Annotated in this window: 53 protein-coding genes; 18 read left to right on the forward strand and 35 right to left on the reverse strand. The window is 72.4% G+C overall.

The window, feature by feature from the left end; translation table 11 throughout:
• Positions 1-358 precede the first annotated feature (358 nt).
• Positions 359-913: a peroxiredoxin gene (locus tag QSK22_RS12215; RefSeq protein WP_285494212.1), complete on the forward strand. Its 555-nt coding sequence runs from the start codon at positions 359-361 to the stop codon at positions 911-913.
• Between the two features lie 114 nt (positions 914-1027).
• The gene (gene ahpD, locus QSK22_RS12220; RefSeq protein ID WP_285494213.1) at positions 1028-1570 is read left to right on the forward strand and encodes an alkylhydroperoxidase, AhpD family; all 543 of its coding nucleotides are present in this window, start codon (positions 1028-1030) and stop codon (positions 1568-1570) included.
• A 79-nt stretch (positions 1571-1649) separates the two neighbouring features.
• Here the strand turns inward: ahpD and guaA are convergent, their stop codons facing one another.
• Positions 1650-3221, reverse strand: coding sequence for a glutamine-hydrolyzing GMP synthase (gene guaA / locus QSK22_RS12225; protein WP_285494214.1), 1572 nt, complete (start codon positions 3219-3221; stop codon positions 1650-1652).
• Between the two features lie 218 nt (positions 3222-3439).
• Here guaA and QSK22_RS12230 point away from each other — a divergent pair, with 218 nt between their 5' ends.
• On the forward strand, positions 3440-4363 hold the full coding sequence (locus QSK22_RS12230) for a zinc metalloprotease (RefSeq protein WP_285494215.1): 924 nt from the start codon (positions 3440-3442) through the stop codon (positions 4361-4363).
• Here the strand turns inward: QSK22_RS12230 and QSK22_RS12235 are convergent.
• Both QSK22_RS12235 and QSK22_RS12240 read right to left on the reverse strand, forming a co-directional pair.
• Positions 4356-6110 (reverse strand): GMC oxidoreductase, encoded by a 1755-nt coding sequence (locus QSK22_RS12235; protein ID WP_285494216.1) that lies wholly within the window; start codon positions 6108-6110, stop codon positions 4356-4358. The two genes, QSK22_RS12230 and QSK22_RS12235, sit on opposite strands and share 8 nt — an antisense overlap.
• Before the next feature lie 14 nt (positions 6111-6124).
• Positions 6125-7708: a succinic semialdehyde dehydrogenase gene (locus QSK22_RS12240; protein WP_285494217.1), complete on the reverse strand. Its 1584-nt coding sequence runs from the start codon at positions 7706-7708 to the stop codon at positions 6125-6127.
• Between the two features lie 277 nt (positions 7709-7985).
• Here QSK22_RS12240 and QSK22_RS12245 point away from each other — a divergent pair, with 277 nt between their 5' ends.
• On the forward strand, positions 7986-8645 hold the full coding sequence (locus QSK22_RS12245; RefSeq protein WP_285494218.1) for a TetR/AcrR family transcriptional regulator: 660 nt from the start codon (positions 7986-7988) through the stop codon (positions 8643-8645).
• 54 nt (positions 8646-8699) lie between these two features.
• Here QSK22_RS12245 and QSK22_RS12250 read toward each other — a convergent pair whose 3' ends face one another.
• The 4 genes from QSK22_RS12250 to guaB all read right to left on the reverse strand — a co-directional run bounded on the left by QSK22_RS12250 (position 8700) and on the right by guaB (position 14769).
• Complete coding sequence (locus QSK22_RS12250; protein ID WP_285494219.1) at positions 8700-10043, reverse strand: phospholipase D-like domain-containing protein; 1344 nt, start codon at positions 10041-10043, stop codon at positions 8700-8702.
• A 195-nt stretch (positions 10044-10238) separates the two neighbouring features.
• A complete protein-coding gene (locus tag QSK22_RS12255) occupies positions 10239-11978 on the reverse strand; it encodes a glycerol-3-phosphate dehydrogenase/oxidase (RefSeq protein WP_285494220.1) in 1740 nt (579 codons plus the stop codon).
• A 93-nt stretch (positions 11979-12071) separates the two neighbouring features.
• Positions 12072-13184 (reverse strand): GuaB3 family IMP dehydrogenase-related protein, encoded by a 1113-nt coding sequence (locus QSK22_RS12260; RefSeq protein ID WP_285494358.1) that lies wholly within the window; start codon positions 13182-13184, stop codon positions 12072-12074.
• A gap of 67 nt (positions 13185-13251) precedes the next feature.
• Positions 13252-14769 carry an IMP dehydrogenase gene (guaB, locus tag QSK22_RS12265; RefSeq protein WP_285494221.1) on the reverse strand — a complete coding sequence of 506 codons (1518 nt, stop codon included), beginning with the start codon at positions 14767-14769 and terminating at the stop codon, positions 13252-13254.
• 373 nt (positions 14770-15142) lie between these two features.
• On the opposite strand from guaB, the gene QSK22_RS12270 reads away from it, so the two are divergent.
• Positions 15143-15532 (forward strand): DUF5319 domain-containing protein, encoded by a 390-nt coding sequence (locus tag QSK22_RS12270; protein ID WP_285494222.1) that lies wholly within the window; start codon positions 15143-15145, stop codon positions 15530-15532.
• A 420-nt stretch (positions 15533-15952) separates the two neighbouring features.
• On the opposite strand, the gene QSK22_RS12275 is transcribed toward QSK22_RS12270, so the two are convergent.
• The 4 genes from QSK22_RS12275 to groES form a co-directional block, all read right to left on the reverse strand.
• Positions 15953-16933 carry a hypothetical protein gene (locus tag QSK22_RS12275; protein ID WP_285494223.1) on the reverse strand — a complete coding sequence of 327 codons (981 nt, stop codon included), beginning with the start codon at positions 16931-16933 and terminating at the stop codon, positions 15953-15955.
• Entirely contained in the window at positions 16930-17664 is a 735-nt protein-coding gene (locus QSK22_RS12280; protein WP_285494224.1) for a sigma-70 family RNA polymerase sigma factor, read from the reverse strand. Before QSK22_RS12280 ends, QSK22_RS12275 begins: the two co-directional genes overlap by 4 nt.
• A 151-nt stretch (positions 17665-17815) precedes the next feature.
• Entirely contained in the window at positions 17816-19444 is a 1629-nt protein-coding gene (gene groL, locus QSK22_RS12285) for a chaperonin GroEL (protein ID WP_285494225.1), read from the reverse strand.
• Positions 19445-19532: 88 nt separating this feature from the next.
• The gene (groES, locus tag QSK22_RS12290; protein WP_067912313.1) at positions 19533-19841 is read right to left on the reverse strand and encodes a co-chaperone GroES; all 309 of its coding nucleotides are present in this window, start codon (positions 19839-19841) and stop codon (positions 19533-19535) included.
• Between the two features lie 231 nt (positions 19842-20072).
• On the opposite strand from groES, the gene QSK22_RS12295 reads away from it, so the two are divergent.
• The 3 genes from QSK22_RS12295 to QSK22_RS12305 all read left to right on the forward strand — a co-directional run bounded on the left by QSK22_RS12295 (position 20073) and on the right by QSK22_RS12305 (position 24647).
• Positions 20073-21305 carry a class I SAM-dependent methyltransferase gene (locus QSK22_RS12295; RefSeq protein ID WP_285494226.1) on the forward strand — a complete coding sequence of 411 codons (1233 nt, stop codon included), beginning with the start codon at positions 20073-20075 and terminating at the stop codon, positions 21303-21305.
• A gap of 566 nt (positions 21306-21871) precedes the next feature.
• Complete coding sequence (locus QSK22_RS12300; RefSeq protein WP_285494227.1) at positions 21872-23434, forward strand: apolipoprotein A-IV repeat region-like domain-containing protein; 1563 nt, start codon at positions 21872-21874, stop codon at positions 23432-23434.
• Positions 23435-23657: 223 nt separating this feature from the next.
• The gene (locus QSK22_RS12305; RefSeq protein ID WP_285494228.1) at positions 23658-24647 is read left to right on the forward strand and encodes a phosphotransferase family protein; all 990 of its coding nucleotides are present in this window, start codon (positions 23658-23660) and stop codon (positions 24645-24647) included.
• Positions 24648-24662: 15 nt separating this feature from the next.
• Here QSK22_RS12305 and tsaD read toward each other — a convergent pair whose 3' ends face one another.
• The 8 genes from tsaD to QSK22_RS12345 form a co-directional block, all read right to left on the reverse strand.
• Positions 24663-25700 carry a tRNA (adenosine(37)-N6)-threonylcarbamoyltransferase complex transferase subunit TsaD gene (gene tsaD / locus QSK22_RS12310; RefSeq protein ID WP_285494230.1) on the reverse strand — a complete coding sequence of 346 codons (1038 nt, stop codon included), beginning with the start codon at positions 25698-25700 and terminating at the stop codon, positions 24663-24665.
• Positions 25697-26173 carry a ribosomal protein S18-alanine N-acetyltransferase gene (gene rimI / locus QSK22_RS12315; RefSeq protein ID WP_502872305.1) on the reverse strand — a complete coding sequence of 159 codons (477 nt, stop codon included), beginning with the start codon at positions 26171-26173 and terminating at the stop codon, positions 25697-25699. Before rimI ends, tsaD begins: the two co-directional genes overlap by 4 nt.
• Positions 26174-26193: 20 nt before the next feature.
• A complete protein-coding gene (tsaB, locus tag QSK22_RS12320) occupies positions 26194-26877 on the reverse strand; it encodes a tRNA (adenosine(37)-N6)-threonylcarbamoyltransferase complex dimerization subunit type 1 TsaB (RefSeq protein ID WP_285494232.1) in 684 nt (227 codons plus the stop codon).
• Between the two features lie 54 nt (positions 26878-26931).
• Positions 26932-27684: a hypothetical protein gene (locus QSK22_RS12325; protein ID WP_285494233.1), complete on the reverse strand. Its 753-nt coding sequence runs from the start codon at positions 27682-27684 to the stop codon at positions 26932-26934.
• 135 nt (positions 27685-27819) lie between these two features.
• The gene (gene tsaE, locus QSK22_RS12330) at positions 27820-28287 is read right to left on the reverse strand and encodes a tRNA (adenosine(37)-N6)-threonylcarbamoyltransferase complex ATPase subunit type 1 TsaE (RefSeq protein WP_285494359.1); all 468 of its coding nucleotides are present in this window, start codon (positions 28285-28287) and stop codon (positions 27820-27822) included.
• 107 nt (positions 28288-28394) lie between these two features.
• Positions 28395-29495 (reverse strand): alpha/beta fold hydrolase, encoded by a 1101-nt coding sequence (locus QSK22_RS12335; RefSeq protein ID WP_285494234.1) that lies wholly within the window; start codon positions 29493-29495, stop codon positions 28395-28397.
• A complete protein-coding gene (gene alr, locus QSK22_RS12340; RefSeq protein ID WP_285494235.1) occupies positions 29488-30645 on the reverse strand; it encodes an alanine racemase in 1158 nt (385 codons plus the stop codon). Before alr ends, QSK22_RS12335 begins: the two co-directional genes overlap by 8 nt.
• A 236-nt stretch (positions 30646-30881) precedes the next feature.
• A complete protein-coding gene (locus QSK22_RS12345) occupies positions 30882-32396 on the reverse strand; it encodes an NAD(P)H-hydrate dehydratase (RefSeq protein ID WP_285494236.1) in 1515 nt (504 codons plus the stop codon).
• Positions 32397-32621: 225 nt separating this feature from the next.
• Here QSK22_RS12345 and QSK22_RS12350 point away from each other — a divergent pair, with 225 nt between their 5' ends.
• The 3 genes from QSK22_RS12350 to QSK22_RS12360 all read left to right on the forward strand — a co-directional run bounded on the left by QSK22_RS12350 (position 32622) and on the right by QSK22_RS12360 (position 34336).
• Positions 32622-33497: a helix-turn-helix domain-containing protein gene (locus QSK22_RS12350; RefSeq protein ID WP_285494237.1), complete on the forward strand. Its 876-nt coding sequence runs from the start codon at positions 32622-32624 to the stop codon at positions 33495-33497.
• A 249-nt stretch (positions 33498-33746) separates the two neighbouring features.
• Positions 33747-33974 carry a DUF397 domain-containing protein gene (locus QSK22_RS12355; RefSeq protein WP_285494238.1) on the forward strand — a complete coding sequence of 76 codons (228 nt, stop codon included), beginning with the start codon at positions 33747-33749 and terminating at the stop codon, positions 33972-33974.
• Positions 33975-34129: 155 nt separating this feature from the next.
• Entirely contained in the window at positions 34130-34336 is a 207-nt protein-coding gene (locus QSK22_RS12360; RefSeq protein ID WP_285494239.1) for a DUF397 domain-containing protein, read from the forward strand.
• 323 nt (positions 34337-34659) lie between these two features.
• Here the strand turns inward: QSK22_RS12360 and glmS are convergent, their stop codons facing one another.
• A complete protein-coding gene (glmS, locus tag QSK22_RS12365; RefSeq protein ID WP_285494240.1) occupies positions 34660-36507 on the reverse strand; it encodes a glutamine--fructose-6-phosphate transaminase (isomerizing) in 1848 nt (615 codons plus the stop codon).
• A 154-nt stretch (positions 36508-36661) separates the two neighbouring features.
• On the opposite strand from glmS, the gene coaA reads away from it, so the two are divergent.
• The gene (gene coaA / locus QSK22_RS12370; protein ID WP_285494241.1) at positions 36662-37600 is read left to right on the forward strand and encodes a type I pantothenate kinase; all 939 of its coding nucleotides are present in this window, start codon (positions 36662-36664) and stop codon (positions 37598-37600) included.
• Between the two features lie 8 nt (positions 37601-37608).
• Here the strand turns inward: coaA and QSK22_RS12375 are convergent, their stop codons facing one another.
• From QSK22_RS12375 to QSK22_RS12390, 4 genes are read right to left on the reverse strand one after another with little or no spacing between them, the layout of a single operon-like run.
• Entirely contained in the window at positions 37609-38325 is a 717-nt protein-coding gene (locus QSK22_RS12375) for an ABC transporter permease (RefSeq protein ID WP_285494243.1), read from the reverse strand.
• Positions 38322-39233, reverse strand: coding sequence for an ABC transporter ATP-binding protein (locus QSK22_RS12380; RefSeq protein ID WP_285494244.1), 912 nt, complete (start codon positions 39231-39233; stop codon positions 38322-38324). Before QSK22_RS12380 ends, QSK22_RS12375 begins: the two co-directional genes overlap by 4 nt.
• Positions 39230-40108, reverse strand: coding sequence for an ABC transporter permease (locus QSK22_RS12385; protein ID WP_285494245.1), 879 nt, complete (start codon positions 40106-40108; stop codon positions 39230-39232). Before QSK22_RS12385 ends, QSK22_RS12380 begins: the two co-directional genes overlap by 4 nt.
• On the reverse strand, positions 40105-41088 hold the full coding sequence (locus QSK22_RS12390) for an ABC transporter ATP-binding protein (RefSeq protein WP_285494246.1): 984 nt from the start codon (positions 41086-41088) through the stop codon (positions 40105-40107). The genes QSK22_RS12385 and QSK22_RS12390 overlap by 4 nt, the downstream gene beginning before the upstream one ends.
• Before the next feature lie 257 nt (positions 41089-41345).
• On the opposite strand from QSK22_RS12390, the gene QSK22_RS12395 reads away from it, so the two are divergent.
• Together QSK22_RS12395 and QSK22_RS12400 are read left to right on the forward strand one after the other, a co-directional pair.
• Positions 41346-41981, forward strand: coding sequence for an HNH endonuclease family protein (locus tag QSK22_RS12395; RefSeq protein WP_285494247.1), 636 nt, complete (start codon positions 41346-41348; stop codon positions 41979-41981).
• Positions 41982-42028: 47 nt separating this feature from the next.
• Entirely contained in the window at positions 42029-42373 is a 345-nt protein-coding gene (locus tag QSK22_RS12400; RefSeq protein ID WP_285494248.1) for a hypothetical protein, read from the forward strand.
• Positions 42374-42480: 107 nt separating this feature from the next.
• On the opposite strand, the gene glmM is transcribed toward QSK22_RS12400, so the two are convergent.
• From glmM to rplM, 3 genes are all read right to left on the reverse strand, one after another.
• Positions 42481-43824 (reverse strand): phosphoglucosamine mutase, encoded by a 1344-nt coding sequence (glmM, locus tag QSK22_RS12405; protein WP_285494249.1) that lies wholly within the window; start codon positions 43822-43824, stop codon positions 42481-42483.
• A 278-nt stretch (positions 43825-44102) separates the two neighbouring features.
• On the reverse strand, positions 44103-44624 hold the full coding sequence (gene rpsI, locus QSK22_RS12410) for a 30S ribosomal protein S9 (RefSeq protein WP_285494250.1): 522 nt from the start codon (positions 44622-44624) through the stop codon (positions 44103-44105).
• 167 nt (positions 44625-44791) lie between these two features.
• Positions 44792-45235 (reverse strand): 50S ribosomal protein L13, encoded by a 444-nt coding sequence (gene rplM, locus QSK22_RS12415; RefSeq protein ID WP_285494251.1) that lies wholly within the window; start codon positions 45233-45235, stop codon positions 44792-44794.
• Between the two features lie 479 nt (positions 45236-45714).
• Here rplM and QSK22_RS12420 point away from each other — a divergent pair, with 479 nt between their 5' ends.
• The 3 genes from QSK22_RS12420 (at position 45715) to QSK22_RS12430 (ending at position 49666) form a co-directional block, all read left to right on the forward strand.
• Complete coding sequence (locus tag QSK22_RS12420; RefSeq protein ID WP_285494252.1) at positions 45715-46683, forward strand: CAP domain-containing protein; 969 nt, start codon at positions 45715-45717, stop codon at positions 46681-46683.
• Positions 46684-46826: 143 nt separating this feature from the next.
• Complete coding sequence (locus tag QSK22_RS12425) at positions 46827-47996, forward strand: hypothetical protein (protein WP_285494253.1); 1170 nt, start codon at positions 46827-46829, stop codon at positions 47994-47996.
• Between the two features lie 14 nt (positions 47997-48010).
• Positions 48011-49666 carry a hypothetical protein gene (locus tag QSK22_RS12430; protein ID WP_285494254.1) on the forward strand — a complete coding sequence of 552 codons (1656 nt, stop codon included), beginning with the start codon at positions 48011-48013 and terminating at the stop codon, positions 49664-49666.
• Between the two features lie 15 nt (positions 49667-49681).
• Here the strand turns inward: QSK22_RS12430 and truA are convergent, their stop codons facing one another.
• The 8 genes from truA to infA form a co-directional block, all read right to left on the reverse strand.
• Positions 49682-50611, reverse strand: a complete 930-nt coding sequence (truA, locus tag QSK22_RS12435; protein ID WP_285494255.1) for a tRNA pseudouridine(38-40) synthase TruA — start codon at positions 50609-50611, stop codon at positions 49682-49684.
• Positions 50612-50795: 184 nt separating this feature from the next.
• A complete protein-coding gene (gene rplQ, locus QSK22_RS12440) occupies positions 50796-51338 on the reverse strand; it encodes a 50S ribosomal protein L17 (protein ID WP_285494256.1) in 543 nt (180 codons plus the stop codon).
• A 168-nt stretch (positions 51339-51506) separates the two neighbouring features.
• A complete protein-coding gene (locus QSK22_RS12445) occupies positions 51507-52520 on the reverse strand; it encodes a DNA-directed RNA polymerase subunit alpha (RefSeq protein ID WP_285494257.1) in 1014 nt (337 codons plus the stop codon).
• Between the two features lie 113 nt (positions 52521-52633).
• Positions 52634-53263, reverse strand: a complete 630-nt coding sequence (rpsD, locus tag QSK22_RS12450; RefSeq protein WP_285494258.1) for a 30S ribosomal protein S4 — start codon at positions 53261-53263, stop codon at positions 52634-52636.
• A 25-nt stretch (positions 53264-53288) separates the two neighbouring features.
• Positions 53289-53690 carry a 30S ribosomal protein S11 gene (gene rpsK / locus QSK22_RS12455; protein ID WP_067912217.1) on the reverse strand — a complete coding sequence of 134 codons (402 nt, stop codon included), beginning with the start codon at positions 53688-53690 and terminating at the stop codon, positions 53289-53291.
• 72 nt (positions 53691-53762) lie between these two features.
• Positions 53763-54143 (reverse strand): 30S ribosomal protein S13, encoded by a 381-nt coding sequence (rpsM, locus tag QSK22_RS12460; RefSeq protein ID WP_285494259.1) that lies wholly within the window; start codon positions 54141-54143, stop codon positions 53763-53765.
• Between the two features lie 259 nt (positions 54144-54402).
• A complete protein-coding gene (gene rpmJ / locus QSK22_RS12465) occupies positions 54403-54516 on the reverse strand; it encodes a 50S ribosomal protein L36 (RefSeq protein ID WP_167925053.1) in 114 nt (37 codons plus the stop codon).
• Between the two features lie 69 nt (positions 54517-54585).
• Positions 54586-54807, reverse strand: coding sequence for a translation initiation factor IF-1 (gene infA / locus QSK22_RS12470; RefSeq protein WP_067912209.1), 222 nt, complete (start codon positions 54805-54807; stop codon positions 54586-54588).
• A gap of 341 nt (positions 54808-55148) precedes the next feature.
• On the opposite strand from infA, the gene QSK22_RS12475 reads away from it, so the two are divergent.
• Entirely contained in the window at positions 55149-55706 is a 558-nt protein-coding gene (locus QSK22_RS12475; RefSeq protein ID WP_285494260.1) for a hypothetical protein, read from the forward strand.
• The last annotated feature ends 95 nt before the right edge of the window (positions 55707-55801 follow it).

The raw sequence follows: 55801 nt of genomic DNA on the forward strand, positions 1-55801 counted from the left end.
ATTGTCCGGCTTCACGTTATACGTCGGGATGGCCGGATTGTTTCAGGTATGTTCTCCACTAAACTTCGCGTTACGGTTCGGTGGTGACACGGTGGCGGCCGCGTGTGATCTCGGTCATGCTTTCGCCAGGACAGTGTCGACCCCAAGCCACTGAAAGGTCCTTCTATCAGGGCTTCCGTCCATTGATAGGCGACTCTTATCGCGGCAGCATGGCGGGCTGATTTCTCTTTCCCGGCGCCCCTGGGGCACGCTAAGTGACACGCGCCCCCGAGTGAGCACCAGCCTCGGCGGCGCGTTCACAGTACCCGCCCCGTCGTCTCACACGGGGCGCTGGACCCGCGCAACCAAAGGAGCATGCGTGCTTACTGTCGGTGACCAGTTCCCTGAGTACGAGCTGACCGCCTGCGTCTCGCTGGACCCTGAGAACGCCTTCGAGACGATCAACCACAAGTCGTACGAGGGCAAGTGGCGCGTGGTGTTCTTCTGGCCGAAGGACTTCACCTTCGTCTGTCCGACCGAGATCGCCGAGTTCGGCCGGCTGAACGGGGAGTTCGCCGACCGCGACGCCCAGGTGCTGGGCGCCTCGGTGGACAACGAGTACGTCCACTTCGCCTGGCGCAAGGACCACCCGGACCTGCGCGAGCTGCCCTTCCCGATGATGTCGGACGTCAAGCGCGAGCTGTGCACCGCGCTCGGCATCCTCACCGACGAGGGCGTGGCGCAGCGCGCCACCTTCATCGTCGACCCCAACAACGAGATCCAGTTCGCGATGGTCACCGCGGGCTCGGTCGGCCGCAACGTCAAGGAGGTCCTGCGGGTCCTCGACGCCCTGCAGTCCGACGAGCTGTGCCCCTGCAACTGGAACAAGGGCGAGGAGACCCTGGACGCCAAGAAGCTGATGGCGGGCGTCTGAGCGCCTCCCCCGTCGGCCGGGGGGCGGCGTCCCCCCGCGTGAAGACACGCCACACCGGGCGGCCGGGACGCGGCACCGCGCCCCGGCCGCCCGCTTGATCGAAAGGCACCCCTTGTGAGCATCGACGCGCTGAAGAACGCTCTTCCTGCCTACGCCAAGGACACCAAGCTGAACCTGGGCTCGGTGACGTCCACCTCCCAGCTGACCGAGCAGCAGCTGTGGGGCACCGTGCTGGCCTGCGCCCTGGCCACCCGCAGCTCCCGGGTCATCACCGAGGTGGCCGAGGAGGCGGCCGACTACCTGTCGGCCGAGGCGTTCGAGGCGGCCAAGGGCGCCGCCTCGATCATGGCCATGAACAACGTCTACTACCGCGCCACCCACCTGATCGGCGACGAGACCTACGCCACGCTGCCCGCCAAGCTGCGGATGTCGATCATCGGCAAGCCGGGCGTGGAGAAGGCCGACTTCGAGCTGTGGTGCCTGGCCGTGTCGGCGATCAACGGCTGCGGCCGCTGCCTGGAGTCGCACGAGAAGGTGCTGCGCGAAAGCGGCCTGTCCCGCGAGCTGATCCAGGAGGCGCTGCGCATCGCCGCCGTGGTGAACGCGACCGCCGCCACCCTGGACGCCGAGGCCGCCCTCTCCCCCGCCGCCGTCTGACACGGCGTCCGGCGACGCGAAAGGCCCGGGTGCGCACACCCGGGCCTTTCGCATGTCCCGGCGGATGCGGGCTCAGCGGTCACTCCCACTCGATGGTGCCGGGGGGCTTGCTGGTGATGTCGAGGGTGACGCGGTTGATCTCGCGGACCTCGTTGGTGATGCGGGTGGAGATCTTCTGCAGGACGTCGTAGGGCAGCCGCGCCCAATCGGCGGTCATGGCGTCCTCGCTGGTGACCGGGCGCAGGACGACCGGGTGCCCGTACGTGCGGCCGTCGCCCTGCACGCCCACCGAGCGGACGTCGGCGAGCAGCACCACGGGGAACTGCCAGATGTCGCGGTCGAGCCCCGCCCGGGACAGCTCCTCGCGGGCGATCGCGTCGGCCTCGCGCAGGATGTCCAGGCGCTCCCGGGTGACCTCGCCGATCACGCGGATGGCCAGGCCGGGGCCGGGGAACGGGTGCCGCCAGACGATCTCGGCGGGCAGGTCGAGCTGCTCGCCCAGCGCGCGCACCTCGTCCTTGAACAGGGTGCGCAGCGGCTCGACCAGGGTGAAGCGCAGATCGTCGGGCAGGCCGCCGACGTTGTGGTGCGACTTGATGTTGGCCGCGCCGGTGCCGCCGCCCGACTCCACCACGTCCGGGTAGAGGGTGCCCTGCACGAGGAACTCGACCGGGTCGGAGTCGGCGTGGCCCTCGACGATCTGCCGGGCCGCCTCCTCGAACACCCGGATGAACTCACGGCCGATGATCTTGCGCTTCTGCTCGGGGTCGGCGACCCCGGCGAGCGCGGCCAGGAACCGGTCCTGGGCGTCCACCACGTGCAGGTTCACCCCGGTGGCGGCGACGAAGTCCTTTTCGACCTGCTCGGCCTCGCCCTTGCGCAGCAGCCCGTGGTCGACGAACACGCAGGTGAGCCGGTCGCCGATGGCGCGCTGGACGAGGGCGGCGGCGACCGCCGAGTCCACGCCGCCCGACAGGGCGCACAGTGCGCGCCGGGAGCCGACCTGCGCGCGGATCTGCTCGACGGCCTCGTCGGCGATGTTGGCCATCGTCCAGTTGGGCCGGCAGCCCGCCGCCTCGTACAGGAAGCGGCGCAGCACGTCCATGCCGTGCGCGGTGTGCAGCACCTCGGGGTGGAACTGCACCCCGTACAGGCCGCGTTCGCGGTCCTCCATGCCCGCCACCGGCGTGACGTCGGTGCGGGCGGTGACGGTGAAGCCGTCGGGGGCGCGGCTGACGAAGTCGCGGTGCGACATCCAGACGGCCTGCTCGTGCGGCAGCCCCTCGAACAGCACGCCGGGGTGCGTGACGGTCACCGTGGCGCCGCCGTACTCGGCGACGTCGGAGTTCTCCACCGTTCCGCCGAGCGCCTGCGCCATCACCTGGTGGCCGTAGCAGATGCCCAGGGTCGGCACGCCGATGCCGAACAGGCCGTCGGGCGCGACCGGCGCGCCCGCCTCGTACACCGACGCGGGGCCGCCGGACAGGATGATCGCCTTGGGGTTGCGGGCGAGCATCTCCGCCGCGGGCATGGTCGACGGGACGATCTCGCTGAAGACATGGCACTCGCGCACCCGCCGCGCGATCAGCTGGGCGTACTGCGCGCCGAAGTCGACGACGAGAACGGTGTCAAAGGACTGGTCTGCGGCCACCAGGGCGCCTTTCGCGATGAGGTGGGGGCGGGCCCCTTCAGTTTAGAGGCCCCTGCCTGCGCCGATGCCCGCCCCGTCCGTCCCCCGGCCCGCGCACCGCGACCGGCCGATAAGCGCGGGCGTCCGGTTCTTGCGGATAACGCCATCCGCAAGCCCGATCACTGGTACCTGTAGGTGACGATCCGACTTCTCTTCGTGTCTTCGCCGTAAGGAGTGGTGTGAAGCTCCTCGCCGTCGCCGCGCTGGCCGCCGCGGCCATACCCCCCGTGTCCCCCGCCCCTTCTCCCCCGCGCCCGCCGGCGAGCGACTGCGGCGTCTCCGCGGCCCGCGTCCGCACCGCCGATCCGCGCGTGCGGGAGCGCAACGAGATGACGCCCGCCGAGGTCAGCGCGGTGGAACGCGACCTCGCCGCCCGGTTCTCGCGGCTGCGCAGCGCCCGAGAGGGCGAGCGGCGCGCCCTGCCGGGGCGCATCAAGGTGCCGGTCTACTTCCACGTCCTGCACGACGGGACGCGCGGCGACGTGCCGACCGGGCTGATCCGGCGGCAGATCGCTGCGATGAACACCGCCTACGGGGGCGGGTACGGCGGCGCCGACACCGGGGTGCGCTTCGAGCTGGTGCAGGTGACCCGCACCGACAACGCCGCCTGGTACTCCCAGCCCGAGACGTACGAGATGAAGTACAAGAAGCTGCTGCGGCGCGGCGGCGCGGGCACCCTGAACCTCTACAGCGCCGACACCGGCCGGGAGATGCTGGGCTGGTCCACCTTCCCGTGGAAGTACCGGTCCGAGCCGGCCCGCGACGGCGTGGTGATCAACCCCGACAGCATGCCGGGCGGCCCGATCGACCACTTCGACCGGGGGTTCACCGCCGTTCACGAGACCGGCCACTGGCTCGGCCTGTACCACACCTTCCAGGACGGCTGCGGCGGCGAGGGCGACCGCGTCGACGACACCCCGCCCGAGCGCGACCCCTCCTACCAGTGCCCGACGGGCAAGGACACCTGCGCCGGCGACGGGCCCGACCCCGTCCACAACTTCATGAACTACTCGTGGGACACCTGCATGCGGGAGTTCACCCGCGGCCAGGGGGCCCGCATCCGCCAGGTCTGGCCCGCCTACCGCGCCGAGTCCGCTACCTGACGTCGGCTATGGGCAGGCGCAGGGCGGCCGGGGCGTGCGCGGGCACGACCGGGTTCTTCGGCGCCACCGGGGTGACGCGCCGGTAGGGGGCGCCCAGGTCGGGGCGCGGGTCGGGGGCTCCCTTGTTCGGCCACATCGCCATGGCGCGTTCCGCCTGGGCGGTGATGGTGAGGGACGGGTTGACGCCCAGGTTGGCGGAGACGGCCGACCCGTCCACCACGTGCAGGCCCGGATGGCCGTAGACGCGGTGGTAGGGGTCGATCACTCCGGTCTCGGGCGAGTCGCCGATCACGCAGCCGCCGAGGAAGTGCGCGGTCAGCGGGATGTCGAACAGGTCGCCCCAGGCGCCGCCGGGCAGGCCGTCGATCTCCTCGGCGATCAGGCGGGTGGCCTCGTGCCCGGCGGGAATCCAGGTCGGGTTGGGTTCGCCGTGGCCGCGGCGGGCCCGCACGTCCCAGCCGAACGGGCCCTTCTTGGGGACGAGGGTGATGGAGTTGTCGCGGTTCTGCATGACCAGCGCGATGACCGTGCGCTCCGACCAGTGCCGGACGTCGAACAGCTGCACCAGGTCCCGCGGGCGGCGGGCCACCTCGCGCAGGAACTTGGCCCAGCGCGGCCGGTGCGGTTCGCCGGGCCGGTCGCCGTCCACCAGCAGCGTCTGCAGCAGCGCCAGCAGGTTGGAGCCCTTGCCGTAGCGGACGGGCTCGATGTGGGTGTCGGGCGCCGGGTGGAACGACGAGGTGATCGCCACGCCTTTGGAGAAGTCGGGCCCGGGACGGCCGTTGCGGCGTCCGGCCCCCAGGATGGCCTCGGAGTTGGTGCGGGTCAGCGCGCCGAGCCGGTCGGACAGCCGCGGCAGCCGCCCGGTGGCCTTCATCTTGTGCAGCAGCTTCTGCGTGCCGTAGGTGCCGGCGGCGAAGATGACGTGCTCGGCGGTGAGGATCTTGCGGTTGCGGCCGAACGAGCCGGTGCGGACGATCTCCACCTCGTAGCCGCCGCCGGGCAGCGGCTCGACCCGGGTGGCGCGGCTGAGCGGCATGATCCGGGCCCCGGCGCGTTCGGCCAGGTAGAGGTAGTTCTCGGTGAGCATGTTCTTGGCGCCGTGACGGCAGCCGACCATGCACTCGCCGCATTCGGTGCAGCCGCGGCGGCGCGGACCGGCGCCGCCGAAGTACGGGTCGTCGCTGGGCACGCCCGGCCCGGCGCCGAAGTGGACGCCGACGGGCGTCTGCACGAAGGTGTCGCCCTTGCCCATCCGCTCGGCCACCTTTTTGATCACCTTGTCGGCGGCGGTGACGGTCCGGTAGCGGACGGCGCCCAGCATGCGCTGCGCCTGGTCGTAGTAGGGGGCGAGTTCGTCCTGCCAGTCGGTGATGTGGGCCCACTGGCGGTCCTGGAAGAAGGAGGCGGGCGGGACGTAGAGGGTGTTGGCGTAGTTGAGGGAGCCGCCGCCGACGCCCGCCCCGGCCAGCACCATGACGCGGCTGCCCTTGGCCCCGCGGATCAGGTGGATGCGCTGCAGGCCGGTCAGCCCGAGCGCGGGCGCCCACAGGTAGCGGGAGATCCGCCAGTTGGTGCGGGGCAGGCCGGGATGGCGGTTCCCCGCCTCCCCGGCCGCCGCGGGGCCGGTGTCGAAGCGGCGGCCCGCCTCGATCACGCCGACCCTGTAGCCCTTCTCGGTGAGCCGCAGCGCCGAGACGCTGCCGCCGAAGCCCGAGCCGATCACCAAGACGTCGTAGTCGTGCATGCCGGACGTCCCCCTCACCTGATCCGCAGCCGCTTCATCAGGGCGACGCCATTGGACATCAGGTCGGCGAAGCGCTCGTAGCCGATGCCGCCGGGGGGTTCGAGGTCCATGAAGTGCTGGCTGGCGATCGTCTGCGCCTCGGTGAACTTCAGCAGGCCCTCGGCGCCGTGGCGGCGGCCCAGGCCCGACTGCTTGAAGCCGCCCATGGGGGCGTCGTGCGAGGCGTAGGCGGCGCCGAAGCCGTCGTTGATGTTGACGGTGCCCGCCTCGATCCGCGCGGCGACGCGGCGGCCGTGCGCCACGTTCCGCGTCCACACCGAGGCGTTGAGGCCGTAGGCGGTGTCGTTGGCGCGGGCGACGGCCTCGTCCTCGTCGGCGACCTTGTAGACCGCCACGACCGGGCCGAACGTCTCGGCGGCGCACAGGTCCATTTCTTCGGTGACGTCGGTGAGGACGGTCGGCTCGTAGAACAGCGGGCCGAGGTCGGGACGGGCGCGGCCCCCGGCGAGCACGGTGGCGCCCTTGGCGACGGCCTGCTCGACGTGCCGGGTGACCGCCTCCAGCTGGCGCGGGTAGGTGAGCGAGCCCATGTCGGCGGAGAAGTCCAGGCCGGAGCCCAGCCGCATGCCCTTGACCAGTTCGACGAAGCGCGGCACGAACCGGTCGTAGACGTCCTGGTGGACGTACATGCGCTCGATGGAGATGCACAACTGGCCGGCGTTGGTGAAGCAGGCCCGGACGGCGCCGCGGGCGGTGCGCTCCACGTCGGCGTCGGCCAGCACGATCATGGGGTTCTTGCCGCCGAGTTCCAGGGAGTAGCCGACCAGGCGGGGCGCGACCTTCTCGGCGATGGCCCGGCCGCCGCGGGTGGAGCCGGTGAACGACACGTAGTCGGCGCCCTCCAGCAGCGGGTCGCCGATCTCGGCGGGGTCGCCGACGACGATCTGCCACAGGTCGCCCGGCAGGCCGAGCGACACCAGCAGGTCCCGGATCCACAGGCTGGACAGGCAGGTCTGGGTGTCCGGCTTGTGCACGACGGCGTTGCCGGCCATCAGGGCGGGCGCGATGTCGCCGGCGCCGAGCGCGAACGGGTAGTTCCAGGGCGCGATCAGCGCGACGACGCCCTTGGGGTGGCGCAGTTCCCGGACGCGGGTCAGCCCCGGCAGCATGCCCTTGCGGCGCTGCGGGCGCAGCAGCCGGGGCGCGCGGCGCGCGTAGTACAGCGTGCACATCGCGACGTCGAGGAACTCCTCCAGCGCGTGCCGCCGGGCCTTGCCGGTCTCCAGCTGGATGATGTCGAGGATCTCGTCGCGGCGCTCGACCAGGGCGTCGGTCAGCCGCAGGAACGGCCGGACGCGCTCGGCGACGGGCAGCCGGGCCCAGGCGCGCTGCGCCCGGCGCGCACGCTCGAAGGCGGCGCGCACGTCGTCGGAGCCGGACTGCGGGACTTCGGCCAGCGTCGCTCCGGTGAACGGCGTGGGGACGGCGGCCGTGGGAGCGTCGTCCGCGGCGGTGACGCGGGACGTCAGCCGCTCGATCAGGGTGGGGGCGAGGGTGTGCTCCGCCGCGCCTTCGGCGGGGACGGTCCGGGGTGCCATGGCACAGCAGCGTATGACCCCCCGGCCATATTTGACTACCCGTCAGTAAGACCAACTCCTGTCCGGCTTCCGCCGCCCCCGCCGCGACCTGGACGGACGCGGATGCGACGGGACGGCGACGCAGCGCGGCGAACCGACCACATCAGGCAATCTCCGGATTGACCATGACGCGCCGGTGTATTCCCCATGGCGGGAAGAGTGGCCAGGCATCGCCCGCGTCCGCGCGCACCCGCGCGTCGGGCGGCCCCGCCGGGGCGTGCCGCGACGGAGGGGACCAATGATGATCGACACTGCCTTCGGCCCGCCCGGCGAGGACGAGACCGACGGCGGCGGCACGGCGCCCCCCGGCGGCGCGTCCCGGCGGTACACGCGCGAGCAGACCCGGGCGGCGCTGCTGGACGCCGCGCAGCGGCTGTGGGCGCAACGCGGTGTCCACAACGCGTCCCTGGACGAGGTGGCGGCGGCGGCCGGGCTCACCAAGGGCGCGGTGTACTCCAACTTCGCCGGCAAGTCCGACCTGCTGCTGACCCTGCTGGAGCGCTACACCGCCGAGGGGTTCGGCGTCGAGGTGCACGCGGAGCTGTGCGACACCGGCCGCCCCGCCGGGGAGCGGTTCGAGCGGGCCGGGCGGGCGTACGCGCGGCGGCTCTCCGGCGACCAGGCCCGCATGCTGGCCCTGCTGCTGGTGGAGTTCTGGCTGTACGGCATGCGCGACTTCGCGGCGGGCTGGCGCGTCGCCGAGTGGTACGCCGCGCGCCGCGCGCGCCTGGCCGCGCACCTGGACGAGGTCGAGGGCATCACCCCCGACGACCGCGCGGCGCTGGCCGTGGCGCTGGACGCCGGGCTCGCCCTGCAGCACCTGCTGGACCCGGAACGGGTGCCCGCCGAGCTGTACGCGACGGGCATGCGGCTGCTGCTCGGCCCCGCCCTGAGCTGACCGGCGGCCGCCGGGCCCCGGTGACGGCCGCCGGGGGCCGTCACTGGGCATCCGTCACCGGGGCGGCGCCGCGGGCGGCGCGGTGTCGGTCGCCGGCAGCTCCGCCTCCGTGCCCGCGGCCGCGGGCTCGCCGTCGTCGGTCTCCGGCGTGCTGTCGGGCACGGTGGGCACGTTCGGCGCGGGCACGGACGCCAGCACGTACAGGCGGCCGGCCGCGGCCCCGAACACGCGGTTGAAGTTGCGCAGGTAGGCGTCGTAGACGGACGTGCTCTCGATGGTGAGCATCGCCTCGTCGTTGTACCGCAGCGCCGCCGTGGTGTAGCTGTGGCTGCCGGTCATCACGACCTTGCGCCTGCGGCCGTTGTACCAGCCGTCGATCAGCAGGTACTTGGAGTGCGCCTCCCGGGTCTGCTTGGAGGTGAAGAACCGGGCCTGCGGGCCGCCGTTGCGTCCCGGCTGCCGCAGCGCCTTCAGCGTCGACTCGCCGAATTCGGCGCTGACCAGCCGCACGTCGCAGCCCGCGTCGTCCAGCTTGGACAGCCGCTTGGCCACGGCCGTCCGGGTGAACAGCCCGCTGGACAGCCGCACCCGGGTGCCGCCCAGGCAGCTGACCTTGTCCAGCACGTCGGCGATCGGGTCGCCGCTCGCCTTGGGGAAGAAGGTCACCGAGCGGTAGCCGGACCGGTACGTCCGGAAGTAGTTGCCGTTCGCGCGCCGCTTGGCCAGGTCGTAGAAGTACTTGCGGTAGGCCTTGTAGAGCTTGGCGTCCGTCAGCGTGTACGCGTCGTTGTACTGGACGTACATGCCGCCGGTGGCGTTACCGGACGTCTGCACGACGACGTTGCGCGAGCTGTAGGTGCGCGAGAACGCGTAGAACTTGTTGTGGTTCTTGCCCCACTGCCCGGAGACCTTGGGGGCGATACAGCCGCGCCCCTTGGGGCAGGTCACGATCCAGGACGAGCGGCGCGTGCTCGTGCCGAGGTTCTTGCGCAGGTAGTCGTAGACGTACCGGCGCTTGTTGGGCGAGTCGGAGTCGACGACGACGCGCACCTTGGCCCCACGCCTCTTGGCCCGCACCAGCTCCTTGGCCATGCCGGCGGTGTTGAGCCGGAACAGCGCGACGTCGATCTCCGCGCCCTTCGGGGTGTTCCGGATGAGCTTTTTGATGTAGAGGTCGAGCGCGCCCTGCTGCGTCTTCGTCCCCGTCGGCAGGTTGAACCGCGGCCCCTGCGGCACGTAGTACTTCTTCTTCGTCTTCTTCTTCGGCTTGGCCGCCGCCTTTCCGGTCAGCGCCCCCGTCGACGGCTGCGCCAGCGCGCCCCCCGCCGTCGCCACGTCCACGCCCCCGACGGCCAGCGCCACCAACAGCCCACCAGACACAAGCCCCAAACGCAGCATTCTTCGCTCCCCGCAGCAAACTCAGGAAGCGGGACATTAGCAGTTTTTGAAACCTTTCAGACTCCGTTCACCAACACGTCATAGGCCACATACGGCCACGCCTTCCGGATGTGCGACGGCGCCGGGCAGGCGGACACGCGAACGCCGTGCCGCCCCTATCGGGCGGCACGGCGTTCGGCCAGGTCAGACGGCGGATCAGGGGCCGGTGGTGGGCACGATCTCCGGGGCGCCCCGGCGGCGCGCGTCGGCCTCCTGGTCGCCCAGCTCGTTCTGCGAGTCCCGCTCGGCCTCGATGCGCTTGCTGTAGTACTCGACCTCGCGGTCGGTCTGCTTCTTCGACCAGCCGAGGACCGGCGCCATCAGCTCGGCCGCCTCGCGCGCGACGCCCACGCCCCGGTCCCACGTCTCGATGGAGATGCGGGTGCGGCGGGACAGCACGTCGTTGAGGTGGCGGGCGCCCTCGTGGGTCGCCGCGTAGACGACCTCGGCACGCAGGTAGTCGTCCGCGCCGGTCAGCGGCTTGCCCAGGTCGGGCCGCTCGGCGATCAGCGTGAGCAGGTCGTCGACCAGGGTGCCGTAGCGGTGCAGCAGGTGCTCGACGCGGGCGACGTGCAGCCCCGAACGCGCGGCCAGGCGGTGCCGAGAGTTCCACATGGCCGGGTAGCCGTCCGCACCGACCAGGGCCACCCGGTCGGTGCACGACTCGGCGACCTTGCCGTCCAGCCCGTGCGCGACGGCGTCGATCGCGTCCTTGGCCATGACCCGGTACGTGGTGTACTTGCCACCCGCGACCAGCACCAGGCCGGGCACCGGATGCGCCACGACGTGCTCACGGGACAGCTTGGACGTCTCGTCGGTCTCCCCCACCAGCAGCGGACGCAGCCCCGCGTACACGCCCTCCACATCGTCGTGCGTGAGCGGCGTGGACAGCACCCGGTTGACGTGTTCGAGCACGTAGTCGATGTCGGCACGGGACGCCGCGGGGTGCACTTTGTCCAGGTCCCACGCGGTGTCGGTGGTACCGATGATCCAGTGCCGTCCCCACGGGATCACGAACAGCACCGACTTCTCGGTGCGCAGGATGATGCCGGTGGAGGAGTGGATGCGGTCCTTGGGCACCACCAGGTGGATGCCCTTGGACGCGCGCACGTGGATCTGGCCGCGGCCGCCGACCAGCTCCTGGATGTCGTCGGTCCACACGCCGGTGGCGTTGACGACCTGCTTGGCCCGCACCTTCGCATCGGTGCCCGACTCCAGGTCGCGGATGCGCAGCCCCGTCACCCGCTCGCCCTCGCGCAGGAACCCGACGCACTGGGTGCGCGAGGCGATCTGCGCGCCGTACTCGGCGGCCGTGCGCAGCACCATCATCACGTACCGGGCGTCGTCCACCTGGGCGTCCCAGTACTGGATCGCCCCGGTGAACGCGTCCTTGCGCAGCGACGGCGCCAGCCGCAGCGCCCCCCGCCGGGTCAGATGCCGGTGGCGCGGGACGCCCCGGGTGCGGCCCATCTGGAACGACAGCAGGTCGTACAGCGCCACCCCGGCGCCGAAGTAGCCGCGTTCCCACACCCGGTGCGTCGTCGGCAGCAGGAACGGCACCGGCCGCACCAGGTGCGGTGCGACCCGCTGCATCAGCAGGCCGCGCTCGGTCAGCGCCTCGCGCACCAGGTCGAAGTTGTACTGCTCCAGATACCGCAACCCGCCGTGGATCAGCTTGGAGGACCGCGAGGACGTGCCGGAGGCGAAGTCGCGCGCCTCCACCACCGCCACCGACAGGCCCCGGGTGGCGGCGTCCAGGGCGGCGCCCGCGCCCACGATGCCCCCGCCCACGACCACGACGTCGAACTCCACGCGGGCCATGCGCTCCAGCGCCTCGGCCCGCTCCGCCGGGCCGAGGCGCGAGCTGCCCAGTCCGGTCACCGGCGATCCGGCCATCGCGATCCCCCCTGTGCGGTCGGGTGTCCGTCAGTTCCTACCCCACGGTAGGGACTCGTCCACACGAACCGGACCGGCGAATCCGGGCGGCCCTCAGTGCGCCGCGGTCGGCGCGACCACGACCTGCACCCGCTGGAACTCCTTCAGCTCGGTGTACCCGGCGGTCGCCATCGCCCGCCGCAGCGCCCCGATCAGGTTCATCGACCCGTCGGCGACGTGCGAGGGGCCGTACAGGATCTGCTCCAGGGTGCCGATCGTGCCGACCTCCAGCCGGGTGCCGCGCGGCACGTCGCCGTGATGAGCCTCACTGCCCCAGTGGTAGCCGCGGCCGGGCGCCTCGGTGGAGCGGGCGAACGGCGAGCCCACCATCACCGCGTCCGAACCGCACGCGAACGCCTTGGCGATGTCGCCGCTGTTGGTCATCCCGCCGTCGGCGATCACGTGCACGTAGCGGCCACCGGACTCGTCCAGGTAGTCGCGCCGGGCGGCGGCCACGTCGGCGACGGCCGTGGCCATCGGCACCGCCACGCCCAGCACGGTGCGGGTGGTGTGCCCGGACCCGCCGCCGAAGCCCACCAGCACGCCCGCCGCGCCCGTGCGCATCAGGTGCAGCGCCGCCGTGTACGTCGAGCACCCGCCGACGATCACCGGCACGTCCAGGTCGTAGATGAACTGCTTGAGGTTGAGCGGCTCGGCCCGGCCGGACACGTGCTCGGCCGACACGGTGGTGCCGCGGATGACGAACAGGTCAACCCCGGCGTCGATCACCGCCTTGTGGAACTGCGCGGTGCGCTGCGGCGACAGCCGCGCCGCCACGGTCACCCCGGCCTCGCGGATCTCCTCGATCCGCCGGCCGATCAGCTCCTCCTTGATCGGCGCGCTGTAGATCTCCTGCAGCCGCCGGGTGGCGCGGGCGTCGTCCAACGAGGCGATCTCGGCCAGCAGCGGTTCGGGATCCTCGTACCGCGTCCACAGCCCTTCCAGGTCGAGCACGGCCAGCCCGCCCAAACGGCCGATGGCGATCGCGGTGGCCGGGCTGACCACGCTGTCCATCGGCGCCACGACCAGCGGCATATCGAACCGGTAGGCGTCGATCTGCCAGGCGACGCTGACCTCCTCGGGGTCGCGGGTGCGCCGCGACGGTACGATGCCGATCTCGTCGAAGGCATACGCGCGCCGGCCGCTCTTGCCCCGGCCGATCTCCACCTCAGCAGCCACAGCTCAATCCTCTCCAGGCGAAACCCGCGATGACGCCCCGCAGAGACTACCCGCGTCAGCGGCCCTGGTAGTTCGGGGCCTCCACGGTCATCTGGATGTCGTGCGGGTGGCTCTCGCGCAGCCCGGCCGAGGTGATCCGGATCAGCCGCCCCCGTTCGTGCAGCTCGGGGATCGTCCGGCAGCCCGCGTACCACATCGACTGGTGCAGCCCGCCGACCAGCTGGTGGGCGACGTTGGCCAGCGGCCCCCGGTAGGGCACCTGCCCCTCCACGCCCTCGGGGATCAGCTTCTCTTCGGCGGTGACGTCGGCCTGGGCGTAGCGGTCCTTGGAGAACGAGCCGCCGCGCTCGCGGTTGCGCATGGCGCCCAGCGAGCCCATGCCGCGGTACGACTTGTACTGCTTGCCGTGCACGAAGATCAGCTCACCGGGGGACTCCTCCACCCCGGCCAGCAGGCTGCCCAGCATCACCGTGTCGGCCCCGGCCACCAGGGCCTTGGCGATGTCGCCGGAGTACTGCAGCCCGCCGTCGCCGATCACCGGCACTCCGGCCTCCCGGGCCGCCCGCGCCGCCTCCATGATCGCGGTGATCTGCGGCACGCCGACCCCGGCGACCACGCGGGTGGTGCAGATCGAGCCCGGGCCCACGCCGACCTTGATCGCGTCCGCGCCCGCCTCCACCAGCGCCTTCGCCCCCGCGTAGGTGGCCACGTTGCCGCCGACCACCTCCACCCGGGAGTTCGCCTTGATCTTTGCGACGGTGTCGGCCACGCCCTTGGAGTGACCGTGCGCGGTGTCCACCACGATCACGTCGGTGCCCGCCTCGACCAGCGCCTGCGCCCGCCGCACCGCGTCCTCGCCGACCCCGACCGCGGCGGCCACCAGCAGCCGCCCGTCGGCGTCCTTGGTGGCGTTGGGGTACTGCTCGCTCTTGGTGAAGTCCTTGACGGTGATCAGCCCGCGCAGCCGCCCGTCGGCGTCGGTCAGCGGCAGCTTCTCGATCTTGTTGCTGGCCAGCAGCCGGAACGCCTCCTCCCGGGAGACGTTCACCGGCGCGGTGACCAGCGGCATCGGGGTCATCACCTCGCGGACCGGACGGGAGTGGTCGGTCTCGAACCGCATGTCGCGGTTGGTCACGATGCCGACGAGCACGCCCCGCACATCGGTGACCGGCACCCCGGAGATCCGGTAGCGGGCGCACAGCTCCTCCACCTCGGCCAGGGTGGCGTCCGGCAGGCAGGTCACCGGATTGGTGATCATGCCGGCCTCGGAGCGCTTGACCCGGTCGGCCTCGGCGGCCTGGTCCTCCACGGACAGGTTGCGGTGCAGCACGCCGATGCCGCCCTGGCGGGCCATGGCCACGGCGGTGCGGGCCTCGGTGACGGTGTCCATGGCCGCCGACACCAGCGGGATGCGCAGCGACACGTTGCGGGTCAACCGGGTGGTGGTGTCGGCCTCGCCCGGCTGCATGTCCGAGTAGCCCGGCAGCAGGAGCACGTCGTCGAAGGTCAGCCCCTCGGGCAGGACCTGGCTGGCCTGGGGCTGCACTGCGGCGACCTGGGCTTCGGGGTTCATCGGTGTCGCGGCGCCGGCTCCGCCGGACGCGGTGCCGTCGGGGACGGTGCGCCGTGGGACGGAACGGGGTACGCCGCTTCCCTCCTTCCGGATGGTGTGGGCGCGTGATCCATCGGCCCGTGCGGGCCTTGCGGGCGACGCCGCCGGGCGGGGCGGCCTCCGGCCCGGGTCGCCGGGGCTCACCACCATCGTAGGGCGTGCGCCCAAACCGGGTACGGCGCTTCGCGCCGCAGGTCACGTGGCCTTGGTGACATTGAACGGCGGCCGCCGGTCCCGTAATTCCCGATCACGGAACGGGAAAGCTCGATCATTCTTCGCGCCCGGCCGGGATCGGGACTCCCCTTCGCCCGCACCCTGGCAGTAGCGTGGAGGGGTGCACGACGATGCCCCACTCGACCCGTTCGCCGGCGACCCGGAGGACCCGGCCGCCTCGCTCGGCGACCCTGGGGAGGATGTCGCTCCGCTCAGCGTGGCGGAGCGCGAGGACGTGCTTGCCGATCTCGCCGACCTGGAGGTCTTCCGGGCGCTCCTGGAGCCGCTGGGGGTGCGCGGGCTGACCGTCGACTGCGGCGACTGCGGCAAGCCGCACTACATCGACTGGGACCTGCTGCACGGCAACCTGCGCCACCTGCTCGACGAGGGCACCCCGCGGGTGCACGAGCCCGCGCTGGCGCCCGACCCGGTCGACTACGTCTCCTGGGAGTACGCCCGGGGCTATGTCGACGGCGTCATAGACAGCGAAGAGGGCCGCGACACCGACTAGCCGCGGCGGCCGCGCAGGACGCGCCGAGCGCGTCCCCTGGATCGGCGCGCCCCCATAAAACCCGGCATACCCGTCAAGTCCGGCATGCACGTCACACCCGCAATATCCCAACTGCTCCACCGCACCGCCGCCCCTCGCGTCCCACACGGTGACGAAAAAGCGCGGCTCAGTGTCGCGGCGGAACTGCCCGACCGGCCTGGCTAGAAGCGGTACTTGTACGCCCGCTCCACGATCTCGCACGGTAGCGCAAGATCACTTAAGTTTCGTTCGCTTGTTCGATACAGCGATTCACCTGGCGGTGAATCGCCTACCCCTGTCCTGCTCCGCAGGGGGCCGATTCCTCCCCCGCCTGAAGGCGGGGGTCTCCTCGGAGGTCTCCGATGACTGTGGGGCCGACGGGCCTGGCGAGTCGGCGGCGGTTCAGGGGCGGTCGCGGCGCGGGTCGTTTCGGGTGCGCCCGGTGTCCTTGTCCTGCTCGCTGGTCCGCTGGTCTAGCGCGTTCTGCCAGAGAAGGCGCGATTCGCCGCTGCGGCGGGACTGGCCGGCGGGCCTGGTGAGCCAGCGGCGAATCTCCTCAATGCGCCGCCGGAACTCGTTCTCGGCCGGCGGGGCCGGCCACTGCAGCCCGGCGGAGGGGGTGGCGCCCGGCCGGGCCGGTTGGATGAGCGTGTCGTCCGGAGCGGTCGGCGACGGCGAGGGCGATGCCGACGGGGCGGGTGACCGTACGCTCCGGTCGGCCGCGCGGTCGCGGCGCTCGGCGGGTTTCCGGGACGGCGCCGGTGACGTGGACGTGCGCGGCACGGCCCGCGCCCGTCCGGCGTTCGCGCCGGACCCTGTCGCGGGAGGCGCCGCGCGCAGCGTCTGCCGCTTGGTGTCGGCGGACGGGTCGTCCGCAGGTCTGGTGATCTGCTCGCCGGACGGAACGTCGTGCGCCGACCGTCTGCTCAGGTCGCCGCCCGCGGCGGCCACCCCGCCCGACGCCAGCACCGCGCCCGCCACCCCGAGCGCCACGATCGTACGGCGGCCGCGGCGGCGCGGTCCGGACGGCGGCTCGGGCCCGGGACGGCGCCCGGGGCCGGGCTCGGCCACGTCGGCGACCAGCGCCCGGAGCAGGCGCACCGCCGGATCGGACTCCGCGCCCGCGGCCCGCAGCCGCTCGTCCAGCTCGGCCTCGGCGTCGCCGGGCGTCCCGGACTCGTCCCGCGGTGCACCGGGCTCAAAAGCGGAGGCGGCGGGCTCAGCGGCGGGTGCAAAGGACGCAGCGTGCCGCGCCAGCGCCTCGAAGACCGCGTCGGTGCGGCGCACCGCACTCAGATCGCCGGTCAGGGCCCCGGAGGCGGGGGCATCGCCGCGGCGGGAGGGTTCGACCGGTTCCGGGGCGCCCGTCCTGCGCTCCGTCAAGCGATCGACTCCTCTCTGGCCATCGCCCGAAGCCGGGCCAGGGCCCGGTGCTGCGCGACCCGTACCGCCCCAGCGGACATGCCCAGTACATTACCGGTCTCCTCCGCCGACAGACCCGCCACCACTCGCAGAAGCACCAGCTCACGCTGGTGGTCGGGGAGACGGGTGAGCAGGTCGCGGGCGCGCTGGGCCTCGATGTAGCGCACCACCGTCTCCTCGGGGCCGGGCCGGTCGTCGGGACCGTCCGGCAGGTCCTCGGTCGGCACGGCCGCCCGGACCGCGCTGCGCATCGCGTCGGCGATCTTGTGCGCGGCGATGCCGAAGACGAACGACGCGAACGGCCGCCCCATGTCGCGGTAGCGCGGCAGCGCCGACAGCACCGCGATGCAGACCTCCTGGGCCACGTCGTCGGCGATGTGGTACTGCCCGGACACGCGGCCCAGCCGGGCCCGGCAGTACCGGACCACCATGGGGCGCACCTGGCCGATCAGCACCTCGATCGCGCCCGGGTCGCCCTGCACGGCCAGGTTCGTCAGCTCTTTGAAGTCTCCTTCCTCGGGCCGCCCGCCCTCCGGCGACACCGCGCGCAGCTGCCGTCGGCGGCCGGTGTCGGGGGGCGCCGGCGGGGCCGGGCCTCCCGAGGGTTCGGTAGCGCGCGCGGTCGTGGTCCCGGCGTAGCATCCCTCGGTCACGTAGAGCATGATGCCCAGCGCGCTCCGCCCTGTCTCCACCGTGCAAGACAACGGAATGGTCACAGTGCGGCCGTCCGGCGCTCTTTCGTCACGCCGCGCGCCCGTCCCGGCGCGCAAAGTGACCACAAGGCGGGCGAAAAGAGCCCCCGCCGGGTCGCCCGGCGGGGGCTCTTGGACGCGACCGGAACGGTCAGTGGCCGTGACCGTGCCCGTGGCCGTGGCCGCCGCCGGCGGCCTCCTCGGGCTCCTCCGGCTTCTCGACCACGAGGGCCTCGGTGGTCAGCAGCATGCCCGCGATGGACGCGGCGTTGCTGACCGCCGACCGGGTCACCTTGACCGGGTCGATGACGCCCTGGGCGATCAGGTCGCCGTACTCGTCGGTGGCGGCGTTGTAGCCGTGGCCGGTCTGCAGCTCCTGCACCTTGGAGACGACGACGTAGCCCTCCTTGCCGGCGTTCTCGGCGATCCAGCGCAGCGGCTCGACCAGCGCGCGGCGCACCGCCTCGGCGCCGACGGCCTCGTCGCCGGACAGGCCGAGGGTCTCAAAGCCCTCCTTGGCCACGTGCACCAGCGCCGAGCCGCCGCCGGAGACGATGCCCTCCTCGATGGCCGCGCGGGTCGCCGAGATGGCGTCCTCCAGGCGGTGCTTCTTCTCCTTCAGCTCCACCTCGGTGGCCGCGCCGACGCGCAGCACGCACACGCCGCCCGACAGCTTGGCGAGGCGCTCCTGCAGCTTCTCGCGGTCCCAGTCGGAGTCGCTGCGCTCGATCTCGACCCGGATCTGGCGGATGCGGTCCTCGATGTCGGAGGCGGCGCCGGCGCCGTCCACGATCGTGGTGGCGTCCTTGGTGACCGTGACCCGGCGGGCCCGGCCGAGGTCCTCCAGGTTGAGGTTCTCCAGCTTCAGGCCGAGGGCCTCGCTGACCACCTGGCCGCCGGTGAGGATGGCCATGTCGGCGAGCATCGCCTTGCGGCGGTCGCCGAAGCCGGGGGCCTTGACCGCGACCGAGGAGAAGGTGCCGCGGATCTTGTTGGCGACCAGCAGGGCCAGCGCCTCGCCCTCGACGTCCTCGGCCACCACCAGCAGCGGCTTCTTGGTCTGGGCGACCTTCTCGGCCAGCGGCAGGAACTCGTTGACGTTGGAGATCTTGCCGTCGACGATCAGCACGTAGGCGTCCTCGAGGACGGCCTCCATGCGCTCGGGGTCGGTCACCATGTGCGGCGACAGGTACCCCTTGTCGAACTGGAGCCCCTCGGTGAACTCCAGCTCCAGGCCCATGGTGTGAGCCTCCTCGACGGTGATCACGCCGTCCTTGCCGACCTTCTCGAACGCCTCGGCGATCAGCTCGCCGATGCCGGCGTCCTGCGCGGAGATGGTCGCGACGTGCGCGATCTCGCCCTTCTCCTCGACCTCGCGGGCGACCTTGAGCAGCTGGTCGGACACGTGCCGGGCGGCCGCGTCGATGCCCCGCTTGAGGCCCAGCGGCGAGGCGCCCGCGGCCACGTTGCGCAGGCCCTCGCGGACCAGCGCCTGGGCCAGCACCGTGGCGGTGGTGGTGCCGTCGCCGGCGATGTCGTTGGTCTTGGTGGCCACCTCCTTGGCCAGCTGGGCCCCCAGGTTCTCGTAGGGGTCCTCCAGCTCGACCTCGCGGGCGATGGTCACACCGTCGTTGGTGATGGTCGGCGCGCCGAACTTCTTGTCGATGACCACGTTGCGGCCGCGCGGGCCGATGGTCACCTTGACGGCGTCGGCGAGGCGGTCGACGCCGCGCTCAAGGGCCCGGCGCGCGTCCTCCTCGAACTCCAGGATCTTCGCCATGCGAAAAACAGTCTCCCTTCGCGCGAACCGCCCCGGTCCGCCCCTGTTGACGGGCCGGACCGGGGCGGTGCGTCACAGCTCGGACGCCTTACTTCTCGACGATCGCGAGGACGTCACGCGCCGAGAGCACGAGGTACTCCTCGTTGTTGTACTTGACCTCGGTGCCGCCGTACTTGCTGTAGAGCACGACGTCGCCGACCTTCACGTCGAGCGGCACCCGCTCGCCCTTGTCGTCGACGCGACCCGGGCCCACGGCCAGAACGGTGCCCTCCTGGGGCTTCTCCTTGGCGGTGTCGGGAATGACCAGGCCCGACGCGGTGGTGGTCTCGGCCTCAAGCGGCTGGACGACGATGCGGTCCTCAAGCGGCTTGAGAGCAACCTTGGTGGCGGTCGTCACGATCTGACCTCCCCTTCGGTGGTGTCCTCGGCCGGCGTGAAAGGGCCGGCCGCACATGTGGCAGAAGAGGCGACCCCGGACCGGCCTGCCGTCGCGGGTGCCAGACCGACCTCGTCGCTTATTGGCACTCTCAGCTTGAGAGTGCCAGTCATGGAGACTATGCCGTGGCCGGGGAGGCGTCAACACGAACACGTGCGCACCCCCGGCGCCGGCACCGCTACCGTCCGGGGTATGGACATCGAGGCGTTCCGGGCCCTGCCGGGCCCTGCGGGCCGCGCCGTGCTCGCGGCGGCCGCAGAGGCGGACCTGAGCGAGAACGCCCTGCTCAGCACGGCTGCGCGCCTACGAGAACGCTACCCCGCCGACCTCGTCGCCGCCGCTTTGACCCAGGCCCGGCTGCGGGTGCGCGCCCGCGCCAAGTTCGGTCCGGACGCCGACCTGATGTACTTCACCCCCGACGGTCTGGAGCAGGCCACGCGCGCCCGGGTGGCCGCCCACCGCGCGCACCGCTTCGCCGCGTACATGGACGCCTGCGGCGGGGTGGTGCTGGAGATGGGGTGCGGCATCGGGGCGGACCTCATCGCCCGGGCGCGGCTGGGGTGCCGCGGCGAGGGCGTGGAGCGGGACGCGCTGACGGCTGCGGTGGCGCGGGCGAACGTCGAGGCGCTGGGGCTGGCCGGTCTGGCGTCCGTCCGCGAGGGCGACGCCACCCGGGAGGATCCCGCCGGGTATGCGGCGGTGTTCGCCGACCCGGGGCGGCGCACCGGCCGAGGGCGCGTGTTCGACCCCCGGGCGTACGAGCCGCCGCTCGGCACCGTCATGGATCTGGCCGCGCGTGCGCCCGCCGGGTGCGTCAAGGTGGCGCCGGGCATCCCGCACGATGCGATCCCGAACGGCGTGGAGGCCGAGTGGATCTCCGTCGGCGGGGACGTCAAGGAGGCCGCGCTGTGGCTGGGCGGGCTGGCCGGGACGGCGGGCCGCCGCGCGACGGTGATCCGGTCGGACGACCCGGACGCCCCCGCCGCGACGCTCACCCCCGAGCCCGGACTGGACAAGCCGGACGTGCGCCCGTGGGGGCGCTATCTGTACGAGCCGGACGGCGCGGTGATCCGCGCGCACCTGGTCGCCGAGGTGGCCGCGCAGGTGGGCGGCGGTCTGGCCGACCCGCGCATCGCCTACGTCACCGCCGACGCGGCCGTGGCGACGCCGTTCGCGGCGGCCTACGAGATAGAGGACGTGCTGCCGTTCTCGGTCAAGCGGCTGCGCGGCGAGCTGCGCCGCCGCGACGTCGGCATCTTGACGATCAAGAAGCGCGGTTCGGCGGTGGACGTGGACCGGCTGCGCCGCGACCTCGGGTTCACCTCCCGGGCGCGCCGGGGCGGGAGCGAGGCGACCGTCGTGCTCACCCGCGTGGGCCGGGCTCCGGTCGCGCTGCTCGCCCGCCCGCTCCCCGCCGGAGAATAAACGAAGATCTCACCTGCGACCGAAAGATCTCCCCGCCGCTTAATGTTCCCAAGCGGATTCGGGAGACGCGCCGGACACACCGAAAGCGTTGCCCACACCGCGGCATCGCGTTCGCTAAGCAATGCGCCGCTCCCGGACCGCGCGCGCCACACTGGGAACCGCAGGCGGCCGAAGAAAAGCGACCCCCGCAATTGACGGGCGAACGCGCTCCCTCGGCGCGCCTGCCCGCACCGCGTCCCCGGGCCCGGCAGACTGGGCGCCCGCAGGCGGGCTCGACCCGGCGCCGCGGCGTCGGAGGCGGCCGCCCGCCCGGCTCGCCCGTGAACCGTCGGAAATGACCTCGCCCAGGATGTTCTCCCCTGTTACCGCCTCCCGGAAAACCAAGTGCATTCCACAGAACTCGCAATGTTTCCCGTTCCCTTTATCGCGACGCCGCGCAACCACTACAGTGAGGCGTTCACGATTCAATGCCGCACGCCATTTCATCGCGTCGGCACACGAAGGAGCATCGGGTGGAAACGAATCACAACTTCCTGCAGACGGGGGGTCAACCGGTCTCGGATCGGATGCGGGAGTTGCTCGCCCGTGCGGCGCAGGACCACGTCTACGAACAGCGCTCACAGGGTCAGGTCCTGGACGAGATCCGCCAGCGGCTGGAGGGGATGGAATGGCTGCTGCGCGAGGTCCGGGAACGGGAGCTGAACGGGCTGACCGGGCAGCTCGACGGAGTCCGGGGGCAGGTCGAGGAGCTGGCGGGCAAGCCGCCGGAGTGGGCCGAGGGCCTGGCCGAGCACATCGAGGCGGTGGGCGAACGGGTCAAGCCGGTGGCCGAGCTGCCCGCGCTGTGGGCCGACGTGGGGGTCGTCGCCGAGAACGTCGACGAGGGGCTGACCCGGCTGCAGGCGGTGCTCGACTCCGCGCAGCACATCAACGACGTCACCCAGCAGGCGTCGCAGCGCATGGAGGAGATGGCCAAGCGGCTGGACAAGCTGCAGGGCAGCATGGAGGCGGCCTCCGTCCGGTTCAACCGGCTGGACAAGTCCCTGGCCGAGCTGGGCCACCGGGCCGAGAAGCTGGAGCACTCGATCAGCGGGATCACCGCCCGGGTCGACCAGTCGCTCGGCGAGATGGCCGACCGGGTGGAGCAGGGGCTGGAGGCGGTCAACGGCCGGGTCGAGGGCGTCGGCGGGCGGCTGGACGGCCTGGACGGCCGGCTGGACGGGCTCGATGGCCGACTCGAGGGGCTGTCGGGCAAGCTGGACGGCCTGGACGGGCGGTTCGAGGGCATCGACGACCGGATCGGCTCGCTGGGCGAGCGGCTGGACCGGCTGCCGGCCACCCTGGAGGTCGGCGAGCTGCACCGCAAGCTGGCCGAACTGGCGCAGCGGCCGGTGATCGACCACGGCGACCGGTTCGACGCGCTGGAGAAGCACCTCGCCGACGCGGTCCACCCGCTGATCGAGGAGCTGCGCGCCCGGCCCGACCGGGACGAGGTCAAGGCCACCATGGCGCAGATCGCCGAGACCGCCTACACCGACGTGGCCAAGCGCATGGACGAGTTCTCCCGCCGGTTCGAGGGCCTGCACGAGGACGTCCGCAAGCGCATCGAGGGCATCCACGAGGAGGTCACCCGCAAGGTCGACGGCGCGCTGGAGGAGTTCACCACGCAGGTGGAGATCGTCTCCCGCCGGGTCGAGTCGGTGCACGCGGACGTCACCAAGCAGGTCGAGTCGGTGCACACGGAGGTGGCCCGGCAGGTGGGCGGCGTGCACGAGGACATGAGCAAGCGGATCGAGGACGTGCACGAGGACGTGGCCAAGCAGGTCGATGTCATCCACCAGGACGTCACCCGGCGGGTCGGCGGCCTGCAGGACGCGTTCGCCAAGCGCGTCGACGGCTGGCAGGAGGAGGTCGCCCGGCGCACCGACGCGGTGCACGCCGAGCTGGGCCGCCGGTTCGACGATGTCCAGGAGGAGGTCGGCCGCAAGGTCGATTCGGTGCACGGCGATGTCACCAAGCAGGTCCACGCGGTGCACGAGGACATGCTCAAGCGGCTGTCCACGCTGGAGGAGACGATGCTGGCGCTCGCCGAGGCGCTGCTGCGCCCCCGGCGCGAGGCCAAGGAGTAGCCGGGGCCGCGCAGGGCCCGCGACCGGCTGTCAGGACCGGCTCGTGCGGCGGGGCGCCCACCCGCTCCCGTGCGCCCACGGCGCCCCGCCCCGGCACATGCGTTTCCTCCGGCGAATACCCTCCAAGGCCGCAAGGCGTCGCGGTGACGCCTCCCGGTGACGTGCTTTTTGTTACGTTCCGTCTTCGCAAAATCACTGCCAACCCACGCCCGAATCGGTTTTCATGGTTCCCGTGACCCAGTCTCCGGCTCCCCGGTCTCCCGTCGGCACCCCGCCTGACAGCGACACGCTGCGCTGGGTGGAGGAGTGCTTCGGCCGGGGCGCCGTGGTGAAGATGGTGCGTCCGTTGCCGGGCGGGGCCGCCCACGTCAACCACGCGCTGCTGGTCGAGAGCGGCTCCGGTGCGGCGCACCGGCTGGTGCTGCGGCGGTGGCTGCCGCACCCGCCGCCCGCGCACGCCGTCGGCGAGGGCGGTGCCGCGCGGCCCGCCGTGCCGGGCGTGGGCGCCGAGTTCTCCCCCGAACGCGAGATCGCCGCGCTGGCGCTGCTGGCGGGCTGCGAGGTCCCCACGCCGTCACTGGTGGCGGCCGACCCGGCGGGCGCCTACTGCGACGCGCCCGCGCTGATCATCGAGCGGCTGGCCGGGCATCCGCCGCGGCCGTCGCCCGGCGACCTGCCCGAGTACCTGATCCAGATGGCGGCCGCGCTGCTGTCGGTGCACGCGGTCAACGGCGCGTCCACCATGCCGCCGTACGTGCCGTACAACCGGCTCGAGGTGCGGCGGCCGCCCGCGCACGCGCAGCGTCCGGCGCTGTGGGAGCGGGCGTTCGACGTGGCGTCCGGCCCGGCGCCCGAGGCGCCGTCCAGGTTCATCCACCGCGACTACCAGCCCGACAACACCCTGTGGTCGTACGGGCGGCTGACCGGCGTGGTGGACTGGTCGGACGCCTCCTACGGCCCGATCGCCGTCGACATCGCGCACATGCGGGTGCATTTGGCGCTGCGGTACGGCACGGCCGCCGCCGACCGGTTCCTGTCGTCGTTCGACCAGGTGTCCGGCGGCTACCGGCACGACCCGTACTGGGACGTGCGCACCCTGCTCGACCTGCTGCCCGAGGGCACCGGGCGGATCATGGACGAGGCGCACGTGCCCCTGTTCGAGGACTACCTGGCCGCCCGGCTGGCCGAGCTCGGCGTCTCCGCCACGTCCTGACCCGGCCCCGGGCGCTCAGATCCGGATCGAGTCGATGGGCAGGCTGGAGTCGGCGTGCAGGCCCAGATCGGACGGCGCCACCCCGGACGACACCATCTCGGCGCCCAGCGCGGCCACCATCGCCCCGTTGTCGGTGCACAGCTTGGGACGCGGCACCCGCAACCGCACCCCGGCGGCGTCGCAGCGCTCCTGCGCCAGGGCCCGCAGCCGCGAGTTGGCCGCCACCCCGCCGCCGATGAGCAGGTCGTGCACGCCGTGGTCGCGGCACACCTGGAGCGCCTTGCGGGTGAGGACGTCCACCACGGCCTCCTGGAACGAGGCGGCCACGTCCGCGACCGGCACGGGCTCGCCGGCTCGCTCCCTGGCCTCCACCCAGCGCGCCACGGCCGTCTTCAGGCCGGAGAACGAGAAGTCGTAGGTGCCGTCGTCGTACTTGCCGCGCGGGAACCAGATCGCGTCGCGGTCCCCCTCGCGGGCGCGCCGGTCGATGACGGGGCCGCCGGGGAAGCCCAGGTCGAGGACGCGGGCGACCTTGTCGAACGCCTCGCCGGCCGCGTCGTCCACGGTGGCGCCCAGCGACCGGACGTCGCCGGCCACGTCCGGCACCAGCAGCAGCGACGAGTGCCCGCCCGAAACCAGCAGCGCCACGCACGGACGCGGCAGCGGCCCGTGTTCGAGCTGGTCGACGGCCACGTGCGCGGCCAGGTGGTTCACCCCGTACAGCGGCTTGCCCAGCGCCAGCGCGTACGCCTTGGCCGCGGCCACGCCCACCATCAGCGCGCCCGGCAGGCCGGGCCCGGCGGTCACGGCGAGCGCGTCGACGTCCCGCATGGCGACGCCCGCGTCGGCGAGGGCGCGTTCCACGGTCGGGGTCATCACCTCCAGGTGCGCGCGGGAGGCCACCTCGGGCACCACCCCGCCGAACCGGGCGTGCTGGTCGACGCTGGAGGCGATCGCGTCGGCCAGCAGCGTGGTGCCGCGGACGATGCCCACCCCGGTCTCGTCGCAGGACGTCTCGATGCCCAGCACCAGGGGCTCGGAGTCACGGATCATCTGTCTCGCCCTCCTTCCGGGCCGAAACCGACGGGCGGGCGGCCGTCCGGCAGGCGGCGCATCACGATGGCGTCCACGCCGGACGGCTGGTAGTAGCGCCTGCGCAGCCCGACCCGGTGGAACCCGAACCGCTCGTACAGGCGGCGGGCCCGGTCGTTGTCGGCGCGCACCTCCAGGAACACCGCCTCGGCGCCGCGCCGGCCGGCCTCGTCGAGCAGCTCGGTGAGCAGCGCCGCGCCCACGCCCTGGCCCTGCCGCTCGGGCGCCACGGCGATGGTCTGCACGTCGGCCTGCCCGCCCGCGGCGGCCAGGCCCGCGTACCCGATGATCGCGCCGTCGTCCTCGGCGACCACGTAGTGGCGGGTGCGGGGCTGGTCGGCCAGCTCGCCGCGCAGCATCTGCTCGCTCCAGGCGTCCTCGGGGAACAGCCGCCGCTCCAGCCGCAGCACCGCCGGCAGGTCGGCGGCGGTCATGGCGCGCAGCCGGACGCCGCTCACTGCGACACCCTCTTGCGCGGGCCGGGTTCGCGGGCGTCGGGGCGCCGCAGGTACAGCGGCTCGGGCGGCAGCAGGCCGGGGCCGGGCGCACCCGACAGCCGGGTCACCACCAGCTCGGCCAGCGCGCCGGCGCTGGGCAGCAGCGGCCGCGGCTCGCGGTCGCGGGCGCCGAGCACCTCGGGGTACAGGGCGGCGCCCTCGCCGATGACCGGCAGGTCGGCCGGCTGCCCGGCGAGCACGTCGGACGGGGGGCCGACGGCCGGGTCGGTGGCGCGCACCGCGGCCGTCTCGTACCGCGCCCAGTAGACCTCCTTGCGGCGGGCGTCGGTGGCGACGACGAACGGCTCCTCGCGCCGCGACTCCCAGGCGATGATGTCCAGCGTGCACACGCCGTGGACGGGGATCTTCAGCGCGTCGCCCATCGCGCGCGCGGTGACCAGCCCGACGCGCAGCCCGGTGTAGGGGCCGGGGCCGACGCCCACGGCGATGGCGTGCAGGTCCTGCGGGGCGGCGCCCGCCTCCGCCAGCGTCTGCGCGATGGCCGGGGTGAGCAGCTCGGTGTGCCTGCGCCGGTCGACGGCCTCGACGCCGCCGCGGCGGACGGCTCCCTCGCCGGGGGACCACTCGTACAGCGCGACGGTCACCGCGGCGGTGGCGGTGTCGAAAGCCAGGACCAGCACGAACTGCAAGCGTAGTGCGTTCCGGGGGGACGTGCGCCCGGCCCGGCCGCCGGATCAGCTCGCGTCCAGAGCGTCCACGGCGCCCTTGACGGCCTCCTCGGCGCCGTCCATGGCGGCGGACGAGCCGAGCGCGTCGCCGCCGTCCCCGCCGCTGTAGTGCACGGTGACCAGCACGTTGCCCAGCCGCACGTTGGCGACGGCCTCGCCGGAGCCCTGCCCCTTGTCGACGCTGTAGACGACGTAGCCCTCGTCGCCCACGCCCTCGATGTCGCGCTTGTCGGTGAGCTCCTGCCCGACCAGCAGCGCCTTGCCGGACTCGTCGGCGGAGCGCTCGTCGGCGAAGGTGCGCCGGGCGGCCTCGACGGGCCCGCCCTGGCCGCTGGTGATCGCCCGCAGTTCCACGGTGAGCTGGCGCTTGCGCTTGCCGTTGTAGGCGCCCCACACGCACTCGCTCTGCTGGTCGCTGGCCTGGTAGTTGTCGGCCGGGTTGCTCTGCGCGCCGGGGGCGAGCCGGTCGGTGATCTCGCTGCTCAGCACCTCGCAGGCGTCCGGGACCTGGGTGCGCTCGCCGCGGGCCGGGGTGGTCTCGGCGGCGCCGCTGCCGATGACCTCGCCGGATCCGCCGCCGTCGCGGCCCACGCCGAGGCCGCTGATGATGACGAAGGCCGCCAGCACGCACACCCCGACGCCCGTCGTCACGCCCGCCAGCAGGGCCGCCAGGCGGCGTCCGGGGCGGCGGTCGCGGCCGACGCGCCGGTGGCTGCCGCTGCCCGCGCGGTGATTGCCGCCGCGATGGCTACCACTCACCGGCATCCACTCCCGAACGAGGAAAGCTGTCAGTCGGATGAAGAGTTCGTTACCGAAGAGTACGACATCCACCCCGGAAGTGGTCGAGCCCCCACTTATCGAAAACGGCTCACCAATGGCCGCCCACCGATGTCGTCATCTTTCGTCAACAAGATCGCCAAGCGCGAACGCCCAGCGTGCGCCCACCCCGGTGATCGTCACGGTGCGCTCGTCGGTGTCGCCGGAACGGGAAATCACGATCTCCAGCCGGTCGTCGGCCAGCCCCTCGGCCAGCCCCCGCCCCCATTCCACGACGGTCACCGATTCGGCGATCTCGGCGTCCAAGTCAAGATCATCGAGTTCGGCGAAACCGTCCAGTCGGTAAGCGTCGACGTGCACCAGCGGCGGCCCCCCGGCCAGCGGCGGATGCACCCGCGCGATCACGAACGTGGGCGAGGTGATCGGGCCGCGCACCTTCAGCCCCTCGGCGATGCCCTGCGTCAGGGTGGTCTTACCCGCGCCGAGGTCGCCGGTCAGCACCAGCAGGTCCCCGGCGCGCAGCCCCCCGGCCAGGCGCAGCCCCAAGGTGCGCATGTCCTCCGCGCTCGGCACCCGCACCGTCACGGTGGCGTTCGCCGGCGTCTCCCCCGAACCGCGCTCCCCGCTCGCTCCCGTGCCCGTCTCCGTGCTCGTCTTCGGGGCGCCCTGCGGGCGCCGCCCTGCCTCCTCGCTCAAGCGGTGCGCTCCTCGTGTCGGGGCTGGACGCGTTCGAGCAGCCGGCGCAGCCCGCCGGTGACGACGCCCGGATACTCCAGCGGCAGCACGTGCCCGGCGTCGCCGACCTCGATCAGCTCGGCGTCCGGCAGCGCCTCGGCGATGCGCCGCGAGTGCTCGGGCGGGGTGAGCCGGTCCCGCCCGCCGGCCAGCACCAGCACCGGGACGCGCCCGATCGGCTCCAGCGCGCACACCTCGTCCAGTGCCATCAGCGCCGGGTAGAACTCGGCGATCACGTCGATCGGGGTGGCCCGGATCATCTGCTCCAGGAAGTCCACCACCGTGGGGCTGACGTGCTTGTCGGCGAAGGCCATCTTGCGGGTCACCACGAACGCGATGTCGCCGGCCAGGCCGCGGGCGCGGTCGACCAGCTGGGCCTGGCGACTGAGGCCGCGGATCGCGCCGCCCGCCAGCGGGCGCAGCGCCTTGGCCAGCACCAGCGGCAGCCCCAGCGTCAGCTCCGTCATGTCGCCGCAGGAGGTGTTGATCAGGGCGACCCCGGCGACGCGCAGCCTGCCGCGCTGGGCGCCGAACAGCTGCGGATGCCGGTCGGCCAGCGCCATGATCGACATGCCGCCCATGGAGTGGCCCACCAGCACCACCGGCGAACCCGCCGGGACGGTGGCGCGCAGCACCGCGTACAGGTCCTCGCCGGTCTGCGCGATCGTGGCGTGGGCGGGCTTGCTGCGCCCGGACCGGCCGTGGCTGCGCTGGTCCCAGAACACCAGGCGCGGCCGGCCGAGGCCCGGACGCGGCGTGGGCAGGTCGCGCCGCTGGTAGTGCCAGGCGTCCTGGTTGAGCGTGTAGCCGTGGCAGAACACCACCGTGATCGGGGCGTCGTCGGGCCCGTCGACCTCCACGTACAGCGGCAGGCCGTCGTCGGCGTGCACGGTCAGCGGACGGCCGCGCAGCTCACCGAACGGCTCGCCGGCGTCGGGATCGGGCCGCAGGCGGCGGCGCCCCACGGCCAGCTGCCGCAGCCCCACCGCGGCACCCACGCCCGCCGCTCCGATGCCCGCGACGGTACCGGCGATGCCCAGCTTTCGTCTGCTACCCATGCCTGACCCCTTCGTGCGGCCGCGTCGCGGACCGCCCCGCGTAGACCCGGGGCACCCGGGCACCGATGCGGGTGACGATCTCGTAGGAGATCGTGCCGAGCGCGTCCGCCCACTCCTGCGCGGTCGGCTCGCCCCGGTCGCCGGGCCCGAACAGGATGATCTCGTCCCCGGCGGCCAGGGCGTCGTCGCCCAGGTCGATCACGAACTGGTCCATGCAGACCCGGCCCGCGATGCGGCGGCGCCGCCCGCCCGCCAGCACTTCCAGGAGGTTGGAGCCGTGCCGGGGGATGCCGTCGCCGTACCCGACCGGGACCACGGCCAGGGTGGTGTCCCGCTCGGTGAGGTAGGTGTGCCCGTACGACACGCCGCTGCCCGCCGCGACCCGCTTCACCAGGGCCGCGCCGGCCGACAGCGTCATGGCGGGCCGCAGCCCGAAGTCGCCGAGCTGCGGCACCGGCGTCAGCCCGTAGGTGGCGATTCCGGGACGGACCAGGTCGAAGCGCGCCTCCGGCAGCGTCAGCGTGGCCGCGGAGTTGGCCAGGTGCCGCACCTCGGGCCGCACCCCCGCCTTCTCGGCGTGCTCCACCATCTCGCGGAACACCGCGACCTGGCGGGCGTTGGCGGGATGGCCGACCTCGTCGGCGCACGCCAGATGCGACATCACACCGACCACGCGCAGGTGCCCGGCGGCCTCCTCGGCCAGCGCGGCGTCCACCAGGGCGGCCCAGTCGTCCGGGGCCGCACCGCCCCGGGACATGCCGGTGTCGGCCTTGAGGTGGACGCGGGCGGGCCGCCCGGCCCGCACCGCCGCCTCGGCGATCTCCCGGACCAGCCGGACGCTCCCGGCGGCCAGATCGACGTCCGCGGCGACCGCCCGCTCGAACGGCTCCCCCGGCGTGCAGAGGCAGACCAGCGTCCGCACCCCGGTCACGCCCCCGCCCCGCAACCGCAACGCCTCGTCGAGCTTGGCCACGCCCAGCCAGGAGGCCCCGCCCGCGAGCGCCGCCCAGGCCGCGGGCACCAGGCCGTGCCCGTACGCCTCGGCCTTCACCATGGCCATGACCTCGGCACCGCCGGCGTGCTCACGCAGCAGCGCGATGTTCGCGCCGATGGCTTCCAGGTCGATGCGTGCCTGCGCTGGACTGCTCATGATTCCCCAGTGTGCCGCGCCGGAAGCCGTGGCCGGACCATATCGCTGCCCTTCCTGCCTGCTCACGGCCCTGTACGGCGGCATCCTGCGTTCCGTTCCCGCCCGGCGACGGTGCCGGGCGCGTTCCAGCGCACATTTGAACACCTATGGGGTTCCTACCCCCATGAGGACGTCTACGCCCCACCGATCGGTTCGCCACTGACCTGCCATTCAGGAAATGCAGTTCGGTATGGCGGTCAGGACACGGCGCGGAAGGCGTCGGGCAGGGCGGTGATCACGTCGCCGGCGCTGATGGGCGCCTCGGACGAATGGCCCGTCCCGTCCCCGACCGGGCCCCGAGCGGCGATGCGGGCGGCCAGACCGTGCAGATAGGCCCCGGCGGCCGCGGCGTCCAACGCGGACATCCCGCCCGCCAGCAGCGCGCCGATCAGCCCGGACAGCACGTCCCCCGTGCCCGCGGTGGCCAGGCGGGGCGTGCCGGTGGGGTTGACCCGGACGGGACGGTCCTCCTCGGCGACCAGCGTGGTCGACCCCTTCAGCAGCACCGTGGCCGACAGCTCCGCGGCGGCCCGCCGGACGTGCTCCAGCCGCCGCGCCTCGACCAGCTCCCGCTCCACGCCGAGGATGCGCCCCAGCTCCCCGGCGTGGGGGGTGAGGATGGTGGGCGCCTCGCGCCGCAGCAGGTCGCGGCGGCGGGCCAAAATCGTCAGCCCGTCGGCGTCCACCAGGACGGGAAGGTCGGTGCCCAGCGCCGCTTCGAGCAGGGACTCGGCCTCCGCGCCGGTGCCCAGCCCGGGCCCCACAACCCACGCCTGGACGCGGCCCACGCGCTCCAGCGCCTTGACCCCGCCGACCCCGGGGGGAAGCACGGTGGTGACCGCTTCGGGCCACCGCCGGCGCACCAGTTCCACGGGGCGCTCGACGGAGGCGAAACGCACCATGCCCGCGCCGCCGCGCACCGCCCCGCCCGTGCACAGCACCGCCGCGCCGGTGAACTCCTCGCCGCCGGCCAGGATCCCCACCACACCGCGCCGGTACTTGTCGGACTCCGGACGCGGCTCGGGCGGCTGCACGTCCACCGGCCAGGCCGCCACCACGTCGGGGTCGGGCAGGTCCGGGCCGAGGCCGATGTCGACCAGCTCCACCACGCCGCAGCAGGCCGCGCCGGGGTCGATGAGCAGGCCGGGCTTGTAGGTGCCGAACGTGACGGTCACGTCCGCGTGCACGGCCACGCCGTCCACCCGGCCCGAGCTCGCGTCCACCCCGCTGGGCACGTCGCAGGCCACCACGACGCCGGTGGCATGGGAGGCGAGCACGGCCAGCGTGGCGTGCGGCTCGCGCAGGCCGCCCGTCCCGCCGATGCCGGTCAGCCCGTCGATGATCAGGTCGGCCGCCTCGATCGCCGCGGCCGCGGACGGGGACACCGCCGCGCCGTCCAGCCGGTCCAGCACGCGGCCGCCGGCGGCGCGCAGGGCGGCCAGCCCGCCCCGGTGGGTCCGGGCGCCGGCGGGAACGGCGGTCACCCGGGCGCCCCGGCGGGCCAGCCGGGCACCGGCGTAGAGGGCGTCGCCGCCGTTGTCGCCGCCGCCGACCAGCAGCACGACGTCCGCCCCGTACACGCGCGGCAGCAGCCGGGCGCAGACCGCGGCCAGTCCGGCGGCGGCGCGCTGCATGAGCGTGCCCTCGGGCAGCCGGGCCATCAGGACCCCTTCCGCAGCGCGGACCTTGCCGACCTCGTGCGCGTACCTCATCCCCGGCTTCCTCTCCGCCCTCGCCTGCACATAGGCCTCTGAAGTACCACTGTCCCCACGCGCGTCACGATCATCGTCCGGGGGCGCCGCCCGCTCCGACGATCACCTTCAAGACTGCCATGAGGCCCGGAATGCGGCTCCGCCGCTGCCTTGAAGGCGTCCGGTGAGGCAGACTGCAATGGCAAAAGGTGTTCGGGGTCTTCGTTGGGGCGGAGTAAACGCAGCATGAGCGCAACCCCACGTCCGTCCGTCAGGCAGCAGCGCCTCGCCGCCGAGCTGCGCCGGTTGCGTGCGCAGAGCGGGTTCACCGGCGACGAGGTGGCCGATCGCCTGTCCTGGTCGACCGCCAAGGTCAGCCGGTTGGAGAACGCCCGCACCGGCGCGCGGCTGAGCGACGTCGAGATGCTCCTGGAGCTGTACGGGGTGAACGGGCGGCGCCGGGCCGAGCTGATCGCGCTGGCCCGGGACGCGGCGCAGCGCGGCTGGTGGGAGGACTACCCCTGGCTCGACCCGGGGTACGCGCAGCTGATCTCGCTGGAGACCGAGGCCGACGCCGAGCTCCAGTGGGAGAATGTGGTCGTGCCCGGCCTGCTGCAGACCGAGTCGTACGCCCGGCACGTCGTCGGCGGCTGGAACTACCTCGACCGCCGCATCTCCCCGCAGGAGATCGAACGCCGGATCGAGCTGCGCATCCGCCGCCAGGAGGTGCTGCGGCGCCCCGACCCGATGCGGCTGGAGCTGGTGCTGGACGAGGCGGTGCTGCACCGCCGGGTCGGCGACGCGGCGGTGATGGCCGAGCAGATGGAACATCTGCGCCGCTCGGCGGAGTTGCCGCACATTTCTTTGCGCATTCTGCCGCTGGATGGATTTCATGCCGTCATGGAGCCCTCCTTCACCCTGCTGGAGTTCTCCGATATCTACGACGTGCAGTTCCCCGACATCGTCTACTCGGAGACGCTGACGATGGACTACCTGACCGACGAGTCGGTCAGCTTCCGGGCCCGGCTGGCGCACCAGCAAATGAGCGAGGACGCGCTCGATCCGGTGGAATCTCGCATCCACCTCGCGGCCGCCAGGGACATGTGGCGCAGCCGCGTCTGACCCGCCGCCGCGCAGGTCAGTACGGCTTTGCATAACAAAGGTCAAATCCGCGGACGTTTCCCGCGGGCATCATGAAGACCACTGAGCATTTCTGCTAGGGTCGCCGTGTCTGGCGTCCGGCAGCACCCCTCCGGACATCGAGACGCGCAGTTTCGGTCCGTTTACCGCGACGGCCGCTGCGACACTCGACGCGTATTCGCGAATTCGCATCCAACACGAATCGGACATATATCTTCTGAAAGGCGCAAAGTGGCGTCAGGTAATATTAACAGGGGCAGCTGGCGGAAAAGCTCGCGCTGCGGCGGGAGCACGACCTGCGTCGAGGTCGCCGCGCTGCCCGGCGGGGTGATCGGCGCCCGCGACTCCGCCCGCGACGGGGGTCCGGAGCTGAGCTTCTCCGCGACCGCGTGGAGCTCGTTCGTCTCGCAGGTCAAGCGGGGCCGCTTCGACCTCACCGGGGACGCCGGGACCCGCTGATCGCATGGCCGGTGCCGTCGACATGAACGGCGGCACCGGCAGGACACAGCTTTCTGTCCCATCCGCCCGACGACATGTCGTATATCAAAGGGTATATAAGGCAATGTCGGCATGTAGCCGCCAGCCCTTGTGAGGATGTTCGCCGGGAGGCGCCAATGGGGCAGCAGCAGGAGGCGTCGGCGCACTGGAAGAGCAGCGGCCGCTGCGGCGGCAACGGCACGTGCGTCGAAGTCGCCCGCCTCGACGGCGGCGCGATCGGGGTTCGCGACAGCGTCCTCGGCGCGTCCGGACCCGTGCTGAAGTTCGCCCCGGCCGAGTGGCGTGCCTTCGCCTTCAGGATCAAGGCAGCCGCCGAGCCCTGATCGGAACTCGGCACCGCTACCCGCGCGCCGGCACGTCCACCGCCCGCCCCGGGCGACTCCCCAGGCAGGCCGCAGACAGCGGCGCGCGGATGCGGCACGGCCGCTCCTCGCGCAGCGCCGGCAGGCGTCGGCGAGGAGCGCCGTATGCGTGGCAGGTGAGCCCGCGGCGGACGCTGGACGCCCGCCACGGGCGAACCCGCCGCGAACGCCGGAGGCTCGCCGCGGGTGAGCCCGTCATGGGCGTCGCAGGCGCCGGACATGCGGCTCGGCACGGCCGCGCGGGATGTCCGGGGGCGCCGGGGGTGCCCGGCGACCCGCCCGGTTCACTCCACGGTGACGGACTTGGCCAGATTGCGCGGCTGGTCGACATCGTGCCCCTTGGCGGTGGCCAGCTCGCACGCGAACACCTGCAGCGGCACGGTCGCCACCAGCGGCTGCAGCAGCGTCGGCACGGCGGGCACGCGGATCAGCGTGTCGGCGTACGGCTCGACCGACGTGTCGCCCTCCTCGGCGATCACAATGGTGCGGGCGCCGCGGGCGCGGATCTCCTGGATATTGGAGACGATCTTGTCGTGCAGGACCGCCCGGGCCCGCGGCGGCACCACCACCACGACCGGCAGGTCCTTGTCGATGAGCGCGATCGGGCCGTGCTTGAGCTCGCCGGCGGCGAAGCCCTCGGCCTGCATGTAGGCCAGCTCCTTGAGCTTGAGCGCGCCCTCCAGCGCCACCGGGAAGCCGACGTGCCGGCCGAGGAACAGCACGCAGTGGCCGTCCGCCAGGGAACGGGCCAGCTCGCGCACCGGCTCCATGGTCTCCAGGACCTTCTCCACCTTCTCCGGCATCCGCTCCAGCAGCTGGATCATCGCGAACACCTCGTCGCCCCACTTGGTGCCGCGCACCTGCCCCAGGTACAGGGCGATCAGGTACACCGCGACCAGCTGGGTCAGGAACGTCTTGGTGGCCGCGACGCCGACCTCGGGACCGGCGTGGGTGTAGAGCACGCCGTCGCACTCGCGCGGAATCGTGGAGCCGTTGACGTTGCACACCGCCAGCACCCTGGCGTGCTGCTCGCGGGCGTGCCGGACCGCCATGAGCGTGTCCATGGTCTCGCCGGACTGGGAGATCGCGATGACCAGGGTGGTGCGGGTCAGGATCGGGTCGCGGTAGCGGAACTCGCTGGCCAGCTCCACCTCGCAGGGCAGCCCCGCCCAGTGCTCGATGGCGTACTTGGCGATCAGCCCGGCGTGGTAGGCGGTGCCGCACGCCACGATGATGATCTTGTCGATTTCGCGGAGCTGCTCGTCGGACAGCCGCATCTCGTCCAGCACCAGGCGGCCGTCCGCGCCGATCCGGCCGAGCAGGGTGTCGGCGACCGCCCGCGGCTGCTCGGCGATCTCCTTGAGCATGAAGTAGTCGTAGCCGCCCTTCTCGGCGGCCGACACGTCCCAGTCGACGTGGTATTCGCGGATCTCGGCGGGACGGCCGTCGAAGTCGGTGACGGTCACGCCGTCGCGGCGCAGCTCGACCACCTGGTCCTGGCCCAGCTCGATCGCGTCCCGGGTGTGGGCGATGAACGCCGCCACATCGCTGGCCAGGAAGTTCTCCCCGTCGCCGACCCCGACGACCAGCGGCGAGTTGCGGCGCGCGCCCACCACCCGGCCGGGGTCGTCGGCGTGCACCGCCACCAGCGTGAACGCGCCCTCCAGGCGGCGGCACACCCGGCGCATCGCCTCGGTCAGGTCGCCGCCGGCGCGCGGCAGCTCGTCCTCCAGCAGGTGCGCGACGACCTCGGTGTCGGTGTCGGAGTCCAGGGCGTGCCCGCCCTCGTCCAGCTCGGCGCGCAGCCGGGCGAAGTTCTCGATGATCCCGTTGTGGACGACCGCGACCGTCCCGGCGCAGTCGGTGTGCGGGTGGGCGTTGCGGTCGTTGGGCGGGCCGTGCGTCGCCCACCGGGTGTGCCCCACGCCCAGCGTCCCGTCGGGCAGCGGGTCGTTCTCCAGCGCTCCGCGCAGGTTGACGAGCTTGCCGGCGCGCTTGGCCGTGGCCAGCTTCCCGTCGGCGAGCACGGCCACACCGGCAGAGTCGTAGCCGCGGTACTCCAGCCGCGCCAGCCCCTCGACCACGATGTCCAACGCCGGCCGGTCGCCGACGTACCCAACGATTCCGCACATGGCGGCAAGCCTATTGGGTGCCGGCTCATGGGCCCCACCAGCGAATGCCAAAGTGAACGGCTACAGCGTGTACGGATGGTGAACTGCGGGAGACGCCCTTGCGGCTCGCCCCCGGCGCGGCGGAACAATGGACTGACGGCTAGGGTGTCAGCCCATGACGAGCGGATGGGACGCCGTGCCGAGCCCCTACGTAGAGCTTTCCCGAGAGCAGTGGCGGGCGCTGCGCGAGAACACCCCGCTGCCCCTCACCCCCGAAGAACTGGACGCGCTGCGCGGAGTGCGCGACCCGATCGACATCACCGAGGTCGAAGAGGTCTACCTGCCGCTGTCGCGGCTGCTGAACCTGTTCTTCGTGGCCGACGGGCGGCTGCGCGACACCGTCAGCGGGTTCCTGGGCGAGCCGGTGCGGCCCACCCCGTTCGTCATCGGCGTGGCGGGCAGCGTGGCGGTGGGCAAGTCGACCACGTCGCGGCTGCTGCGGACGCTGCTGGCGCGCTGGCCCGAGCACCCCAGTGTGGAACTCGTCACGACCGACAGCTTCCTGTACCCCAACGCGGTGCTCACCGAACGCGGCCTGATGGACCGCAAGGGGTTCCCCGAGTCCTACGACCGGCGGGCGCTGGTGCGGTTCGTGCAGTCCATGAAGGCGGGCGCCGCCGAGCTGGACATCCCGGTGTACTCGCATCTGGAGTACGACATCCTGCCGGACGAACGGCAGACCGTGCGGCGTCCCGACATCCTCATCGTGGAGGGCCTCAACGTGCTGCAGCCCTCCCCCGCCGGGACGCTCGCCGTCGCCGACTTCTTCGACTTCTCCATCTACGTGGACGCCCGCGTCGAGGACATCCGGCACTGGTTCGTGGAACGGCTGTTCGCACTGCGCCGCACCGCGTTCAGCGACCCGCGCTCGTACTTCCACCGGTACGCCCAGTTGGACGAGGACGAAGCCGCCGCGTTCGCGCAGCGGGTGTGGCGCGACATCAACGAGATCAACCTGGTGTCCAACATCCTGCCGACCCGCGGCCGCGCCACCCTCGTGCTGCACAAGGCCCGCGACCACAGCGTGCAGCGCGTCCGGTTGCGCCGCATCTGAGCCGCGCGCTACTCCGCACCGGCAACCGGCAGCGTGCGCAGCCGGGCGACGGCCAGCACGCAGCCCGCGACGGCGACCGCGGCCAGCAGCGCCAGGGCCACCGGAAGCCGCACGGTGGACGTCACCGCCGACGCGTCGGTCAGCGCGTCGGTGACCGACATCGCCCATTGCTGGACCGACGCCGAACGCGCCCCCGGCGCCACGCTGCCCAGCAGCGCCTCCCACACCAGCGCATACAGCAGGCCGATCGTGACGGCGTTGCGGCTGAGCACGGCCAGCGCCACGAACAGCGAGGTGTAGGCGATGCCGCCCACCAGTACACCCGCGGTGAAGGCCGCGGCGACCTGGGCGGTGGTTCCGGTCAGCACCAGCCCGGCCAGCAGCGTCGGCACCACTCCGAACGCCACCACCAGCACGATCGCCACCGCCAGTTTGGTCAGCACGATGACCCGCCGGGGGATCGGCTTGGTCAGCACGTACATGATCTGGCCGTCGTCGATCTCCGGGCCGATCACGCCGGTGCCGGCGATCAGCGCCAGCAGCGGCAGCAGCGTGGCCAGGCCGAACCGCTGCAGCACGCCCGCCGACACGTCGAGGTCGGCGACGTCGGCGGCGCGCAGCCCGATCGCCAGCGCCAGCAGCAGGAACGGCAGGACGAGCAGCAGCAGGGCGCGGCGCCGCCCCAGCATGGCGCGAAACGTGATCGACGCGATCGTCGCGTTCATCGGCTCACCAGGTAGGAGAAGACGCTTTCGAGGGACTCGTCGGACGGGGAGACCTCCAGCAGGCGCACGCCCGCATCCCGCGCCAGCCGGGGCAGCAGCCAGGTGAAGCGCTGGAAGTCGACGGCCTCCACCTCCAGGCCCTGCTCGGTGAGGTGGACGCCGCGCGACGACCCGTCGGCGATGATCGCGGCGGCCAGCCGGCGGTCGTCGGCCGAGCGGACCAGGAAGCGGTGCGGCCGGTCGGTCATCAGCCGCCGGATCGCGCGGAAGTCGCCGGAGGCGGCGTGCCGGCCCGCCACGATCACCTCGATATGCCCGGCCAGCCGCTCCACCTCCTCCAGGATGTGCGAGCTGAACAGGATGGTGCGGCCCTCGGCGGCCATGGCGCGGATCAGCTCCATCAGCTGCAGCCGCTGCCGCGGGTCCATGCCGTTGAACGGTTCGTCCAGCAGCAGCACGGGCGGGTCGTGCACCAGCGCGGAGGCCATCTTGATGCGCTGCTTCATGCCCTTGGAGTAGGTGCCGATGACGCGCTCCTGCGCGTGCTCCATCTCCACCAGGGCGATGGCGCGGCGCGCGGCGGCGGCCGGGTCGGGCAGCTTGTGCAGCTTGGCCATGGCGACGACGAACTGGCGGCCGGTGAGGAAGTCGTAGGCGGTCTCCCGTTCGGGCACCAGGCCGAGCGACCGGTACACCTCCGGGTTCCGCCAGACGGGCCGCCCGTCCAGCTCGACCGTGCCGGACGAGGGCGCCAGGAAGCCGCCCATCATGTGGATCAGCGTGGACTTGCCCGCACCGTTGGGTCCGAGCAGGCCCGTCACGCCGGGGCCGATCGTCATCGAGACCCCGTTGACGGCGACGACGTTGCCGTACCAGCGCGACACGTTCTCCAGCCGAAGCTCGCTCACGACAGGCCCGCCTTCCGGAACCGCTGGTACAGGACGGGCACCGAGCCGACGACCAGCACGGCGCACAGCAGCAGCGCGACCAGGCCGCCGACCGGGCCGGGCGCCACCGCGGCCGACGACTGCTCGGCGCCCAGCAGCCGCACCTGCACGATGTCGACGAGGTTGAACGGTGTGAACAGCCCCATCCACCCGGCGAGGGCGAACTGGGTGCGCAGCTCGGCCAGCCCCTGCAGGATCAGCACGAACGTGGCGCTGAGCAGGTAGACCGCCACGACGGCGGCGACCCCGAAGCCGCGGCGCGGGGTGAACGCGGCGACCACCGTCCCGATCGCCGCCAGCACCAGCGCAAGCAGCGCGCACCCGGCCAGCGCGGCCAGGTACTCGGCCAGGTGCCGGGACGCGTGCGGCATCTTGTTGACCAGGCTGCCGATGTACATCACCGTGACCGGCACCGCCATCATCCCGAACAGCGCGGTGGCCAGGGCCCCCAGCTTGGCCAGCACGAAGTCCAGGTGGTCGACGGGGCGCGAGAAGTACAGCGGCACCACGCGGTGGCGCAGGTCGCGGGACACCAGCACGGGCGCCTGCGTGGCCAGGAAGATCGCGATGATGACCTGCAAACTGACCGCGTACTGGGAGTAGCGGATCGGCGGATCGGTCAGGTCGGCCAGCCCGACCGCGGCCACCGCGCCCACCGCGGGCAGCAGCATGATCGCGGCGAGCAGGAACGGCATGACCTTGGCGCGGGCCGGACGGCCGAGGCCGAAGGCGGCGCGCAGGTTGTGCACGTACATCGAGCGCAGCACGTACGCGCGGCCCAGGCGGCGGCCCTCGTAGCGCCGGTACCCGATGTCGTGGATCATGCTGGTGGTCATCGGGGTCCTCCGTGCGGGTACGCCCCGGACTGGACCGACGGGCCCGGTGGTCCGGGCGGCCCGGGTGGGCCGGGGGGTTGCGGCGGTCCGGCGGCGAAGACCTCCTCGATGCGGTGCCGGCGCTGCTCCAGCCGGATCAGCCGCAGGCCGAGGTCGGCGACGCCGTCGCGGATGAGGTCGTAGGTGTTCTCGTCGGCGACGTCGACCACCAGGAACCGGCCCTCGGGCCGCACCGCCAGCCCCACACCGGCCAGCAGCGCGCCGAGCCGGTCGCGGCCCTCGTCGACCTCGACGGTCAGCGATCCGCTGGCCGCGGTGTAGGCCTCGACGGCCTGCGAGCGCAGCAGCCGCCCCCCGTCGATGATCACGACGTGGTCGCAGATCCGCTCCAGCTCGCCCAGCAGGTGCGAGGTGACCAGCACGCTGATGCCGAACTCGGTGCCGATGCGCCGGATGAGGCCGAGCATCTCGTCGCGGCCGGCCGGGTCGAGCCCGTTGGTGGGCTCGTCCAGGAACACCAGCCGCGGGTCGTGGACGAGGGCCTGCGCCAGCTTGACCCGCTGCCGCATGCCGGTGGAGTAGCCGCCGATGGGGCGGTACCGCTCCTCGTACAGGCCGACGTGGCGCAGCGTGTCGGCGGCGCGTTCGCGGGCGGCGCCGGGCGGCAGCCCGCACATGCGCGCCATGTGCACGACGAACTCGGTGGCCGACACGTCGGGCGGCAGGCACTCGTACTCGGGCATGAAGCCGACCCGCTCGCGGATGCGCGCGCCGTCGCGGGCGATGTCCAGGCCGAGCACGCTGGCCCGGCCGGCGGTGGGGCGCTGCAGGCCGAGCAGGATGCGGATGAGCGTGGACTTGCCGGCGCCGTTGGCGCCGACCAGCCCGACGATGCCGGGCTCCACGGCCATGGTGAGGTCGTCCAGGGCGGTCACCCGCGGGAAGCGCATCGTCAGTCCCTGCGTGGCGATGATCGGCATGCGTACGAACCTAGTGGCTCGCGCGGTGCGGCACGTCCCCCTCAGGTCCTACGTCCGGGCGTCCGCTCCGTCCTGCGGAGGACCGCCGACGCCCATCCGCCCGCTGCAGACCGCCGCCGCGTCCAACCCGTAACCTCTTACCGTCAAATCACGGCAAATAGCGGTATAGCGGATCAAAACTAGAAAGCGGTGGGGGAAGGATGTGGCGGCGCCGGGGCGTGCGGCGGTCGGCGGCGGGACTTGCGTGCGCGTTGCTCATGACGGCCGCCGCGGGATGCCAGGCCGACGTCCGCCTGTCGGGGCCCTCCGCGTCGGAACGGCCGTCCGGCGGCGCTTCGCGGACCGCCGAGCGCAACGTCGCCAAGGCGCGCGACGACCTGGCCGCGCTGCGCATCGCGTCCGAAGGCGACGGGGACGGCTACTCGCGCGACCGGTTCGGCGGCCGGTGGAAGGACATCGACCGCAACGGCTGCGACCAGCGCAACGACATCCTCGCCCGCGACCTGCGGCAGGTGCGCAAACGCGACGACTGCATCGTGACCTCCGGGCGGCTGCACGACCCCTACAGCGGCAAGGACATCGCCTTCAACCGGTCCAAGCCCGCCGAAGTGCAGATCGACCACGTCTACCCGCTGGCGCTGGCGTGGCGGATGGGCGCCTCCCGGTGGAGCGCGGACCGGCGCGAGCGGTTCGCCAACGACCCCGACAACCTCCTGGCGGTGTGGGGCGTGCCGAACCGGGAGAAGAGCGACTCCGGCCCCGCGCAGTGGCAGCCGGCCGAGGTGTTCCGCTGCGAGTACGGCATCAGGTACATCGCGGTCGCCCGCAAGTACTCGCTGCCGGTGACCCGCGCCGACCGCGACGCGCTGCGCGGCTTCCTCGACCGCTGCTGAGGCCGGGCCCGGCGTGGCGCGGGGACGGCGGCAATAGGCTGAACCCCATGAGCAGCGACCCCAACGAGCACGCCGCACCGCCCAACGGGCAGGCACCGAACGACGACGAGCATGCGCGCAAGGACAGGCCGCGCGTCCGCACCGAACGCGCCTTCGGGGCCCGCGCCACCGGCGCGGAGGTCACCGGGGCGTCGGCGACCGGGCTGACGGTGCGCGCCGGAAACGCCGCCGGGTCGCTGGCGCTGGGCGCGATGGCGCTGGGCGCCCTCGCGATCGGCGCGGTCGCCATCGGCCGGCTGGTCGTCAAGCGGGCCGTCATCGGGCATCTCCAGGCGGGCACCGTGGAGATCGCGCACCTGAAGGTCGGCCGCCTGGACATCACCGACAGCTGACGCGCGGCGCCCGCGGCGGGCGCCCTGAGGAAAGCCGCGTCCCCGGCCCTTGACCGGGGCCGGGGACGCGAACGCTCGGTGTCGAAAGGCCGTCTTGCAGCGGGCCGTCAGCCCAGGGCCGCACGGACGACGCCCGCCAGCCGCTCGGCGACCGACTGCGCCTGCTCCTGCGAGGACGCCTCGACCATCACCCGCACCATGGGCTCGGTGCCGCTCGGCCGGATCAGCACCCGCCCGGAGTCGCCCAGCTCCGCCTCGGCCTCGGCGATCGCCGCAGCCAGCTCCGGGGACGTCTTGACCCGCGTCTTGTCCACGCCCCGGACGTTGATCAGCACCTGCGGCAGCCGCGTCATCGCCTTGGCCAGCTCGTCCAGCGAGACGCCGCGCCGCACCATCGCCGCCAGCAGGTGCAGCCCGGTCAGCACGCCGTCGCCGGTGGTGGCGTGCCGGCGCATGATCACATGGCCGGACTGCTCGCCGCCCAGCGTGTAGCCGCCCTCCCGCATCGCCTCCAGCACGTACCGGTCGCCGACCGCGGTCTCCACGACCTTGATCCCGGCCTCCCGCATGGCCAGCCGGAAGCCCAGGTTGGACATGACCGTGGCGACCACCGTGTCGGCGGCCAGCAGCCCGGCCTCGCGCTGCTCCAGCGCCAGGATCGCCATGATCTGGTCGCCGTCGACCTCCGCACCGGTCGCGGTGACGGCCAGGCAGCGGTCGGCGTCGCCGTCGTTGGCGATCCCGGCGTCGGCGCCGTGCTCCAGCACCGCGGCGCGCAGCGCGTCCAGATGGGTGGAGCCGCAGCCGGCGTTGATGTTCAGCCCGTCCGGCGCCACCCCGATGGTGATCACCTCGGCGCCGGCGCGGCGCAGCGCCTCCGGCGCCACCTCCCAGGACGCGCCGTTTGCGCAGTCCACCACCACGCGCAGCCCGGCCAGCGACACCGGCAGCGTGGAGACCAGGTGCGCGACGTAGTGCTCGACGGCGCCGTGCGCCTCGCGGACGCGGCCGACGCCCGCGCCGGTCGGCGGCTCCCAGTCCTGCCCGAGGCTGGCCTCGATGCGGTCTTCGATCTCGTCGGGCAGCTTGTGGCCGCTGCGGTCGAAGAACTTGATCCCGTTGTCGGGGGCGGGGTTGTGCGAGGCCGACAGCATCACGCCCAGGTCGGCGGTGAGCGCGTGGGTCAGATGGGCGACCGCCGGCGTCGGCAGCACCCCCAGCCGCAGCACGTCCACACCCGCGCTGGCCAGCCCGGCCACCACCGCGGCCTCCAGGAACTCGCCCGAGGCCCGCGGATCGCGCCCGACCACGGCGACCGGGCGGTGCCCGGTGAACGCGCCGGCCTCGCCGAGGACCCGCGCCGCGGCGACGGACAGGTCCATGGCCAGCGGGGCGGTCAGATCGCGGTTGGCGAGCCCGCGTACGCCATCGGTCCCGAAAAGACGACCCACAGTTTCCACTCCCGATAGAAAAAGAGACCGCGCGGCCCGCGACCGGGGGCCGCACCCCGTCGCTCCGCGCGGTCAAATCTAGTGCGCCGCCCCGTTCTCGGCAGCCGTTGCGCCACCTCCAAGATCGTCGAGTCGCGATCCGGCGGCGCAGGCGCGGACGGGACGGATGATCCGCAAACGCGGACGAGCCGCCGCCCCCGCCGGCCGGGGCGCCCCGGTTCCCGCGGGGCGCGCACCGGACCCGATGCGCGGGGTGCGACGGCTCGCACCGTTGACGATCAGCGCTTGCTGTACTGCGGCGCCTTGCGGGCCTTCTTCAGACCGGCCTTCTTGCGCTCGATGACCCGCGCGTCGCGGGTCAGGAAGCCGGCCTTCTTCAGCGCCGGGCGGTGGTCGGGGTTGGCCACCTGCAGCGCCCGGGAGATGCCCAGGCGCAGCGCGCCGGCCTGCCCGGTGACGCCGCCGCCGTTGACGCGGGCCAGCACGTCGAACTGCCCGTCCAGGCCGAGCAGCACGAACGGCTCGTTCACGATCTGCTGGTGCACCTTGTTCGGGAAGTACTGGTCGAGGGTGCGACCGTTGATCTTCCAGGTGCCGTTGCCGGGGACGATCCGCACCCGCGCGATGGCCTGCTTGCGGCGGCCGGTGCCGGCGGCGGGGCCGGTCGCCACCGGCTGACCGAGGTAGCCGGTCTCGACGGCCTGCGGCGTCTCCGTGCTGTACTCGGACGGGACTTCTTCGTCGTAGGCGTCGTATTCGACACCCTCAGCGGGCGTCTCCAAGCCGGTGGGCTCGTCCACGGAATTCTCCAAGGGTCTTCTGGCCAGGGCGGCGGGCCCGGTCGGTCTTCGGGTGCCCCGGCGGCCACGGAAATGGTTTCGGCGACCGACCGGCGGAGCCGCGCGCGTGGCCGGCATCCACCGTGTGAATGTGCGTCACCGCCCGGCGGACGCCGGACGGCGGGGGTTCACTGCGCGATCTGCTTGATCTCGAACGGGATCGGCTTCTGCGCCTGGTGCGGGTGCTCGGGGCCGCGGTACACCTTGACCTTGCCGAACATCTTCCGGCCGAGCCGGTTCTTGGGCAGCATGCCCTTGATCGCCTTCTCGACCGCGCGCTCGGGGTGCTTGTCCAGAAGGTCGCTGTAGGCGATCGAGCGCAGCCCGCCCGGGTAACCGGAGTGCCGGTAGGCGCGCTTCTGCTGGCGCTTGTTGCCCGTCAGCGCGACCTTCTCGGCGTTCACGACGATGACGAAGTCACCGGTGTCCAGGTGCGGCGCGTAGATCGGCTTGTGCTTACCCCGAAGCAGCTGCGCGACCTGACTGGCGAGCCGACCCAGCACGACATCGGTCGCATCGATGACGTACCACTGACGCTCGACGTCAGTGGGCTTAGGGGTGTACGTGCGCACGGTCGTAGACCTTCGTTTCCTCGTCGACTTCTAGCGGTTGCGATCGCCCGCCGCGGAGAGCGGACGCAAGCAAAGACACAACGAACCCGCAGAATATCGAGCCTCGCGGGCACGGGTCAAAGCGGGAACGTCGTGCAGCCCCGCCACCCTCCAGTATGCCCTATGCGCGAAGGTGCCTCGACCGTTTCGGCCGTGCGGACGGCGTCGGCAGGCCCTGCGATGCCCCGCTTCGGGACGCTTCTCCGCAGGGCTCGCCGAGGCCCGTGTCGATCACCATACCGGCCGTGCACAGGTAAAATCTGTCCGCTTTAGGGAGACTTGCCGGTTTTTTAAGGGTTATCGTGCCATGCCACTGGTACGTCACGCCGGCACCGCCGGCCCGACCCAGGGAGCCCCCGCTGAACACTCCCCGCTCAACACAGAAGGCAAGGACCCGGTACACCCCCAAACACCGCCGGGAGGACCGACGCACCCGGGGCATGCGGTTCGCGGTCGTCACCGCGTCGCTCACCGCCTCCGCGCTCGCCGTCGGAACCGGTTTCGCTCTCGACCGCACCGCCCTGCCCGTCCTGCTGGACGCCCAACCGGCCAGCGCATCGAGCAAGTTCACGCCGACCCCGCCGAGCGGCGGGCAGCAGAATCCCTCTCCCGGCCAGTGGCAGCAGAGGTGGAACCGCGACACGCCGCCGCTCAAGCGGATGCACGGCGACTGGCCCAAGCCGCAATCGCCCTCGTCGCAGGAGGACGACAGCAGCACGCCCTCGTCCGGCTCCGACTCCGCCGACTCCGGCTCGGACACCGGCAAGCGTTCACGCTGGGGCTGGGACTGGGACTGGAAGAAGGGTTCCGGCTCGGACTCTGACACCGGCTCGGACTCGGGCGCCGGTTCCGGTTCTGACAGCGGCTCGGACTCCGGCTCCGGCAGTGGTTCTGACACCGGTTCCGGCTCCAACTCCGACTCCGGTTCCGGTTCTGGTTCCGACTCCGGTTCCAGCTCTGACACCGGCTCAGGCTCGGACACCGGCTCAGGTTCGGACAGCAGCTCGGACTCCGGCTCGGACTCGGGCGCGTTCTCCAAGGAGGAGGACGCCGTGGTGAAGCTCACCAACGAGGAGCGGGCCAAGGCGGGCTGCAGCGCGCTGAAGGTGGACGACCGACTGGTCACCGCCGCGCGCAAGCACTCGGAGGACATGGCGGCGAAGAACTACTTCTCGCACAACTCGCAGAACGGCGACGACCCGTTCGACCGCATGGAGGCGGCCGGCTACCCCGACCCGGCGGCCGAGAACATCGCCATGGGGTACACCACCCCCGACGCCGTCATGGAGGGCTGGATGAACAGCGCCGGACACCGGCGCAACATCCTCGACTGCAGCCTGCGCACCATCGGCGTCGGCGTGGCCAAGAGCGACCGCGGCCTGTACTGGACGCAGGACTTCGGCCGCTAGCAGTCACGTCGTCCGCTCACCGGGCGACCTTCCGCAAACCGGCGGCGTCCGGTTCCGCCCCATGTCAAGGTGGGTGATCCGAAGGTTCCGAGCTTCTCCCCGCAGATCCAGAGCCGTAGCAGAGGAACGGTAAGGTCCAAGCCATGGGTTATCCGGGCGATCAAGGCAAACCCGGCGGCTGGCCTCCCGGGCAGCCGCCGTCCGCGCCGTACGGTCCCGCACCGGAGCGTCCCGAGGAGGCACCGCCCGGCGCGCCCTCCTGGGGGGACCATCCCTGGGAGGGCGGGCCGCGGCAGGCCAGGGCGTCCGCGGCCGGAGGACCGTCCGGCACCCAGGCGATCGCACCGCCCTTCGGCCAGGCTCCGGACGGCCCGGGAGGGCCCGGCGCCCCAGGAGACACGCAGATCTACGACTCGGGCCACGGCCAGGGCTTCGGGCAGGGTTACGGCCCGGAGTCCGGGCAGGCGCCGGGGCCGGGTCCGAACGGCGAGTTCGCCGAGTTCGGCCCCGGCCCCGGCGGACCGGACGGCCCCGAACCGCCCGACGGGCCCGCCGGGCAGGAGGCGCCGCGGCAGCGCCGGCCCCACCTCGCGTTGACCATCGGCGGTGCGGCCGCCGCCGGGCTGCTGCTGGTCGGCGGCGGTTTCGCGGTGTCGTCGATGCTGAAGGGCGACGGCGACGCCGAGCCCGCCACCGCCTCGGCCACGCCGACGAAGACGACCGCGTCGCCGACCCCGTCCCCCACGGTCCCGTCGCTGCAGCCGGTCAAGCTCAAGAGCCGCACCACCGACCCCACCCCGCTGACGCTCGAAGAGATCTTCGGCAAGCGCTCCTTCAAGGCGAGCGGGATGAAGTACAGCCGGGTGGCCTGGAACCACAAGAGCAGCTGCACCAGCACGGTGACCGGGACGAAGCTGACCAGCGTGCTGCGCAAGGGCGACTGCTCGCAGGTGCTGCGCGCCACCTACGTGCGCAGCGACGGCGCGCTCATCGGCTCGGTCGGCGTGTTCAACCTGACGACCGAGACGTATGCCAAGAGCGCCGTCAAGGCCGCCAGCGCCAAGAGCGCCGCGCTGCGGCCGCTGACCGGCCCGGGCATCACCAAGAAGATCGGCAAGGGAGAGGCGCTCGGCACCGCCGAGGCGCGCGGCCACTACCTGGTCATCACCTGGGTCCAGCGCCCGGACGGCAAGAAGATCCCGGAGTCCTCCTACAAGGCCGTCACCACGTTCGGCCGCCAGGTCATCAAGAACAGCGGCCTCAGCTTCGCGCTGGCCTACCGGGAGACCGAGGGGAAACCCTACGGAAACTAATACCCTCACTTCTTATGTCTGGACCTAACGAGACCAGGGACTCCGCCGAGGAGCCGGGGGCGTCCTCCGGCCCCGCCTCCGAGGCGCCGCCCAGTTTCGGCAACGCGGACCCCGCCGCCGGCGAGCCCGACAGACCGTCCGCGCAGACCTCCCCGGAGAAGTCCGAGGAAGCCCCCGCCGACAAGCCCGGCACCGTCGGGCTGCCCCCGTTCATGCTCCAGCGTCCCTGGTGGGCCACCGACGAGGACGACGACACCGGCGACGACGCGGAGAACAAGCCGCAGACCGCATCCGACGGCGCCGACGCCGAGAGCGGGCCTGACGAGCAGCCCGCACCCGGAGCCGAACCTGCAAAGAAGGCACCTGCCAAGACCGAACCTGCAAAGACCGAACCTGCAAAGACCGAAGCCGCGAAGCCGAAAGCCGCGGCACCCGAATCGGCCGAGTCGTCCGAGTCGTCCGAACCTCCCGTTGGGACCGATCCACTGCCGGCCCCGACGCCGGGCACGCTGGTGGCCGGTGCCGGCGCGCCGGGCGTCGACACGCGCGGCGCCGTCCCCACCCGGCAGCCCGCGCCGCCGTCCGCCGCCGAGACCGAGCCCGACATCCCCGTCGTCCGTGTCGACGACGACTCCGCGACGCCCGGGAAAGACAAGCCCGCCGGCACCGAACCCGCGGGCGGCAAGCCCGCCGGTCCCCAGGCCTCGGACGACGACACGGCGCCGATCCCCCGAACCGAGATCCCGGCCCCTGCGGCACCCGCCCCCGGCCCCGCCGCTTCCCCAAACCAGCCGACGGCGGCCACGCCGCCGTACCGCCCCGACAATCCGGCGCCGTTCGGCGGCCCCGGCTACACCGCGCCGACGCAGACGTTCCCCGCCGCCCCCGCCGACCAGGGCGCCCCGACCGCACCCGCACCGAGCGGGAAGAAGCGCGGCAACCGCAAGGCGCTGCTGGCCGCCGGCGGTGTCGCGGGCGCCCTCGTCGTCGCCGCGGGCGCGTACGTCCTGCTCGGTTCCGGCTCGGGCGGCGACGGCCGTGAGGCGGCTCCGGCCGGGCGCACGCCCACGTCCGCCCAGCAGCCGCAGGCCCCCGCCGCCTCGCCCACCGGGGCCACCACGGTTCCCGCCCCCTCCCAGTCGGCGCAGGCGAGCATCAACAACGTCAAGACCGACCCCAAGCCGCTGGCGCTGGTCGAGGCGTTCCCCACCAAGAACGTCACCGTGGGCGGCCGCTCCTACGTGCGGGACAAGGCGTCGGTCAACCACAACTGCGCCCTGACCGCGCGCGGCGCGATGGCGCAGGCCCTGCAGCGTGCGGGCTGCACCAGCGTCGTCCGCGTCACCTTCTTGGACAAGCAGCGGTCGGTGGCCGTCACGTCCGGCATCGCCGTGCTGCCCAACCACGAGGCCGCGCTCCGGGCGAGCCGCGCCGGCGACCCCAGCAAGTACGAATGGTTCCGCGGCATGGCGGGCTCGCGGACCAAGGACATCGACCGCGCGGGCGGATACGCCGCCAGCACCGTGCGCGGCCGCTACATCGTCTACTCGTACGCCCAGTACGCCAACGGCAGGCGCCCCCAGCCCGGGGACGCGCTGCAGAACGTGGCGCGGCAGTTCATCGACTACGGCGTACGTCCCATCGACGCACGCGCCAGGCAGCGCCGGTAACGGCGCCGGGTGCGGTCAGGAGACGCCCGCCGAGGACGACTCGTCCGCGTCGGCCGTCTCCCCCGAGCCGCCGTCGCCGGTCGCACCGCCGTTGGCGGACGCGGCGCCGTTGCCGCCGGTCGCGTTGAGGGTGCGGACGCGCCGGGTCTCCTGGGCGCGCCGCGCCAGGGCGGCCTCGTCATCGGGGTACCGGATCTCCTCAAGGGACAGCCCGTGCGCGGGCGCGACGTTCACCGCGGAGTCGCGCACCCCGGCCGCCAGCACTTTGGCGGGCCAGTCGATGTCGCGGCGGCCGTCGCCGACCATCAGCAGCGCGCCCACCAGGGCGCGCACCATGGAGTGGCAGAAGGCGTCGGCCTCGACCGTTGCCACCGCGAGGTGGGGTTCCTCGCGCGTCCACTCGTACCGCAGCAGCCGCCGGATGGTCGTGGCGCCCTCCCGCCTGCGGCAGTAGGCGGCGAAGTCGTGCTCGCCCACCAGAGCGGCGGCGGCGGCGTTCATCCGGTCCAGGTCGAGGGGGCGCGGGTGCCACAGCACGTCGCGGCGGCGCAGCGGGTCCACGCCCACCGGGTCGTCGCACACGCGGTACTCGTAGCGCCGCGACAGCGCCGAGAACCGGGCGTCGAAGCTGTCGGGCGCCGGGGCGATGCGCCGGACGCGCACGTCCGGCGGCAGCACGCCGGCGAGCCGGCGCGGCAGCGTGCCGTTGATGGCGGAGTAGGCGGCGCTCGGGACGACGACGTGGGCGACCTGGCCGCGCGCGTGCACTCCGGCGTCGGTGCGCCCGGCGACGGTCAGCACCGGCGCCGGGTCCAGGCGCAGCACGCGCGCCAGCGCGTCCTCGATCACGCCCTGCACCGTCCGCTGCCCGGGCTGCCGGGCCCAGCCCGCGAAATCGCTCCCGTCGTAGCTGATGTCCAGGCGGAGCCGTACCAATGCGGTCATGTCAGGAAAGCTGCCCTTCTCCACCGTCGTGTCTCGTTCTTCCCGCGGGCCGCCGCCCTCCTGACCTGACCATAGATCCAGTCTGGCAAAGATCGGGCCCGCCGTCCCGTAGCGGGACGGCGGGCCCCGGTGGTGTCGATCGGATGCCGATCGAAATCGCCACCGCAAACGGTCGGGCGAGGGTCTACTTGGCGTCGCCCTCGGCGTTCTCGGCCTCGTCAGCGGCGTCCTTGGCCTCGGCCTTCGCCTCGTCCGCGGACTCCGCCGCCTCGGTCTCCTCGGACTTTGCGAGGTCGGCCTTCTCCTCGGTCTTCTCCTCGGCCTTCTCCGCCGGGGCGGCGGCCGGGGCGGTGCCGGTGGAGGCGGCCAGCGGCTCCCGCACCAGCTCGATCACGGCCATCGGCGCGTTGTCGCCGCGCCGCGGGCCGATCTTGGTGATCCGGGTGTAGCCGCCGGGACGGTTCTCGTAGCGCGGAGCGATCTCGGTGAACAGCTCGTGCACCACGCTCTTGTCCCGGATGACGCGCAGCACCTGCCGACGGTTGTGCAGGTCACCGCGCTTGGCCTTGGTGATCAGCTTCTCCGCCAGCGGACGCACCCGCCGGGCCTTGGCCTCGGTGGTGGTGATGCGCCCGTGCTCGAACAGCTGCGTGGCCAGGTTGGCCAGCAGCAGCCGCTGGTGCGCGGGGCTGCCGCCGAGGCGGGCGCCCTTGGTGGGCTTGGGCATCGCGTGTCCTTCCTGCGCCGGCCGTATCAGGTACCGGCGTCAGTCGCCCGCCGCCGTGACGCACGCGGCGGGATCATCGTGTCGGTTACTCGTTCGCGCGGGGTGCGGGCCCGCCCGGACGGACGGCCCCGCACCCCGCCCCCCGTCGCGACGGGGAACGTTCGCGGATCAGTACTGCTCGGTCTCGGCGTAGCTGGAGTCGTCGTCGCCGTAGTTGTCCGCGGCCGCGCTCGGGTCGAACCCGGGCGGGGAGTCCTTCAGCGACAGGCCCATGTCGGCCAGCTTCTGCTTGACCTCCTCGATGGACTTGGCGCCGAAGTTGCGGATGTCGAGCAGGTCCTGCTCGCTGCGGGCGACCAGCTCGCCGACCGAGTGGATGCCCTCGCGCTTGAGGCAGTTGTAGGAGCGGACCGTGAGGTTCAGCTCCTCGATCGGCAGCGCGAGGTCGGCGGCCAGCGCCGCGTCGGTCGGGGACGGGCCCATGTCGATGCCCTCGGCCTCGACGTTGAGCTCGCGGGCCAGCCCGAACAGCTCGACCAGGGTCTTGCCCGCCGAGGCCACCGCGTCGCGCGGCAGCATGGCCGGCTTGGTCTCCACGTCCAGGATGAGCCGGTCGAAGTCGGTGCGCTGCTCGACTCGGGTCGCCTCGACCTTGTAGGTGACCTTCAGGACGGGCGAGTAGATCGAGTCGATCGGGATGCGGCCGATCTCCTGGCCCGGCTGCTTGTTCTGGGCCGCCGAGACGTAGCCGCGGCCGCGCTCGACCGTCAGCTCCATCTCCAGCTTGGCCTTGCTGTTCAGCGTGGCGATGTGCAGGTCGCGGTTGTGCACCTCGACCCCCGCCGGCGGCGCGATGTCGGCCGCGGTCACCTCACCCGGGCCCTGCTTGCGCAGGTACATCACCACCGGCTCGTCGTGCTCGGAGGAGACGACGAGCTCCTTGAGGTTCAAGATGATGTCGGTGACGTCCTCCTTGACCCCCGGGACGGTGGTGAACTCGTGCAGCACGCCCTCGATGCGGATGCTGGTGACGGCGGCGCCGGGGATCGAGGACAGCAGGGTGCGGCGCAGCGAGTTGCCGATCGTGTAGCCGAAGCCCGGCTCCAGCGGCTCGATGGTGAACCGCGACCGGTACTCGTCGACCTGCTCCTCGGTGAGGGTGGGACGCTGAGCGATGAGCATGATGGAACCTTCTTTCCGCGGTGCCCGCTATATGACGACCGCGATGGAGATATACCCCGATTGTCCGGTTTCGCGCCGGGCGTGCGGGCCCGGCGCGAAACCGGGGCGAGCCCTTACTTGGAGTAGAGCTCGACGATCAGCTGCTCCTGGACGGGAGCGTCGATCTGCTGGCGGACCGGCAGCGCGTGCACGAAGATCCGCATCCGGCCGTCGGTCTGCACCCCCAGCCAGGCCGGGACCTGGCGCTCGCCGGCCTCGGCGCGGGCGACCTCGAACGGGGCCAGCGGCAGCGACTTCTGCCGGACCTCGATGATGTCGGCCTCGCTGACCTGGTACGAGGGGATGTTGACCTTCTTGCCGTTGACCAGGAAGTGGCCGTGGCGGATCAGCTGCCGGGCCATGTCCCGGGACTTGGCGAAACCCGCCCGGAAGACCACGTTGTCGAGGCGGCGCTCCAGCAGGCGCAGCAGGTTCTCACCCGTCTTGCCGCCCTGCCGGTTGGCCTCGACGTAGTAGTTACCGAACTGCTTCTCCAGCACGCCGTAGATGCGCTTGGCCTTCTGCTTCTCGCGCAGCTGGAGCAGGTACTCGGTCTCCTTGGGGCGGCCCCGGCCGTGCTCGCCCGGCGGGTAGGGCCGGATCTCGATCGGGCACTTGGGGCCCTCGCACTTGCTGCCCTTGAGGAACAGCTTCATCTTCTCGCGCCGGCAGAGCTTGCAGTCGGCGCCGGTGTAACGAGCCATCTCTCCTGATCTCCTCTGCCCCGGCTCAGACGCGGCGGCGCTTGGGCGGCCGGCAGCCGTTGTGCGGAACGGGCGTGACGTCCTGGATCGAGCCCACCTCCAGGCCGGTGGCCTGCAGCGACCTGATGGCGGTCTCGCGGCCCGACCCCGGGCCCTTGACGAACACGTCGACCTTGCGCATGCCGTGCTCCATGGCGCGGCGGGCGGCGGCCTCGGCCGCCTGCTGGGCGGCGTACGGGGTCGACTTGCGCGACCCCTTGAAGCCCACGTGGCCCGAGGAGGCCCAGGAGATCACGTTCCCGTTCGGGTCGGTGATCGAAACGATGGTGTTGTTGAACGTGCTCTTGATGTGCGCGTGACCGTGCGCGACGTTCTTCTTCTCCTTGCGGCGCACCTTCTTGGCGCCGGCTCGGCTCTTGGGAGGCATCTGCTCTCTCTACTCCTGAGGTCATCGACCCGGACGTTCGCCCCGGCGAGGGGACGGCGGCCCGGACTGCCGTTACTTCTTGCCGGCCTTCTTCTTTCCGGCCACGGTCTTCTTCTTGCCCTTGCGGGTGCGCGCGTTGGTCTGCGTGCGCTGGCCGTGCACGGGCAGGCCGCGGCGGTGCCGGATGCCCTGGTAGCACCCGATCTCGATCTTCCGGCGGATGTCGGCCTGGATCTCCCGGCGCAGGTCGCCTTCGACCTTGTAGTTGGCCTCGATCCAGTCGCGCAGCTTCACCAGCTCGTCGTCGCCGAGCTGGTGGACGCGCAGGTCCGGGTTGATCTCGGTGGCGCGCAGGGTCTCCTTCGCGCGCGTCCGGCCGATGCCGAAGATGTAGGTGAGAGCGATCTCCACGCGCTTGTCGCGCGGGAGGTCGACGCCCAACAGGCGTGCCATCTCGGGCAGTTCCCTTCGTGTCGCGGAGGTGTCGACGCAGCGCGGCCCGCTCACACCCTGCCCGGGTGGCGGCCCCGGCCTCCGTCCGGGGGTGGGTCCCTTCACACGACCATGCCGTACGACCCTCCAGAGAGCTCCAGGGGGAGCATCCCGGCGAGACGTACGGCGTGGAGTGTGAAGGCTCGCGCTGCGCTGTCTTCAGATGTGGACTGTTCCCCGCGCGCGGCGCCCCGGCGGGCGGGACGGCGCGCCCGGGCCGTCAGCCCTGACGCTGCTTGTGGCGCGGGTCGGCGCAGATGACCATGACCCGGCCGTGGCGCCGGATCACCCGGCACTTGTTGCAGATCTTCTTGACGCTCGGCTTGACCTTCACTGGGTCTCCTATTGCCAGGGTCACCCCCGCGCCGCCACACGCGGGAGAGGCAACCTCAGTGGGACGGGTTCACTTGTAGCGGTAGACGATCCGACCGCGCGTGAGGTCGTAGGGGCTCAACTCCACGACGACGCGGTCGTCCGGCAGGATCCGGATGTAGTGCATCCGCATCTTGCCGCTGATGTGGGCGAGCACCTTGTGCCCGTTGTCCAGCTCCACTCGGAACATGGCGTTCGGGAGGGACTCGACGACGGTGCCCTCGATCTCGATGGCCCCTTCTTTCTTGGGCATGTCCTCCGCGCTTTGCTGATCGGTTCATCGGATTCGGCCCGCGTCGCCGCGCGACACACGACCGCGGCCCGTCGCCAGGGCACCAAAGGCACTGAGGCATGGGTGGAAGGCGGCCGGAAGGTGGACCGACATAGGAGTCTACGGCACCGAGGCCGCGAATGCGAAACGAGCGTGCGTTCGGGCCCCGACACTGCTCCCGCACAAGCATATCGCCGCCCGCGCGTTGTACCTTTCCCTAAGGGATCCTTGAGGGAGGCGTCACTTGATGGGGGCTGGTGGGCGGGGATCGAAGGAGAATCGGTCGTGACAGCGAAGGCGCGGAGCACAGAGAGGGGCTCGGCATGCCGGGCTATGACTTCGCGCTGGTCCTGAGCCGCCCCCTCTACGAGGAGGAGCTGGACCCGCTGTTCGACCGGACCCGCGGGCTGGTCACCGTGTCCATCATCACCGAGCCGCAGCACGCCGACCGGCCGGGCAGCGCGCACTGCACCTGGCAGGGCCCCACGCTGGCCGCCGCGATCATGGAGGTGGTGGCGCATGTGGAGGAGGCCGCCCCGGGGGTGCGGGTGCAGCGGGTCGAGGCCGACCCCCTGCTGACCATCCGCGACATCGCCGAGCGGGTCGGCCGCTCACCCGACTCGGTGCGCCTGTCCATCACCGGCGCGCGCGGTCCCGGCGGGTTCCCCGCCGCGGAGATGTCGTCGGCCGGCCACCGGCTGTGGCGCTGGTCGAAGGTGGCCGCCTGGTACGGCGTGGACGACCCGCAGCTGCGCGAGGCCCAGCCGACCGCCCAGGCCATCAACGGCTGGCTGGCGCTGCGCGACATCGTGCCCGACATCGCCCCCGCGCCCGAGGACGTCACCTCCGCGCTGTCGGCCGTGATCGCCCAGGTGGCTTGAAGAGCGCCGCCGCCCGACCGTCCGCCTCCCTGAGCGCCCCTGAGCGTCTCTGAGACGCCCCGCACGCCCGACCGCTCGCGTCCCGCTCGGCGCGG

It is taken from the genome of Actinomadura sp. NBRC 104425 (assembly GCF_030269545.1).
Classification (GTDB): Bacteria; Actinomycetota; Actinomycetes; order Streptosporangiales; family Streptosporangiaceae; genus Spirillospora; species Spirillospora keratinilytica.

Excerpts from the sequence above, each read along its gene's own strand:
- QSK22_RS12250 (WP_285494219.1), bottom strand. The coding sequence starts at position 10,043 with ATGCTGCGTTTGGGGCTTGTGTCTGGTGGGCTGTTGGTGGCGCTGGCC.
- QSK22_RS12235 (WP_285494216.1), bottom strand. The coding sequence starts at position 6,110 with ATGCACGACTACGACGTCTTGGTGATCGGCTCGGGCTTCGGCGGCAGC.
- QSK22_RS12345 (WP_285494236.1), bottom strand. The coding sequence starts at position 32,396 with ATGAGGTACGCGCACGAGGTCGGCAAGGTCCGCGCTGCGGAAGGGGTC.
- QSK22_RS12295 (WP_285494226.1), top strand. The coding sequence starts at position 20,073 with ATGGACATCGAGGCGTTCCGGGCCCTGCCGGGCCCTGCGGGCCGCGCC.
- QSK22_RS12240 (WP_285494217.1), bottom strand. The coding sequence starts at position 7,708 with ATGGCACCCCGGACCGTCCCCGCCGAAGGCGCGGCGGAGCACACCCTC.
- QSK22_RS12335 (WP_285494234.1), bottom strand. The coding sequence starts at position 29,495 with ATGGGTAGCAGACGAAAGCTGGGCATCGCCGGTACCGTCGCGGGCATC.
- QSK22_RS12425 (WP_285494253.1), top strand. The coding sequence starts at position 46,827 with ATGGGTTATCCGGGCGATCAAGGCAAACCCGGCGGCTGGCCTCCCGGG.
- QSK22_RS12360 (WP_285494239.1), top strand. The coding sequence starts at position 34,130 with ATGGGGCAGCAGCAGGAGGCGTCGGCGCACTGGAAGAGCAGCGGCCGC.
- QSK22_RS12445 (WP_285494257.1), bottom strand. The coding sequence starts at position 52,520 with ATGCTCATCGCTCAGCGTCCCACCCTCACCGAGGAGCAGGTCGACGAG.
- rplQ (WP_285494256.1), bottom strand. The coding sequence starts at position 51,338 with ATGCCCAAGCCCACCAAGGGCGCCCGCCTCGGCGGCAGCCCCGCGCAC.
- QSK22_RS12475 (WP_285494260.1), top strand. The coding sequence starts at position 55,149 with ATGCCGGGCTATGACTTCGCGCTGGTCCTGAGCCGCCCCCTCTACGAG.
- rimI (WP_502872305.1), bottom strand. The coding sequence starts at position 26,173 with ATGACCGCCGCCGACCTGCCGGCGGTGCTGCGGCTGGAGCGGCGGCTG.
- rpsM (WP_285494259.1), bottom strand. The coding sequence starts at position 54,143 with ATGGCACGCCTGTTGGGCGTCGACCTCCCGCGCGACAAGCGCGTGGAG.
- guaB (WP_285494221.1), bottom strand. The coding sequence starts at position 14,769 with ATGAACCCCGAAGCCCAGGTCGCCGCAGTGCAGCCCCAGGCCAGCCAG.
- QSK22_RS12430 (WP_285494254.1), top strand. The coding sequence starts at position 48,011 with ATGTCTGGACCTAACGAGACCAGGGACTCCGCCGAGGAGCCGGGGGCG.
- QSK22_RS12390 (WP_285494246.1), bottom strand. The coding sequence starts at position 41,088 with ATGCCGATCATCGCCACGCAGGGACTGACGATGCGCTTCCCGCGGGTG.
- tsaD (WP_285494230.1), bottom strand. The coding sequence starts at position 25,700 with ATGATCCGTGACTCCGAGCCCCTGGTGCTGGGCATCGAGACGTCCTGC.
- rpsK (WP_067912217.1), bottom strand. The coding sequence starts at position 53,690 with ATGCCTCCCAAGAGCCGAGCCGGCGCCAAGAAGGTGCGCCGCAAGGAG.
- alr (WP_285494235.1), bottom strand. The coding sequence starts at position 30,645 with ATGAGCAGTCCAGCGCAGGCACGCATCGACCTGGAAGCCATCGGCGCG.
- QSK22_RS12300 (WP_285494227.1), top strand. The coding sequence starts at position 21,872 with ATGCGGGAGTTGCTCGCCCGTGCGGCGCAGGACCACGTCTACGAACAG.
- truA (WP_285494255.1), bottom strand. The coding sequence starts at position 50,611 with ATGACCGCATTGGTACGGCTCCGCCTGGACATCAGCTACGACGGGAGC.
- QSK22_RS12350 (WP_285494237.1), top strand. The coding sequence starts at position 32,622 with ATGAGCGCAACCCCACGTCCGTCCGTCAGGCAGCAGCGCCTCGCCGCC.
- glmS (WP_285494240.1), bottom strand. The coding sequence starts at position 36,507 with ATGTGCGGAATCGTTGGGTACGTCGGCGACCGGCCGGCGTTGGACATC.
- QSK22_RS12385 (WP_285494245.1), bottom strand. The coding sequence starts at position 40,108 with ATGACCACCAGCATGATCCACGACATCGGGTACCGGCGCTACGAGGGC.
- QSK22_RS12400 (WP_285494248.1), top strand. The coding sequence starts at position 42,029 with ATGAGCAGCGACCCCAACGAGCACGCCGCACCGCCCAACGGGCAGGCA.
- coaA (WP_285494241.1), top strand. The coding sequence starts at position 36,662 with ATGACGAGCGGATGGGACGCCGTGCCGAGCCCCTACGTAGAGCTTTCC.
- QSK22_RS12375 (WP_285494243.1), bottom strand. The coding sequence starts at position 38,325 with ATGAACGCGACGATCGCGTCGATCACGTTTCGCGCCATGCTGGGGCGG.
- QSK22_RS12255 (WP_285494220.1), bottom strand. The coding sequence starts at position 11,978 with ATGGCCGGATCGCCGGTGACCGGACTGGGCAGCTCGCGCCTCGGCCCG.
- QSK22_RS12305 (WP_285494228.1), top strand. The coding sequence starts at position 23,658 with ATGGTTCCCGTGACCCAGTCTCCGGCTCCCCGGTCTCCCGTCGGCACC.
- QSK22_RS12395 (WP_285494247.1), top strand. The coding sequence starts at position 41,346 with ATGACGGCCGCCGCGGGATGCCAGGCCGACGTCCGCCTGTCGGGGCCC.
- rpsD (WP_285494258.1), bottom strand. The coding sequence starts at position 53,263 with ATGGCTCGTTACACCGGCGCCGACTGCAAGCTCTGCCGGCGCGAGAAG.
- groL (WP_285494225.1), bottom strand. The coding sequence starts at position 19,444 with ATGGCGAAGATCCTGGAGTTCGAGGAGGACGCGCGCCGGGCCCTTGAG.
- QSK22_RS12245 (WP_285494218.1), top strand. The coding sequence starts at position 7,986 with ATGATGATCGACACTGCCTTCGGCCCGCCCGGCGAGGACGAGACCGAC.
- infA (WP_067912209.1), bottom strand. The coding sequence starts at position 54,807 with ATGCCCAAGAAAGAAGGGGCCATCGAGATCGAGGGCACCGTCGTCGAG.
- QSK22_RS12420 (WP_285494252.1), top strand. The coding sequence starts at position 45,715 with ATGCGGTTCGCGGTCGTCACCGCGTCGCTCACCGCCTCCGCGCTCGCC.